Origin of the sequence: Vibrio neptunius, from assembly GCF_000967495.1 — a bacterium.
GTDB classification, from domain to species: domain Bacteria; phylum Pseudomonadota; class Gammaproteobacteria; order Enterobacterales; family Vibrionaceae; genus Vibrio; species Vibrio neptunius.
Genome location: NZ_JXXU01000035.1, coordinates 1 through 57,671, shown reverse-complemented (window position 1 = coordinate 57,671; position 57,671 = coordinate 1). Strand labels below are relative to the sequence as shown.

General features: G+C 45.4%; 49 protein-coding genes and 1 pseudogene. 29 read left to right on the top strand and 21 right to left on the bottom strand.

Annotated elements, in window-relative coordinates; translation table 11 throughout:
• Positions 1 to 312 precede the first annotated feature (312 nt).
• Complete coding sequence (locus tag TW84_RS12090) at positions 313 to 561, top strand: Lpp/OprI family alanine-zipper lipoprotein (protein WP_045975890.1); 249 nt, start codon at positions 313 to 315, stop codon at positions 559 to 561.
• Positions 562 to 769: 208 nt separating this feature from the next.
• Here the strand turns inward: TW84_RS12090 and TW84_RS12085 are convergent, their stop codons facing one another.
• Genes TW84_RS12085 through TW84_RS12070 form a run of 4 tightly spaced genes read right to left on the bottom strand, consistent with a single transcriptional unit; the run spans position 770 to position 4,840 of the window.
• Entirely contained in the window at positions 770 to 1,681 is a 912-nt protein-coding gene (locus tag TW84_RS12085) for a L,D-transpeptidase family protein (protein ID WP_045975889.1), read from the bottom strand.
• Position 1,682: 1 nt separating this feature from the next.
• Positions 1,683 to 3,098, bottom strand: coding sequence for a deoxyribodipyrimidine photo-lyase (phrB, locus tag TW84_RS12080; protein WP_045975888.1), 1,416 nt, complete (start codon positions 3,096 to 3,098; stop codon positions 1,683 to 1,685).
• Between the two features lie 4 nt (positions 3,099 to 3,102).
• Positions 3,103 to 3,900: a MerR family transcriptional regulator gene (locus tag TW84_RS12075; RefSeq protein WP_045975887.1), complete on the bottom strand. Its 798-nt coding sequence runs from the start codon at positions 3,898 to 3,900 to the stop codon at positions 3,103 to 3,105.
• Positions 3,890 to 4,840 carry a YbgA family protein gene (locus tag TW84_RS12070; protein ID WP_045975886.1) on the bottom strand — a complete coding sequence of 317 codons (951 nt, stop codon included), beginning with the start codon at positions 4,838 to 4,840 and terminating at the stop codon, positions 3,890 to 3,892. Before TW84_RS12070 ends, TW84_RS12075 begins: the two co-directional genes overlap by 11 nt.
• A 350-nt stretch (positions 4,841 to 5,190) precedes the next feature.
• Between TW84_RS12070 and deoD the strand changes: the two genes are divergently transcribed.
• From deoD to TW84_RS12050, 4 genes are all read left to right on the top strand, one after another.
• Positions 5,191 to 5,901: a purine-nucleoside phosphorylase gene (gene deoD, locus TW84_RS12065; RefSeq protein WP_045975885.1), complete on the top strand. Its 711-nt coding sequence runs from the start codon at positions 5,191 to 5,193 to the stop codon at positions 5,899 to 5,901.
• A 63-nt stretch (positions 5,902 to 5,964) separates the two neighbouring features.
• Positions 5,965 to 7,434: a lactate dehydrogenase gene (locus TW84_RS12060; protein WP_045975884.1), complete on the top strand. Its 1,470-nt coding sequence runs from the start codon at positions 5,965 to 5,967 to the stop codon at positions 7,432 to 7,434.
• 126 nt (positions 7,435 to 7,560) lie between these two features.
• Positions 7,561 to 9,048 carry a hypothetical protein gene (locus tag TW84_RS12055; RefSeq protein WP_045975883.1) on the top strand — a complete coding sequence of 496 codons (1,488 nt, stop codon included), beginning with the start codon at positions 7,561 to 7,563 and terminating at the stop codon, positions 9,046 to 9,048.
• Positions 9,029 to 10,609 carry a GGDEF domain-containing protein gene (locus tag TW84_RS12050; RefSeq protein WP_045975882.1) on the top strand — a complete coding sequence of 527 codons (1,581 nt, stop codon included), beginning with the start codon at positions 9,029 to 9,031 and terminating at the stop codon, positions 10,607 to 10,609. The genes TW84_RS12055 and TW84_RS12050 overlap by 20 nt, the downstream gene beginning before the upstream one ends.
• A gap of 3 nt (positions 10,610 to 10,612) precedes the next feature.
• On the opposite strand, the gene TW84_RS12045 is transcribed toward TW84_RS12050, so the two are convergent.
• Entirely contained in the window at positions 10,613 to 11,503 is an 891-nt protein-coding gene (locus tag TW84_RS12045; RefSeq protein WP_045975881.1) for a DMT family transporter, read from the bottom strand.
• Positions 11,504 to 11,641: 138 nt separating this feature from the next.
• Here TW84_RS12045 and TW84_RS12040 point away from each other — a divergent pair, with 138 nt between their 5' ends.
• On the top strand, positions 11,642 to 12,031 hold the full coding sequence (locus TW84_RS12040) for a DUF3302 domain-containing protein (protein WP_045975880.1): 390 nt from the start codon (positions 11,642 to 11,644) through the stop codon (positions 12,029 to 12,031).
• Positions 12,031 to 13,161, top strand: coding sequence for an HlyD family secretion protein (locus tag TW84_RS12035; protein ID WP_045975879.1), 1,131 nt, complete (start codon positions 12,031 to 12,033; stop codon positions 13,159 to 13,161). The genes TW84_RS12040 and TW84_RS12035 overlap by 1 nt, the downstream gene beginning before the upstream one ends.
• A 60-nt stretch (positions 13,162 to 13,221) precedes the next feature.
• Here TW84_RS12035 and gltS read toward each other — a convergent pair whose 3' ends face one another.
• Positions 13,222 to 14,448 (bottom strand): sodium/glutamate symporter, encoded by a 1,227-nt coding sequence (gltS, locus tag TW84_RS12030; protein ID WP_045975878.1) that lies wholly within the window; start codon positions 14,446 to 14,448, stop codon positions 13,222 to 13,224.
• A gap of 646 nt (positions 14,449 to 15,094) precedes the next feature.
• Between gltS and TW84_RS12025 the strand changes: the two genes are divergently transcribed.
• The 4 genes from TW84_RS12025 (at position 15,095) to TW84_RS12010 (ending at position 19,369) form a co-directional block, all read left to right on the top strand.
• Positions 15,095 to 16,015 carry a polyprenyl-phosphate transporter gene (locus TW84_RS12025; protein WP_045975877.1) on the top strand — a complete coding sequence of 307 codons (921 nt, stop codon included), beginning with the start codon at positions 15,095 to 15,097 and terminating at the stop codon, positions 16,013 to 16,015.
• A gap of 151 nt (positions 16,016 to 16,166) precedes the next feature.
• The gene (locus TW84_RS12020; protein WP_045975956.1) at positions 16,167 to 17,498 is read left to right on the top strand and encodes an aspartate aminotransferase family protein; all 1,332 of its coding nucleotides are present in this window, start codon (positions 16,167 to 16,169) and stop codon (positions 17,496 to 17,498) included.
• Complete coding sequence (locus tag TW84_RS12015) at positions 17,489 to 18,340, top strand: beta-keto acid cleavage family enzyme (RefSeq protein ID WP_045975876.1); 852 nt, start codon at positions 17,489 to 17,491, stop codon at positions 18,338 to 18,340. The genes TW84_RS12020 and TW84_RS12015 overlap by 10 nt, the downstream gene beginning before the upstream one ends.
• Positions 18,341 to 18,394: 54 nt before the next feature.
• The gene (locus TW84_RS12010; protein ID WP_045975875.1) at positions 18,395 to 19,369 is read left to right on the top strand and encodes a TAXI family TRAP transporter solute-binding subunit; all 975 of its coding nucleotides are present in this window, start codon (positions 18,395 to 18,397) and stop codon (positions 19,367 to 19,369) included.
• Between the two features lie 39 nt (positions 19,370 to 19,408).
• Here TW84_RS12010 and TW84_RS12005 read toward each other — a convergent pair whose 3' ends face one another.
• Positions 19,409 to 20,299, bottom strand: coding sequence for a LysR family transcriptional regulator (locus TW84_RS12005; RefSeq protein WP_045975874.1), 891 nt, complete (start codon positions 20,297 to 20,299; stop codon positions 19,409 to 19,411).
• 117 nt (positions 20,300 to 20,416) lie between these two features.
• A complete protein-coding gene (locus tag TW84_RS12000; RefSeq protein WP_045975873.1) occupies positions 20,417 to 21,394 on the bottom strand; it encodes an arginine deiminase-related protein in 978 nt (325 codons plus the stop codon).
• 304 nt (positions 21,395 to 21,698) lie between these two features.
• On the opposite strand from TW84_RS12000, the gene TW84_RS11995 reads away from it, so the two are divergent.
• Complete coding sequence (locus TW84_RS11995; RefSeq protein ID WP_045975872.1) at positions 21,699 to 23,552, top strand: ABC transporter ATP-binding protein; 1,854 nt, start codon at positions 21,699 to 21,701, stop codon at positions 23,550 to 23,552.
• 124 nt (positions 23,553 to 23,676) lie between these two features.
• Positions 23,677 to 24,378, top strand: a complete 702-nt coding sequence (locus TW84_RS11990) for a DUF445 domain-containing protein (protein WP_045975871.1) — start codon at positions 23,677 to 23,679, stop codon at positions 24,376 to 24,378.
• A 53-nt stretch (positions 24,379 to 24,431) separates the two neighbouring features.
• On the opposite strand, the gene TW84_RS11985 is transcribed toward TW84_RS11990, so the two are convergent.
• From TW84_RS11985 to TW84_RS11960, 6 genes are all read right to left on the bottom strand, one after another.
• Positions 24,432 to 24,908 carry an Lrp/AsnC family transcriptional regulator gene (locus TW84_RS11985; RefSeq protein WP_045975870.1) on the bottom strand — a complete coding sequence of 159 codons (477 nt, stop codon included), beginning with the start codon at positions 24,906 to 24,908 and terminating at the stop codon, positions 24,432 to 24,434.
• 110 nt (positions 24,909 to 25,018) lie between these two features.
• Positions 25,019 to 25,249: a hypothetical protein gene (locus TW84_RS11980; protein WP_045975869.1), complete on the bottom strand. Its 231-nt coding sequence runs from the start codon at positions 25,247 to 25,249 to the stop codon at positions 25,019 to 25,021.
• A gap of 167 nt (positions 25,250 to 25,416) precedes the next feature.
• Positions 25,417 to 26,904 (bottom strand): sodium/proline symporter PutP, encoded by a 1,488-nt coding sequence (putP, locus tag TW84_RS11975; RefSeq protein ID WP_045975868.1) that lies wholly within the window; start codon positions 26,902 to 26,904, stop codon positions 25,417 to 25,419.
• A 76-nt stretch (positions 26,905 to 26,980) separates the two neighbouring features.
• The gene (locus tag TW84_RS11970) at positions 26,981 to 27,679 is read right to left on the bottom strand and encodes a 1-pyrroline-5-carboxylate dehydrogenase (protein WP_045975867.1); all 699 of its coding nucleotides are present in this window, start codon (positions 27,677 to 27,679) and stop codon (positions 26,981 to 26,983) included.
• 22 nt (positions 27,680 to 27,701) lie between these two features.
• Positions 27,702 to 30,821 carry a bifunctional proline dehydrogenase/L-glutamate gamma-semialdehyde dehydrogenase PutA gene (putA, locus tag TW84_RS11965; RefSeq protein ID WP_045975866.1) on the bottom strand — a complete coding sequence of 1,040 codons (3,120 nt, stop codon included), beginning with the start codon at positions 30,819 to 30,821 and terminating at the stop codon, positions 27,702 to 27,704.
• A gap of 188 nt (positions 30,822 to 31,009) precedes the next feature.
• Positions 31,010 to 31,825: an AraC family transcriptional regulator gene (locus TW84_RS11960; protein WP_045975865.1), complete on the bottom strand. Its 816-nt coding sequence runs from the start codon at positions 31,823 to 31,825 to the stop codon at positions 31,010 to 31,012.
• A 460-nt stretch (positions 31,826 to 32,285) separates the two neighbouring features.
• Here TW84_RS11960 and TW84_RS11955 point away from each other — a divergent pair, with 460 nt between their 5' ends.
• The 3 genes from TW84_RS11955 to TW84_RS11945 all read left to right on the top strand — a co-directional run bounded on the left by TW84_RS11955 (position 32,286) and on the right by TW84_RS11945 (position 36,437).
• On the top strand, positions 32,286 to 33,401 hold the full coding sequence (locus tag TW84_RS11955) for a PEGA domain-containing protein (protein ID WP_045975864.1): 1,116 nt from the start codon (positions 32,286 to 32,288) through the stop codon (positions 33,399 to 33,401).
• 148 nt (positions 33,402 to 33,549) lie between these two features.
• Entirely contained in the window at positions 33,550 to 35,379 is a 1,830-nt protein-coding gene (locus TW84_RS11950) for an SUMF1/EgtB/PvdO family nonheme iron enzyme (RefSeq protein WP_045975863.1), read from the top strand.
• Positions 35,380 to 35,723: 344 nt separating this feature from the next.
• Positions 35,724 to 36,437 (top strand): helix-turn-helix transcriptional regulator, encoded by a 714-nt coding sequence (locus TW84_RS11945; RefSeq protein WP_045975862.1) that lies wholly within the window; start codon positions 35,724 to 35,726, stop codon positions 36,435 to 36,437.
• Positions 36,438 to 36,469: 32 nt separating this feature from the next.
• Here TW84_RS11945 and pdxH read toward each other — a convergent pair whose 3' ends face one another.
• On the bottom strand, positions 36,470 to 37,105 hold the full coding sequence (gene pdxH / locus TW84_RS11940) for a pyridoxamine 5'-phosphate oxidase (RefSeq protein WP_045975861.1): 636 nt from the start codon (positions 37,103 to 37,105) through the stop codon (positions 36,470 to 36,472).
• 280 nt (positions 37,106 to 37,385) lie between these two features.
• Here pdxH and TW84_RS11935 point away from each other — a divergent pair, with 280 nt between their 5' ends.
• Genes TW84_RS11935 through TW84_RS11920 form a run of 4 tightly spaced genes read left to right on the top strand, consistent with a single transcriptional unit; the run spans position 37,386 to position 43,526 of the window.
• Complete coding sequence (locus tag TW84_RS11935; protein ID WP_045975860.1) at positions 37,386 to 38,777, top strand: HlyD family type I secretion periplasmic adaptor subunit; 1,392 nt, start codon at positions 37,386 to 37,388, stop codon at positions 38,775 to 38,777.
• Positions 38,778 to 38,822: 45 nt separating this feature from the next.
• Complete coding sequence (locus TW84_RS11930) at positions 38,823 to 39,485, top strand: transglutaminase-like cysteine peptidase (protein WP_045975859.1); 663 nt, start codon at positions 38,823 to 38,825, stop codon at positions 39,483 to 39,485.
• A gap of 5 nt (positions 39,486 to 39,490) precedes the next feature.
• A complete protein-coding gene (locus TW84_RS11925) occupies positions 39,491 to 41,401 on the top strand; it encodes a bifunctional diguanylate cyclase/phosphodiesterase (protein ID WP_045975858.1) in 1,911 nt (636 codons plus the stop codon).
• A 10-nt stretch (positions 41,402 to 41,411) separates the two neighbouring features.
• A complete protein-coding gene (locus TW84_RS11920; protein ID WP_045975857.1) occupies positions 41,412 to 43,526 on the top strand; it encodes a type I secretion system permease/ATPase in 2,115 nt (704 codons plus the stop codon).
• 76 nt (positions 43,527 to 43,602) lie between these two features.
• Here the strand turns inward: TW84_RS11920 and TW84_RS11915 are convergent, their stop codons facing one another.
• Positions 43,603 to 46,131 carry a glycosyl hydrolase family 18 protein gene (locus TW84_RS11915; RefSeq protein ID WP_045975856.1) on the bottom strand — a complete coding sequence of 843 codons (2,529 nt, stop codon included), beginning with the start codon at positions 46,129 to 46,131 and terminating at the stop codon, positions 43,603 to 43,605.
• 410 nt (positions 46,132 to 46,541) lie between these two features.
• A complete protein-coding gene (locus TW84_RS11910; RefSeq protein ID WP_045975855.1) occupies positions 46,542 to 47,939 on the bottom strand; it encodes a tryptophanase in 1,398 nt (465 codons plus the stop codon).
• Between the two features lie 503 nt (positions 47,940 to 48,442).
• On the opposite strand from TW84_RS11910, the gene TW84_RS11905 reads away from it, so the two are divergent.
• A complete protein-coding gene (locus TW84_RS11905) occupies positions 48,443 to 49,096 on the top strand; it encodes a DUF2057 family protein (RefSeq protein ID WP_045975955.1) in 654 nt (217 codons plus the stop codon).
• Between the two features lie 23 nt (positions 49,097 to 49,119).
• Here TW84_RS11905 and TW84_RS11900 read toward each other — a convergent pair whose 3' ends face one another.
• On the bottom strand, positions 49,120 to 50,397 hold the full coding sequence (locus tag TW84_RS11900) for an HD-GYP domain-containing protein (RefSeq protein ID WP_045975854.1): 1,278 nt from the start codon (positions 50,395 to 50,397) through the stop codon (positions 49,120 to 49,122).
• A gap of 229 nt (positions 50,398 to 50,626) precedes the next feature.
• On the opposite strand from TW84_RS11900, the gene TW84_RS11895 reads away from it, so the two are divergent.
• From TW84_RS11895 to TW84_RS11880, 4 genes are all read left to right on the top strand, one after another.
• Positions 50,627 to 51,166 carry a GNAT family N-acetyltransferase gene (locus TW84_RS11895; protein ID WP_045975853.1) on the top strand — a complete coding sequence of 180 codons (540 nt, stop codon included), beginning with the start codon at positions 50,627 to 50,629 and terminating at the stop codon, positions 51,164 to 51,166.
• A 98-nt stretch (positions 51,167 to 51,264) separates the two neighbouring features.
• A complete protein-coding gene (locus TW84_RS11890; RefSeq protein ID WP_045975954.1) occupies positions 51,265 to 51,693 on the top strand; it encodes a hypothetical protein in 429 nt (142 codons plus the stop codon).
• Positions 51,690 to 52,289, top strand: coding sequence for an SCO family protein (locus tag TW84_RS11885; protein ID WP_045975852.1), 600 nt, complete (start codon positions 51,690 to 51,692; stop codon positions 52,287 to 52,289). The genes TW84_RS11890 and TW84_RS11885 overlap by 4 nt, the downstream gene beginning before the upstream one ends.
• Complete coding sequence (locus TW84_RS11880; protein ID WP_045975851.1) at positions 52,289 to 52,741, top strand: copper chaperone PCu(A)C; 453 nt, start codon at positions 52,289 to 52,291, stop codon at positions 52,739 to 52,741. Before TW84_RS11885 ends, TW84_RS11880 begins: the two co-directional genes overlap by 1 nt.
• A 63-nt stretch (positions 52,742 to 52,804) precedes the next feature.
• Here TW84_RS11880 and TW84_RS11875 read toward each other — a convergent pair whose 3' ends face one another.
• Positions 52,805 to 53,536, bottom strand: coding sequence for a siderophore ferric iron reductase (locus tag TW84_RS11875; RefSeq protein WP_045975850.1), 732 nt, complete (start codon positions 53,534 to 53,536; stop codon positions 52,805 to 52,807).
• A 322-nt stretch (positions 53,537 to 53,858) separates the two neighbouring features.
• On the opposite strand from TW84_RS11875, the gene TW84_RS11870 reads away from it, so the two are divergent.
• Positions 53,859 to 54,416 (top strand): type II secretion system protein, encoded by a 558-nt coding sequence (locus TW84_RS11870; RefSeq protein ID WP_045975849.1) that lies wholly within the window; start codon positions 53,859 to 53,861, stop codon positions 54,414 to 54,416.
• Positions 54,404 to 54,502 (top strand): annotated as a pseudogene (locus TW84_RS25060) (MurR/RpiR family transcriptional regulator); the annotation flags it as partial. The gene TW84_RS11870 and the pseudogene TW84_RS25060, both read left to right, overlap by 13 nt.
• 37 nt (positions 54,503 to 54,539) lie before the next feature.
• Here TW84_RS25060 and TW84_RS11865 read toward each other — a convergent pair.
• Positions 54,540 to 55,100 carry an SOS response-associated peptidase gene (locus TW84_RS11865; protein ID WP_045975848.1) on the bottom strand — a complete coding sequence of 187 codons (561 nt, stop codon included), beginning with the start codon at positions 55,098 to 55,100 and terminating at the stop codon, positions 54,540 to 54,542.
• 235 nt (positions 55,101 to 55,335) lie between these two features.
• Between TW84_RS11865 and TW84_RS11860 the strand changes: the two genes are divergently transcribed.
• Positions 55,336 to 55,995, top strand: coding sequence for a nitroreductase family protein (locus TW84_RS11860; RefSeq protein WP_045975847.1), 660 nt, complete (start codon positions 55,336 to 55,338; stop codon positions 55,993 to 55,995).
• A 29-nt stretch (positions 55,996 to 56,024) separates the two neighbouring features.
• Positions 56,025 to 56,315 carry a putative quinol monooxygenase gene (locus tag TW84_RS11855; protein ID WP_045975846.1) on the top strand — a complete coding sequence of 97 codons (291 nt, stop codon included), beginning with the start codon at positions 56,025 to 56,027 and terminating at the stop codon, positions 56,313 to 56,315.
• Between the two features lie 249 nt (positions 56,316 to 56,564).
• Here TW84_RS11855 and TW84_RS11850 read toward each other — a convergent pair whose 3' ends face one another.
• On the bottom strand, positions 56,565 to 57,029 hold the full coding sequence (locus tag TW84_RS11850; RefSeq protein ID WP_045975845.1) for a cupin domain-containing protein: 465 nt from the start codon (positions 57,027 to 57,029) through the stop codon (positions 56,565 to 56,567).
• Between the last annotated feature and the right edge of the window lie 642 nt (positions 57,030 to 57,671).

Here is a 57,671-nt window from a genome sequence, read left to right as displayed (position 1 = left end):
GGCGGCTTAAACGCGAAAATTTTAAAAAACGCGCCATGATACCGTGAAAGGTTAGCACTGGATAGAGATCACAGAAAATTATCTTTTTTCACCTCGTTTACATCCCCCATTGTAGTTAGAACATTAACATTTATACCTCTCGCCAGTGAGACATATATCAACTAATTTGATCATTGCTTAAATCCTTGGGTTTTTTTGACTTTTTTCTGCTTTTTGAAGGGTGGAATTGAGTCTACACTTTACACACCGTCACTATATGAGCAGAAATGTATAGGACGTCTTTTTGATACTTACAATGCAAGGAGTTCATCTATGAACAAAATGTTGATCGCAGCTGCGGCGTCTTCTGTACTTCTTCTCGCTGGTTGTGCTTCTGGTCCAAACGACGCATCTTCAGCAAAACTTGACGAGCTGAGCAATCAAGTTAGCCAACTAAGCCAAGATGTACAAGCTCTTCAATCTGACGTACGTAAATCAGGTGATGCAGCAATGTCTGCTCAAGAAGAAGCAGCGCGCGCTAACGAGCGTATCGACAACATTGCTCAGTCTTATACTAAGTAAGATCAAGTAATGAATTTAGCCTCTTTAAATCAATGATTTAGAAAACGGCTAGGCGATAATTGGCGATGAAGTGGCGACATAAGTTGATGTCGCCGCTTTTGTTTTATCGCGATTACAAATCTAGATCATGTGACTGAACAGGCACATGTTTACGAAGAATAAATTCTCCCCCCGTTTTCAGGCCCCTTCTCTTTTTGTTTAACAAGGATCAATTCACGTATAAATAACTCGGAGAGACCACTTCCACTGGTACCCCATTCTGTGTAAGAATCGCCGCTCTCGCTTTAGCATCGGACAAATCAAACTCTTCCAGCCACCATTGCAGCTCCTTAGGGATATTCAAATCCTTCTTGCTACCATCACTTCGCGTTAACGGTTCGTGGGCTTCCAGAAATACACTCCGATCGGGTTCTAATGCAATTTTAACGGGTTCATTGATCACTCGGACTTTTTCACCCAATTTCACCTTGTGAAACAACCAATCAATATCTTTGGGCTCCATACGTATACAACCGGAGCTGACGCGTAATCCAATGCCAAAGTCTTTGTTAGTACCATGGATGAGGTAATTGCCAATACCATAAGCCAGTCTCAACGCATATTCCCCAAGCGGGTTTTCCGGCCCCGCTGGAACCACAGATGGAAGTTCAATGCCTTTTTCAAGGTATTCTTTGCGAATCGATGCGGGAGGTGTCCAAGTCGGATTGGGCCGTTTTTGACTTATGCTAGTCACCATCTCAGGGGTATCGCGCCCAACTCTACCAATACCAACCGGAAAAATATGCACTAGGTTCTTCTCTGGCTGGAAATAATACAGACGCAGCTCAGCGAGGTTGATGACTATCCCTTCTCGTGGCACTTGAGGAAGAATGATTTGCGTCGGCATCGTCAGGACAAAATCTTCTGCAGGTAGGAAAGGATCTACACCTTTATTGGCCGCCATCAAGGTAAGAAAGCCGACATCGTACTGCTTTGCGATATCGGCAAGGCTTTCACCGCTTTCCACTTTATGGTATTGCGCACGCCCGACCATGCTGCTTCCCTCTGGAGGTAGTGGGTAAGTTGCAGCATATAGGGATGTACTAAAGCAGCAACAGAGGGAAAATATTTTTCGCAGCATTCTAAGCGTCCTTCGCTTCCTTATATATCCGTAAGGTTACTTCTCTTTCTATCTTATGATCAACTATTGGCGGCGGATATGACAAGCTTCTTACACCACTCCACTTCCAGGGTTGGTGAACGAATTTATCCGGCACTTGAGACAATTCAGGGATCCACTGACGCACAAAATCTCCATTGGGATCAAACCTTTCACCTTGGGTAACGGGGTTAAAAATGCGGAAGTATGGCTGACCGTCACATCCGGTTGAGGCACACCACTGCCAGCCGCCATTGTTCGCAGCATAATCCCCATCTACCAACTTGTTCAAAAAATAGCGTTCACCGATTCTCCAATCAACATGGAGATCTTTGGTCAAAAAACTCGCCACGATCATTCTCAACCGATTGTGCATCCACCCCGTTTGGTTGAGTTGCCTCATGGCCGCATCTACGATAGGAAAGCCAGTTTGGCCTTTCTTCCACGCCTCGATATGTAACAGTTCGTTATGCCACAGCAAGCGTTCTCCCCAGTCAGAAAAAGACTTTCCTTTACTCAGCTTAGCTTCAAAATGAATGAGGTGTTGATAGAACTCACGCCATATCAACTCACTTTGCCATACTTCTCTCCCTTCGCTGAGCGGCAGAAGCTGACCAAACATCAACCGAGCCATACATTGACGTACAGATAGTGCTCCGATAGCTAAGTAAGGGGACAGCTGGCTGGTTCCAGCAACGGCGGGAAAGTCTCGGTTTTTGGCATAAGTTTCTACATCTTGGCTATCAAAGTCTCTCAGCTTTTGGATTATCGATTGGGTATCTGCGGCAAATTGAGCACTTGAACCTCGCGGGTAACTAAAGTTGACATCATCAGTCAATACTAGAGACTTTAAGTTCTCAGGTAATCCCCCTGAAGACACGGCTTGTGGCTTCCGAACTTGAAACGAGCACTCACCGAGTTTAGCTAGGTAGGCCTTCTTGAACGGCGTAAACACCTTGAAATAGCTGCCTTGCTTGTTCACTACACTGCCAGGTGCAAAAAGACATTTGTCATCACTAGACTCAAAGTGAATGGCAGTATTGTGGAGGTACGATTTAAGAACAGCATCACGACGCTGCTCATTCACTTCATATTCCGCGTTGACAAACACCCGATTCGCATTGGCCAAACTGGCAACCTCCGCGACACGCTCTGCGCTCTCAGCAAATGTGTCCACTTGAGCGTAAAGTAGTGGTATGCACAAAGACTCTAGGTCGCGCTTCAATGCCTGCAACCGACGGTAAATCAAATCCGCTTGAATAGGCGCTAGACCGTGATCTTGCCAAGTCATAGGGGTTGCAACGTAAATACAGACAACCGGCTCACCAACTTCTATCGCATTAATGAGCGCAGAATTGTCTTCGACTCTTAAATCGCGTCTCAGCCATACAAGATTCATGATGTTACCCCTTGAGACGTTGCAAAAGATCCGGCAGTACCAGTTGTCCAGAGATGCAGGTTTCCAGTTTTTGAATTGCCGCCAATTGCGATTCATTAATCGCACGGGCGCTGTATATCGCTAACGTCGAAAACTCTTTAAGACATGGATGACCGAGCAGGCCAGACAAGTCATCAACCTCATCGATCAAAGTCACTTTGCACCCCTTTTCCACTAATGAGAGGGCCATCAGGCGAGACGCGATATCCGTACTACCTTGAACGCAAATGAAGAGAGCTTTACCAGAGCGAGCGGCTTTATTTTCTGCTTCTATAATGGCGTTTAGCTTGGTTAGCATCAGCGTTTGGAACAAGCCCAGCTGAAGTGAACGTAGATTCTGTCTGACAAGCCCTAAGGCTTTCTCTACCGGTTGAATAAACTGAGTTTCGACCACATGCAGCGGGTATTCTTTTAGTACTGAATGAATTAGAGTTTCAGCTTTCCCTTTATTTAGGCTTGCCAATGCGTCTAAAACAGGTTCAACATCATCTAACTGAACCATGTGACTAGGGACTTCGGAGTCGGCTTGCTCTCCAGATTCTAACAGCGCTTTCACCTTACCAATCGACACTCCTTTACCTAACCAACCTTGAATATCGTTGATTAAGTCGATGTGCTTTTGTGTGTACAAGCGATGTCCTTTGTCTGTCCTTTCTGGTTCAATCAAGCTATAGCGTCGTTGCCAAGCACGGAGTGTGACGGGTTTTACCCCCGTCATCTCTGATATTTCTCTGATTGCGTATTTTTTCATTCTATAATCCATATCTCAAGCGCATTTCTTGAGGGTGGGGCTGCAGAAATTTCTGCTCGGATAGATAAGCATCCGGGTAAGCCGCCAAATAATGTTTGATCAAGGTTAAAGGTGCGAGGAGTGGCAAAGTACCTTGTCGGTACTCTTCGATCACACCGGACAACTCAGCTTTTTGCTCCTTGGCTAGGTCTCGCTTAAAATACCCTTGGAGGTGCATCAGTACATTGGTGTTGTTCTTGCGGCTTGCTCTGTGTGACACCGCATTCATCAAACCTACGCGGTACTTTTGATAAAAAGTCTCAATGTCATACTCTTTAATAGTTGCAACCAATCGGCCTAATTCTTTGTAGGACTGCGGGTGATGGGCCATCAAGGTCAGTTTATAGCGAGAGTGGAACGCAACAATTTTGCCTGCCGTTGGCTCGCCATCCATCGAGTCGTAAAAATCTCTCAGCGTGTAAATACGCGTAATAAAGTTCTCTTTCAACACTGGGTCATTCAAACGACCATCTTCCTCAACTGGTAGCCATGGCATCTGCTTCATCAGCTCTTGGGTGTATAACCCCACGCCTATGTTTTCTGCTCCGCCTTTCTTATACACTTTGACCCGTTCCATACCACACGTAGGTGACTTGGCACACACAATATAACCGCATAACTCTGTAATACTCAGCTCAGCCACCTTGCTTTTGGAGTAATCCATCATTTTGTCTGTGTGGTCAATAGACGCATCTTTTGTCTCGACTAAAGCAATACGCTCTTGATCCGATATCAACCTAATCGTTGGCCTCGGTACAGGCATACCCATTCCAACTTCAGGACAGACAGGAACAAACTCGAAAAAGGGGGCGAGTTCTTTGGTCACAAACTTGCTGATCTTATGTCCTGAGTCAAAACGAACGTTTTCGCCCAAAACGCAGGAACTGATGCCGACTTTAATTACGTTGCTCATATTATGCTCCAGTATTCTTGCCAGGGTGTACAAAAATATCTTTTGTATAACTTTTAGCACATAATTCTAAAGTTATACAAGAAATAAAAATGTACAATTTAGAGCACTGTTACGTAATTGATTCAATTTTGGTTCACATTTGACGTAATCGTTTTTCCAAATCGATTGCTTTAACCCTTTCAACAAAAAACGTTATAAACACTTGTATCTATAGTGAAATGGATTACTTTTGTGACGAGCCTCTCACGAAGCCTTGTGATATATAGCTAGTATGACTTCAACAAATTTTTGAGAATCAACATAATTAGTAATCAGAATACAAAATTACTAATGAACTCGGAGTAACAACTATGGCAACCCCACACATTAATGCTCAACCAGGTGATTTCGCTGAAACGGTTTTAATGCCTGGCGACCCTCTTCGCGCTAAATACATCGCAGAAACATTCTTGGAAGATGTACAACAAGTTTGTGATGTTCGTAGCATGTTCGGTTTTACAGGTACATATAAAGGTCAACGTGTTTCTGTCATGGGGCACGGTATGGGGATACCTTCTGCTTGTATCTATGTTCATGAGTTAATCGCCGAATATGGCGTAAAAAACGTTATTCGTGTGGGTAGCTGTGGCGCGGTTCGTGATGACGTAAATCTGATGGACGTTGTTATTGGTATGGGTGCATCGACAGACTCCAAAGTGAACCGTATCCGTTTTAGTGATCATGACTTCGCTGCAATTGCAGATTATGGACTGCTGGAAGAAGCGGTAAAACAAGCCCGCACTCAAGAAGTACCGGTAAAAGTGGGTAACGTATTCTCTGCTGACCTTTTCTACACCCCAGAAGCAGATATTTTCGAGAAAATGGAAAAGCTAGGCATACTAGGTGTTGATATGGAAGCGGCTGGGATCTACGGAGTAGCTGCGGATTTGGGTGCGAAAGCACTGACCATCCTAACCGTATCTGACCACATCATACGTGGTGAGAAACTAAGCTCAGAAGAGCGCCAAAAATCGTTCAACGACATGATGAAAGTTGCGCTTGAGACAGCCATCAACATCTAATAAGCAATCCTTCGCTGCCAGCCACTATAGTCTGGCAGCCCTGATAATCCCGAGGGGGAGATAGTGACTACTGGCAAACTGCCTAAGGAAGCAAACGGGTTACAACTCAACTTTTGTAAAACATTGGCGTGTGGCAACTTTGGATTGAGTGATGCACATCGATACGTTGTGCAACATGCGAACCCTAAACGACCTGCGATGGTTTGTCGGGAGTGCGGTGCTTTCCCCCCCTTACTTAACAATCTGGAAGTGTTGAACGAGCTTCATCGTTTAAGACAGCTCCATAGTGATGGCTTGCCAACTTGTCGCAATACCCAATGCGAAAATTTTGGCTTGTCAGTTCACACTCACAAACATCTGTACCATGCCTTTGGCTACAGCGGTGATCGTCAACGTTATCGCTGCAAACTGTGTCAATCCACGTTCGTCGATAAATGGTCAGGTGCCAATAAAAAACTCGCTTTTCAGGAAAACCTCCTCGGTCTGCTCTTTATGGGCTATTCAGTACGTGAGATCTGTCGTAAGTTAGAGATCAATCCAAAGACGTTTTACGATCACCTCGACCACATCGCTAGCCGATGTCGACGCAAGCTCGCCATGTTCGATGCACGTTGGGTAAATCATGCGAAGAAGTATGAACTCGCCTCTTACTACGTCCGTTTGCAACCTAAAAGTAATAACGGCGTTTTGTGGATCGCTACAGGAGAAGCCAGTTCAGGCTATATTCTTTGTCAACATGTCAATTACTCTGGAAATGAAGACCCTCAAGGAGATATTGACCATGACCCGTACCAAGACATTGCTCGATTCGTATCTCGTGATCATTCATCTGAGGCTAGCATTCCTGTTCCAGAACCTTCTCCTGTTTTAAGGGAACGTATTGATCAGCAATACCAAACGATTTTGGCACGAGGCAATGTTGAAGACCCTATGGGTAACCTGACGACATTCAATTACCCTTCTAAAGGTGCACTAATCAGGCCGCCTTATACCTCCTATGCCCATTTTCTACATGTGTTGGATCTGTGTAACAGTGATCGTCAAGTCTCCATTTATTTGCCTCAAGATCCTGTTCTACGCTCTGCAGCTCTCAGTGTCTGCCTACCACGTATACAGCGTCAAAATGTCGACCTTATGTATGTTGAAGAAGATCAAAACTGGAACGAACACAGTCTAGTCGGAAAAATCGACATTGTTCATATGGGTTGGTGGCGAGATCGCTGGGCAATTGCTACTTTTGCTAACTCATCCAAAGGCATTTGTTATCTTGCTGGCCAAAATAACGAGCCTACAGAATGGCTTAGCAAAGCAAGTATTCGCCAAACTGAATTCTATCAACAACGATTTCAAACTCTGTTTGAAAGCTTTATTAACGAACCTCGTCGCAAGCTTCGCCCTGGTGGATTACTTCCGATGTTGGATATATTCCGAGCATGGCACAATTTATGCTATCAAGATAAGGATGGTATGACAGCCGCACAAAGTCTTGGTTTAACGCAATCACCTTTGACTCTGCGGGAACTGCTTTCATAATTAAAATTATTGTGAGGTACGCCATTAAAGCTCAGGCGTATTAATGCTTTTACTAGAGTTACATCAGCCACTATTTTTATAATAATACCGAACAATATTATACATGGCTGTTAAGGGATTAATTCATTGGATAAAAGCCAGCATCTGCTAGACACAGAGATTGAACAGCTCAAAGCACGAATTGAAAGTGAGCCTGAGAAGGTTTTAGCTATCGCTGAACAGTGCGCGACGCGCGCTAATCAGATTTTGTACCCAGAAGGGGCTGTACAGTGTCTGATTATCATGTCTCGCTGTGCTTGGAGTTTGATGGATTATCGACGTGGTCTGAAGTACATCAAAGATGCCCATGGCAAACTTAACACATTGGATACCGACGACTTTCTCCCGGAAATCCTCCACCTTCATGCTCTTCATTTTTGGGGGCAAGCCAAATACTATTCTGCCCAGCAATATTGGATTAACGCACTAGAACAATCTGCGTTGGTTGATGAAATCGAAATTCAGATTGAGTCCTTAATCGGTCTAGGGAATATCTGGCGTATCACTCATGAGTATCAACTGGCTAGGACCACTCATGAATTGGCCGTCACTGTTGCCAACAATACTCGTATCGGATGGCTGGAAGGAAAAGCAAGGATTCTCCTTGCATGGGATCTCTACTTACTAAACAATTATGTAGAAATGCTCACAGTATTGGATGGAGCGTTAGAAGCGCTCAATGGCCATGATGACAAAACCTGGCAAGCTGAAGTATGGGATTTCAGAGGCTTAGCACTGCTAGGGCTTGAGAGAATTGAAGATGCCGAAGTTGCGACAGGTAAGGCACAAGCTCTGGCAGAGAAACACGATTTAGTCTGGATGAAAGCCCATTCTTACATCAGCCAAGCAAGATTGGAGCTATTACGTAAACGCCCCGAAAAAGCGACACAATTGCTCGTCCAAGCAGAACGCTCTGCAGCCTCTTTTGATAATGGTGAACTGTTGTCTCAAATCTGCTTCCAACAATCACGTGTTGCTGAAGAACAAGGGGATTTTAAAGCCGCCTTGCACGCATTTCAGAAATATCGCAAACACTCAACGGACATGCTCAGGGAGCAAACCGCTCGCGTCAGTAACGACAGAGCGCGTACATCAAAACGCCAGCTTGAGCAACGAGCACGTAAACTGATTAATCGCATTCGCGGACAACATGAATATGATCCAGAGAAACATCTCCACCAAATGGTGTCTGAGATTTATTGGTGGGAACAACTGGTTTTATTTAAAACAGAGTTAAAGCGTTCTAACCACGCCGTAATAACGATACAGCACAGCGACTCTGAATATATTGAAGTATGTACCGAACTTGCCCACTCACTATGCAACCATCAGGATTTACTATCACGTCTTAGTGGCGATCGCTTAGGTATTCTACTTGCCGAAAGAGACGATGCCGCACTTCAGGTATTCCATGTGCTGGCGCAAATGATTGAAATCTATCCTTGGCACCGAAAAGGGCTCAATAAATCACTACCCAAAGTGGTTTTTCAAGACATCCTAACGTTCCCCTTCACCTTAGAACAATTAGAAGAAAGCCAACCACTGGAAGTACAGAATGGAAACATTGCTCAATAAAATCTCCGAATCTGGTTTAGATGCTTCTTCAGTATCTGGTGAAGAAGCTATCATTTTCTGGAACCACATTCGTCAACATATCGCCACTACGCCACAGGAGAAGGCACAAAGCCTCATTATCAGCGCCGAATACCGCAATGAACTTAAGCAACCTGCAACCAGCATTGAAGAACTAAGAAGCGCACTTGAACATCTTTCTCTACCTAACGATGCTGAGTTAATCCTTGAAGTCAAAAGTAGCCTTGCCGACAAGCTGGTCGAAGGTGGTGACTATTCGGGAGCGTTACAGGAATACATCACTTCTTCGACCATAGCAGTAGATACCAGCCATATTGATGCTTACGTTTTAGCCGTTCTAGGGATGGGTAACCTATGCGACGCTTATGGCGACCACAATCGTGCACTGCGTTATTATCAAAAGATCGACGGCATCGACCATGCGATTTCTAGCCGTTCGCTGCGTCTTCGCTACAAACTTTATATGTTGGCATGTTACATTGAACTCAATCGGACAACCGCCGCCAAAGATTTACTCAAAGAGTGTTCAGAACTCGCAATACTGGTGAGTGATAAGGTGCTTGCTGGACAAATATTACTTTATCAAGCGAAGTTATATCGCCATCAAGGTAAACAAGACAAAGCGATTGAGTGTCTAAGCAATGTTCAGTATACCGCAGGAAACATCCACTCCACTTGGTTATCCAACATGATTCGCCTTGAATTGGCACACAGCCTAAACGAATCCAACAAACCACACCTTGCTAACTGGGTACTAGAAAACGCTCAGAAAAAGGTCAAACACTACGCTTCACCAGTGCTGAATCTAAAACTGAATACCGCTCTCGGTGATATTTATGAGCAACAAGGCAATTTCAAGCAAGCTTTATACTGCCAGAAAAAGGCGTTTCGCATAGAAAGCGACTTGATGAAGCAAATCCCTATTGGTGAGCTGGGCGCTGCCCAGTTGCGCCGCTTGTCACGATTTGAACTGCAACTCAAGCTGATTCTGTCAGAGCTGGAAAACCGCGAGCTTAAAGAGACAACGGAAAGTCAGAAACATACCGTGGCTCAGCTCCAACAAGATGTATTTACTGATCCTCTGACCAACTTGCACAACAGGCGTTGGCTCGATGTAAAACTCAAAGATCTGCTCCTCCATGATGTACCCTTCGCGTTAATGGTGATTGATATAGACCACTTTAAGTCCATTAATGATGAACTCAGTCACCTAGTCGGTGACAAAGCCATCGTAAATGTCTCTCACGAATTATCCGCTTACTTTAAATTCAGGGGGGCATCGAGTGTTCGTTTTGGCGGAGAAGAATTCTTAGTCATCCTTGAGAGAACGACATTGGAGCAAGCGACTATGCACGCGGAAAACTACCGCGAGCGTATTTTTAAGTTTGGCTGGCAAGACATTCTTGGAGAACGCGGTCTCACAGTAAGTGTTGGAATTACGCTTCATAGAGAAGGGGAAAATACTCAGCGTACTTTTTATCGAGCAGACAAAGCGCTCTACCGTGCGAAAGCCAATGGACGCAACCAAGTCTGTACTGAGTAATTTCTAGGGTAAAAAGAACAAAGAGACTCCTACTATTGCAGCCAAGGTACCAATAATGCTTTTGGCTGCCACTTTCTCCCCTTTCACCACATAAATACCCAACATAAACACAGGGCTGGTTGCAATCAGCGTTTGAGCAATAGCAGGATTAGCGTGCTTCAAGGCGATTTGTTGCAGCCACAATGCCAAAAATGTTCCCACAAAGATCGCACCGAGTAGCCAAAGAAAGGCCGACTTTGTAAGTTGTCCTAAATGCTTTTTGATGGACGAGAAAGGTTTTTTTTCAAAAAACGCTATCACCATAGCCACCACCAGCACACCGATAGACAGTCGAATTAACGCTCCCAACAGAGGCGATAAGTCTCCGGCCACTAGAGCGTAATGTGAGATAACTACTCCCGACGCCTGACACACACTCGCAAGCAAACCAAACCCCACACCTGACCAATTCGTTTGTTCTCCACGGGCATCTGGCTGAAAAATCACGAAAGTGACGGCTAACGTCGTCAATAACACACCGAGCCAACTTTGCAGAGGTAAAACCGAACCTAAGGCGACCAACGCCAACACACCTGAAAGCGGCGGTGCTAAGGATTCCAGTAACAAGGTTTTGTTGGCGCCAATTCGCTTGAGTGAAGCAAAGTAAGCGCTATCTCCGGCAGCAATTCCTATAATTCCTGAGACAGCCAATATCGCCAGATGAGTAGACGATATCACCATCGTGGGCATCTCAATCCATGGTAACGCCACCAGCATCATGCCTGAGGCGGCAACGCCTTTGACGATATTAAGCTGCATGGCTGAAAAATGATGACTGAATTGGCTATAAATCCAAGTCGCCATCGCCCAGACCACTGCAGCCGACAATGCGGCAATCTCTCCCTGAAATTCCATCTACTCACCTCGATATTGATTTAAGAGAAACAAACAGAAATAGGTAATCTCTCTCTAAATTCTTGTTTTTATTTCTATACTTAAACTGGTATCACCGTATGTTTTATTGAATAAAAACACAATAACAGGAAAGCTTTTATGTTTTTGGACTACTTTGCGCTAGGTTTACTTATCTTTGTCGCACTGGTGATTTTCTATGGCATCATTGTAATTCACGATATTCCGTATGAAATAGCCAAGCAGAGAGCACACCCACATCAGGATGCGATTCACTATGCAGGTTGGGTCAGCTTATTCACACTACATGCTATTTGGCCATTTCTTTGGATATGGGCCACGCTCTGGCGTCAGGAGAGAGGCTGGGGATTCCAAAAGCTGGAAGAAGAACAGCACGATATTCATCACCGTGTCGATTCACTCATCGATCAGGTTAGTCAGCTACAAAAAGAGGTACGTCACCTCAAAGAGAGACACCAAACTAATCCTTCCCCTGCGATCCGAATGGATGATCATGAGGAGGAACAGTAATGGATTTGCTACTTATTCTCACGTACGCGGCGTTGTGCATTGCGATTTTTAAGATCTTCAACATCCCACTCAATAAATGGACAGTGCCAACTGCCGTATTAGGTGGTGTGGTATTGGTCGGTACATTGATTCTTTTAATGAACTACAACCATCCGTTCACTCAGCTTGGCAATCAAGTTTTTTCCAGTACACCTATCGTTTCAGGAGTAAGAGGTCGGGTTATCGAAGTGCCTGTTGAGCCCAATAAACCGCTCAAACAAGGGGACATTCTCTTTATGATTGACCCTATCCCATACGAAGCAGAAGTTGACAAGCTTGAAGCACAAATTAAAGAGGCCAGCCAAGGCGCTCTTGGGCTGGAGTCTGACGTACAAGAAGCGCAAGCTGCGCAAGCTCAAGCCATCGCCGATAGAGACAAAGCCCAGCGCGAATATTCGCGGTATCAGCGCGGTTACGAAAAAGGCGCGTTCACCGAGCAGGAACTGGACACTCGACGTCAAGCCTACAAGGCTGCTGAAGCCGCGGTCAAAGTTGCTGAGGCCAGAGTAGACCAAGCCAAGATTGCCCTCAACTCAGAAATAGGCGGTGAGAACACCACGGTCGCACGTTTGCTAGCTGAGCTGCGCCAAGCAGAATTTGACTTGGAGCAGACTATTGTCAAAGCCCCCACTGATGGCTTTGCGACTCAATTGGCCTTGCGCCCTGGCGTGATGGCAGTTCCACTGCCACTAGCTCCAGTAATGACATTCGTTCATACCGAAGAAACGCTGTATGCCGCTGCGTTCAGGCAAAACTCTCTACAACGCTTACAACCAGGCTATGAAGCAGAATTTCTCTTCAGAGCCCTTCCTGGAAAGGTCTTTAAGGGAGAGGTTGTAGACGTACTGCCCGCCATTGGCGAAAGCCAGTTTCAGGCGCGAGGTGCCCTGCTTGGCACGGAAGCATTGCGCACCAGTGGACGAGTCTTTGTCACTTTAAAGATCACGGATGACTTGTCCGACTACCACTTGCCCATGGGGACAGCAGTCGAGGTGGCGGTTTACTCCGATCAATTCACTCATGTTTCCATTATGCGTAAAGTACTCATTCGAATGAAAAGCTGGCAGAACTATCTCTACCTAGACCATTAAAATCCTTCAGAAAGCAAAAAGGCCTCTTACAAGAGGCCTTTTCATTTGTAGATGAGCACATTAACCGATAAAGGAGATGTACCCTTGAAGGATAATTAAGTTCACAATGTCGATAAAGAAAGCACCCACTATCGGCACCACCATAAATGCCTGAGGTGATGGGCCATATTGGTTGACTACTGACCCCATGTTCATCACAGCCGTGGGCGTTGCACCTAAACCAAATCCACAATGACCACCCGCGATAACAGCCGCATCGTAGTTTGAGCCCATAACCTTAAAAGTCACAAAGTAAGTAAAAATACCTAAGATCACCGATTGAACCGAAAGGATGATCAGAAATGGAATCGCGAGATCAAAAACGTTCCACAGCTTCAAGCTCATTAGAGCCATGGCTAAGAACAGTGACAATGAAACCGTGCCCAGAATATCGACTGTTTCTGCATCTACCTTATGAGTTTTAGTCACTTCCATGATATTAGTGATAAACACGCCAATAAATAGCGCATAAACGAAATCAGGGATCATCAGCCAGCTAATCTCCAGACTACTGACCCATTGTTCCAAATATTTGGCTCCTGTCACACAGATAAGCAAAACAAACAGGATTTCAATCACTTTTTTCGCTGTAACCTTGTCCTCTTCATACTCATTGTAAGTGATGACTTCAGGAAACTTTTCATGAGTATCTGTCCCGCGTCCGTATTCTGACTCAAGGTTGTTTTTGTTGATCAGCTTTTGAGCAACAGGGCTACCGATGATACCACCGATAATCAGACCAAACGTGGCAGAAGCCATCGCGATTTCTAGCGTGTTCTTCAGGCCATAAGTTTCTGAAAAGGTTTGAGACCAAGCTGCGCCTGTTCCGTGTCCACCGGATAGAGTGATAGAACCAGCAATCAAGCCCATTAAAGGGTCTAAGCCTAGCGCAGAAGCCAATGACACCCCAACACCGTTTTGAATGATGATGTAAAAAGATGCAACCGCAAGAAAGATAAAGACTTTAACGCCACCTTTCATCAACTGCGTATAGTTTGCTGCCAAGCCAACAGTACTGAAAAACATCAGCATAAAAGTATTTTGTAACGGCAGTGAGAATTCCAGATCAAACTCGTTAAAATGCATGCCTGTAATGATCATCGCCACAATCAAACCACCCACAATGGGCTCTGGAATATTGAACTTCTTCAGAATAGGAAGCTTAGAATTTACAAAGTGGCCTAGAAACAAAACGCTGATTGCGATTAAGAAAGATTCTAGTGGTCCAACCGAAATTATCTGATTCATATAACCTCTTCATTGTCTGTCACTCATCTTCCCTAATGAGCTAAGAGCATATTGCTCTGGGCCATTTCGTTACCAAGGCCTCGGTAACAATTGCAGGCACTGATTGAGATGTTCTCTGTTAAAAAACGTCCTTTCCACAGCGGGTAAACCCGCTCAATTTCAACATCGAAACCCTACGGTGTACGTTAGGGACCGAAAAAGAAAGCGGACATTATTAATAAACTCACGGGCATTTGTCGAGCATGGAGAGAAAATTCGTGTCATGAAACGATGTAAATTGACGAGGAATTGACCAAAAGACAAAAAAAAAGCCAATCGCAATAAGGGCGATTGGCACATATATTGTGTGAACAAAAATCATTCACTAACAACGTCAGTTGGCTAGGTGACCCTCGGCTTAATAAGGGTCGCTATAAGTAATGCAGATAGCGTGCCAACTTAAAAAGGCCATAAAACCCCAATATTGGTCCAATTTTTAGCCAATTTATTATAATCAATATGCAAAATGAAAATTGCATTTTGCAAATAAGTGCAATTCGATATTAAACAAGTCTCTTATCGATTAATTTATCAATTCACTGTTTTCATACTTTTTTTACGTTATTGACGATATACTCTCACCACCTGAACTGACCCGTTGTAACGAATGAATTACTTATCTACTTTTTTCAAAGGCCTAGCCATGGGTGCGGCCGACGTAGTACCCGGTGTCTCTGGAGGCACCATTGCCTTTATTACAGGCATCTATGACACCTTATTGGAAAGTATCCGACGCATTAATCCTAGCTTACTTGGCATTTTGAAGCATGATGGAATCAAAGCAGCGTTCAACCATATCAACGGCTTATTCCTTGTCGCGCTGTTCGGTGGTGTGCTAACCAGCATTGCGACACTTGCCAAGCTGATTTCGTGGTTACTAGTCACACACCCTATCCCTTTATGGTCTTTTTTCTTTGGTCTGATTCTGGTTTCTGTTTTCCATATGCTGAAACAAATTGAGAAAAGAAGCATCAGTCGCCTTATCTTCCTATTACTCGGGGTCGGTTTTGCTTATAGCATTACCATCCTCAAACCCCTTCAAATGGATCCAACCAGCATCAATATCATGTTTGCGGGAGCGATCGCTATATGCGCGATGATCTTACCTGGCATCTCTGGCAGCTTTATATTGCTACTCATTGGTATGTACAGCCCAGTTCTTGGCGCAGTCAAATCATTGGATGTAACTGTCTTGCTGCTTTTCTTGACTGGCTGCGTTATCGGTTTACTGAGTTTTTCTCACGTACTGTCATGGCTACTGAGTCGTTTCAGAGACTTAACTCTGATTTTTCTAACCGGCCTAATGATTGGCACACTACCAAAGATCTGGCCTTGGAAAGAAACGTTGACGTGGCGCACTAACTCAAGCGGCGAACAAGTCCCATTGCTCGAACGCAATCTCTCACCACTAGATTTTGAAGCCATCACTTCACAACCTGCCCAGATAGTCATGGCCATCATTCTAATGCTGTGTGCTATTGCACTGGTTCTCAGCTTGGAAAAATTTGCCGATAAGCGTGATATCTAGTTAAGTGTCAAGCAGCCAACTGGCTGCTTTTCTTTTGCCCCCTATGCGCTTCTACTCATTCCAAACGCTCATAGCGGTCAACTTTTTGTCGATTGCGCCATTGAAGCAAGTTGGACACGATAGGGTCACTACAATCATCGAGTGCCTCATTATGTCTCATGTTTTTCATCGACACTGCCATACTCGTTTACCCACCGTCAGTCACGGTGATGGTGTCTATCTTTTTGATACACAAGGTAGAGCCTATCTAGATGCATGCGGGGGGGCTGCGGTTTCTAATCTTGGCCATAACCACCCAGCGATTAAACGAGCCATCACAGAACAGCTTGAGCGTATCCCTTTCGCTCACACTGGTTTTTTTACTAACGAACCTAGCGAACAATTGGCTGATGCACTTTGCAATCTAATGCCTGCACAATTTAATCATGTGTATTTTGTGAGTGGCGGATCCGAAGCGGTGGAGTCGGCGTTAAAAATGGCACGTCAGTATTATGTCGAGATTGGAAAAACGACTAAGACTCAGTTTATCGCCCGAAAACAAAGCTATCATGGCAATACTTTAGGTGCACTAGCCGTCGGTGGAAACGAATGGCGACGAGCTCCATTCCGGCCACTGCTGACAACCAGTCATCATATCGACCCCTGTTACTCATATCGTTTGAAACATAAGGGTGAATCAGAGTTAGACTATTCACTTCGTAGCGCCAATCAGCTTGAGGAGAAAATCCTCGAACTAGGTGCAGAAAATGTCATGGCGTTTGTGGCAGAACCTGTTGTCGGTGCTACTGCTGGCGCAGTACCGGCTACAAAGGGCTACTTCAAACGAATTAGGGAGATCTGCGATCAGTATGAGGTTTTGCTTATATTAGATGAAGTGATGTGTGGTGTAGGTCGCAGCGGCAGTTTCTTTGCATTTGAACAAGAACAGATAGAGCCTGATCTGGTCTGTATTGCAAAAGGGCTGGGAGCAGGTTATCAACCTATTGGCGCCACCATCGCCAACGACCGGATTTACCAAGCGATTGAAAATGGTAGCGGTTTCTTCCAGCATGGCCACACCTTTATGGCACACCCTATGGCATGTGCATCTGCCCTGGCCACAGTCGAAGCTATTCAAAAGGAAAGACTGTTGTCATCCGTGCAATCTCACGGCGCGGAGCTAAAACAAACACTGTTGAATGAACTGGGCGACTTACCTTACGTGGGCGATATCCGAGGTAAAGGTCTTTTCCTTGGCATTGAGCTCGTCAAAGATCAAGACAGTAAGACTCCACTCGATATCGCCACAAAAGCACATGCTGCGGTAAAGTATCAAGCCATGGAAAACGGCCTAATGTGCTATCCAATGTCTGGAACCATTGACGGAAAACAAGGACATCACATTCTATTAGCCCCACCTTTCATCATCGAACCAAACCACATCGACGAGCTTGTGACTAAACTGAAAACAACATTGACGGAGGTAGCTGGAACATGGGTTTAACACCAGGTGATGCTGGTCACCTGCAAACCAGTGCGATTATAGTGGCACCGAATGGGGCGCGAAAAACCAAACGAGATCACCCTAACCTTCCAATGACTAACGAAGAAATCATCTCTGAGGTCATCGCCTGTCGCGATGCCGGGGCTGCCATGGTTCACCTTCACTGCCGGGACGAAAATGGCCAACACAGTTTGGAAATCAAATCCAATCGCCAGCTGTACGACAGAGTGAAACAGGCCGTCGGTGACAGCATTATTGTCCAGTTGACCACCGAAGCGATAGGGATTTACAGCATAGAGCAACAAATAGCACTGACTAAAGCGATCAAACCCGAAGCCGCCTCATTTGCACTCCGTGAGCTGATTCCCGATGACAACCACATTGAGTCTGGAAAAGCCTTTTTCCATTGGGTTGCGGAACACGGAATCATCAGTCAAATCATCCTCTACAATCAAGATGATATTCAACGCTTCTTCCAGCTGCGTGCTCAGGGAATCTTGCCGACCGTAGCTCAACACGCACTCGTCGTTCTTGGCCGATACCACAACGAACAGCAATCCAATCCGTGGGATTTAATGCAACTCGACTTGCATCAGTTCGTTCAACAAAACGTTCACCTCGCCGTATGTGCCTTTGGTAATCGTGAGCAGGACTGCCTCATCAGTGCAATGCTACTTGGGCTAGATATTCGTGTCGGTTTTGAGAACAATCACCTTGATCCACGAGGAAAACCAGCAATTAACAATGCGGAACAAGTGAGAAACCTCAAAAAAATTAACAAATTATTAAACATTCCGATTCATGATGCATATAGTTTCCGGAGGGTACTAACAAAGCGTTGATTGGTGCCTGTGCAAAGTAAGATAGGATCGTTACACGTAATAAAAGGAATGACTATGACATTGCTAAAAAACGTAATGACTGCCGCCTCGGTAGCTGCACTTTTAGGCACCACTTTTTACGCTTCGGCTTCTGATAGATTTATTACCATTGGTACTGGTGGTGTAACAGGCGTCTACTACCCAACTGGTGGTGCTATTTGCCGTCTAGTAAACAAAACCAAAAAAGAACATGGGATTCGTTGTTCTGTTGAATCTACAGGTGGTTCAATCTATAACATCAACACCATTCGCGCCGGTGAGTTGGACTTAGGTATCGCACAGTCTGATTGGCAGTACCATGGCTACAATGGGACGAGTAAGTTTTCCGATGCAGGTCCATTCAAAGAACTACGTGCGGTGTTCTCTGTTCACCCTGAGCCGTTCACCGTTGTAGCTCGTGCAGATTCAGGCATCAAGAGTTTTGAAGATCTTAAAGGTAAACGTGTCAACATCGGCAACCCAGGCTCCGGCCAACGCGGTACAATGGAAGTTCTAATGGACCAATATGGTTGGACGACTAAAGACTTCAAGTTAGCTTCTGAACTAAAAGCAGCTGAACAGTCTAAAGCATTGTGTGATAACAAAATTGATGCAATGGTTTACGTCGTAGGCCACCCAAGTGGCGCGATTCAGGAGGCGACCACTTCCTGTGACAGTCACATTGTTCAAGTCTCAAGCCCTCAGGTCAACAAACTCTTATCTGACGCAAGCTACTACCGCACTGCAACAGTTCCTGGAGGTATGTACAAGGGCAACCCTGACGATGTTCAAACATTTGGTGTTGGTGCTACATTTGTCTCTTCCACTGCAGTACCGGAAGATGTGGTATACAACACGGTAAAATCGGTGTTTGAAAACTTCGACGACTTCCGCAAACTGCACCCTGCGTTCGCCAACCTGAAAAAAGAAGAGATGGTCAAAGACGGTCTGTCTGCACCTCTTCACCCAGGCGCGCTTAAGTACTATAAAGAAGTGGGATTGATTAAGTAACCACGTAATAAATAACAAACCCGGCAAACGCCGGGTTTATTATTTATTCTCTTCAAGTTCGTCTCTGAGCCACTGATGAAAAAGCTGAACTTTCCTTGAAGCCAAACGGTAATTCGGCACACTCAAATAGTAGCCATAGCCACTGAGCATCGATAGACCAAGCAAATTGTTCACCTGAGCATTGTCCAACATTTCACGCGCCATAAAATCAGGCACCAAAGCCAACCCTTTCCCCCGCTTCACCGCCTCTAATGACAAGTAAAAATGTTCGTAACCGACACCATAATAGTTGAGTGGCTCCGAGCACTGATGCTCTAACTTAAACAGCTCCCACAACTGTGGTCTAGTGGTTTGAGGGATCAAAGTATGCTGTGTTAACACAGAAGTGACATCGCAACAGGACGCGGATTGTTCACCGATCAAAAGTAGCTTTTCATGACACAAGAGTTGACTGTGCTCGTAATGCTTAGACAGCGGCAAACAACGCAAGGCGATATCCGACTCGCCTGCAAGTTTAAGCTGGGCATTCTCACGAGTACGTATTTTCACCTGCAACTGTGGATACAAACGCCGAAACTCTTCGATCTTAGGCAGCAACCATAAGCTGGCAAACGAAGGCGTCACATCAATGGTCAGTAACTCTTGCTGTGTATCACTTTGAATCAGGCTAGCGGTAGCGTGTTGAATGATCTCTAGCGCTTCAATAACTTTGGGTAAGTATTGCTTTCCAGCTGTCGTCAATTCAATGCCATTCAACTGACGCTCTAACAATGGCCTACCAACCATCTGCTCCAGTATCGCTATCTGCTTACTCACTGCACCCTGAGTGACATACAGCTCTTCTGCTGCTTTTGAAAAACTCTGATGATGAGCAACCGCGACAAACGATCGCAGGGCTTTAATCGAAGGGAGTTCGCTTCCTTTAAGCATAGGTATGAACCTATTCTTTTAATTCATACATGCAGAATAAGAGGCGTAATGGGCAGTTGTAAAGACAAGTATGGAGCCAAGCTAAAACAGCCTGTCTGATGACAGGCTGTTTTATGATTATAAGCTGTTCTTGCGACTTGGCAGAAAAACCTCACCCAACATGCAACGAACACTACCACCACCGATTGATTCTATGGTCTGCACGTTGAATGGAAGAAGCTTACCATGGCTCGACAACTGAGCACGTTGTGCTGGTGAAAACGCGTCGAACGCCGATTGTGACATTGCGATCACTTTATCACCATTGACAGTTTCAAGCTCCAAGATATTGCCACAGAACTGGTTCATCTGCTCAAGGCTGATAGAGATAACCTGCTTATCTTTCGCAAGAGATTTGAGTACAAACCGACGCTCAAATTCTGGAATCACTTCATCGCAAATCACACAAAAATGTTCACCGATCGCCATCATTACATTGGTGTGATAAATAGGTTTTCCGGAGGGTAGTGCCGTCTGAAAAGACACCACACGCTCGTAACCGATTCTCTCAGCATAATCTTCCAACACTTCGCGGTCACAACGTTGTGAAAGCGCAGCATAAATGGTGCGATTAACATGATCAATCACCATTACACCTGTACTTTCTAAGTGTGCATTCTGTGTTAAGTAATCCGTCAACGAATCTTCGCTAGACACAGCTCGACCTGCTGCTTCTAGTGCTTGACGCAGAGCATCAGGGCGAACTTCCTGTTGACGATTCTCACATGCCATGGGGAAGGTGTAGAGAGCACCGTCAGCAGTGGTGCTGAACCAATTATTTGGGAATACGGCGTCTGGTGTTTCTACCGCACCAAGTGGGTAGTCAAATTCAACGACCTGAACACCAGCATGACGCAATTGTTCAACCATAGTGTTGTACTCTTGCATTGCTTGATTGCGAACCTGTTCCGTTGTTTCGCTGACTTGATGTTGAAACTCATTGTCTCGAGCGGTTTCAGCATTAAACGCAAACTCTTTTGGTGGCACCATCACCACACAGTTAGCGTTTTGCACTGTAGAAACTGACTTTTCTAGTTGTGTTTGCTGTTTGAACATTGCGATAGACTCGTTATATCTCACTCACTTACGTTGAATTGTAGACATATTGTTAAAACAAAAATAACTGAATTCACCCATTCTAACCGATAGTTACCATGCATTTTTACTGTGAATATCATTTTTCTCAGTAAATTTTATTGCCAGCAAGACTTTTAAAACCGGTTGTATGAATAATATGCAGTAACTCGTATAACAATTGATTGAATTATGGTTACATTTCAAACATTAACGAGCTACCATATGACACAAACGCTATAGCCATCTCTGGCTCTCTCCTGCGTTGTGATATTTAAGGCGAGATATGTTTAAGAAATTTGAAGGATTCACAAAACCTTTTCCCGATGAAGAACCCTCTCAACCACCGAGTGGGATCTTTGCTTTCTGTCGCTATTACACTCGTGGATTTGAGATCCCTCTGATCCTGATGTCATTAATGGCCACTGTGGTTGCGATAGTCGAAGTATCACTATTTGGTGCAATGGGCAACCTAGTTGACTGGCTATCGACCAGCAACCCGAACACCTTCTGGCAAGAAAACCAGTCACAGCTAATGTTGTATGGTGGCTTACTACTTATAGTGATGCCCATCTTGGTCGTCGCGTATTCTCTTTTGGTCCACCAGACATTGCTCGGCAACTACCCAATGTCGATTCGCTGGCTCGCGCATCGCTATCTGCTCAAACAAAGCCTGAACTTCTATCAGGACGATTTTGCAGGCCGTGTTGCAACCAAAGTGATGCAAACTTCTCTGGCCGTGCGTGAAACTGTGATGAAAACCATGGACGTTTTCGTTTATGTCTCGGTGTATTTTACCGCGATTGTCGTTCTTTTAGCGCAGGCTGACTGGCGTTTAATGATCCCAATGGTGATCTGGCTAATGTGTTATGTCTGCATTCAAATATACTTCGTTCCTAAGTTGAAGCAGGTCGCATCAGAGCAAGCCGATGCACGTTCGACCATGACAGGCCGTATCGTCGATAGCTACACCAACATTGCGACCGTTAAATTATTCTCCCACAGCAAACGGGAAACTGTGTACGCAGAAAACGGCATGCGCGGCTTTCTTGATACCGTTTATCGCCAGATGCGTTTAGTGACTGGTTTTGACGTCGCTGTCGAGATAACCAACTACCTCCTAGTCTTCACCATAGGTGCATTGTCTATTTATCTATGGATGGACAACTCGATCAGCATTGGTGCCATCGCTATTGCGATTGCTCTGGCTCTACGTATTAACGGCATGTCGATGTGGATCATGTGGGAAGTAGGGGCTCTGTTTGAAAACATGGGAACCGTTGTCGATGGTATGAAAACACTCTCCAAACCCATTGATATTCAGGATAAAGATAATGCTAAGCCTCTTAAAGTTGAGCATGGTGGGATCGAGTTTGACAATGTTAGCTTCCATTATGGCGACGAAAACAAAGGAGTGATCAGCCATCTCAACCTGAATATTAAGCCAGGGGAAAAAGTCGGTTTGGTGGGTCGCTCCGGTGCAGGTAAATCCACTTTGGTCAATCTGCTTTTGCGTTTCCATGATGTTGAAAGCGGTAACATCAAGATCGATGGTCAGGTGATTTCTGATGTCACTCAAGATTCTCTGCGCAGCAATATCGGTATGGTGACGCAAGACACATCCCTGTTACATCGTTCGATTCGCGACAACATCCTTTATGGTAACCCTGATGCCAGCGAAGAGGATCTGTTACGTGCGACCAAACAAGCCCATGCACACGAGTTCATCGAGACGCTCAATGACCCGTTTGGCAACAAAGGCTACGATGCTCAAGTAGGTGAGCGAGGCGTGAAGTTGTCTGGCGGTCAAAGACAGCGAATTGCAATCTCGCGAGTATTACTCAAAGATGCGCCATTATTGATTCTGGATGAAGCAACTTCTGCACTGGATTCAGAAGTAGAAGCCGCCATTCAAGAAAGCCTCAATGAGCTAATGAAAGGAAAAACCGTTATCGCTATTGCACACCGCTTATCCACCATCGCTGCAATGGATCGTCTAATTGTCTTGGATAAAGGCCAAATTGTTGAGCAAGGTACTCATCAGGAACTGATTCAAAACAAAGGGATTTATGCCCAGCTGTGGGCCCACCAAACGGGTGGTTTTATCGGCGACGAAGACCAACAAAAGCAAACCGCATAATCTAGGCTATTGTAAAGCATGAAAGCAGAGGCTGGTCTCTGCTTTTTTGTTTTCTATGTTCATTCTGCCGTGGCAATTGAGATATAATCGCGCCATTCACAATCAATAGTTTCCCATACAATCAATGAATAAAAGTTTACTGACCAATTTACTGGCACTGGCATTGCTGGCTGGCGGTTATCAAACCGACAACCAAATCGCGTACTACGCTGGCCTGTTCGCTTTTTCTGGCGCTATTACCAATTGGCTGGCAATTCATATGCTGTTTGAGAAAGTTCCTGGACTTTACGGCTCAGGGGTCATTCCAGCCCGATTTGAAGAGTTTAAGATTGCCATCAAAACCCTAATGATGGAGCAGTTCTTCACTGAGAAAAACATCGATCGATTCCTAAACAAAGAAATGTCAGGAAAGTCACTAAACCTTGAACCCGTACTTGAAAAAGTCGATTTCAATCCAACGTTTGATTCGCTTGTGAATGTGATTGCTAATTCTTCGTTTGGCAGCATGCTGGCCATGTTTGGTGGTGCAGAAGCCCTTCAACCATTAAAAGAGCCTTTTGTTGAGAAGATGCAGAAAGCCGTTGTTGAAATCAGTCAGAGTAACGTGGTTAAAGAAGCACTAAAAAGCCAACTTGAATCACCAGCTATGATGGAAGAAATTCAAGCGAACATTGAAAACATCATTGATCAGCGCCTCAGTGAATTAACACCAAAACTGGTCAAAGAGATCGTTCAGAAAATGATTAAAGAGCACCTAGGCTGGTTGGTCGTTTGGGGCGGTGTTTTTGGTGGCCTGATTGGGGTCGCATCATCATTCATCGCTTAGATAGCCCGATAAAAGATAATAAAACGGGAAGCTGGCGCTTCCCGTTTTATTATCTAGAGTGTCGCGATCAAATCCGCATTCACACCAAAACTGGTTTTATGCTCTTCGATGACCACTTCGCTTCGCGTCTGGATAACCCCGGGTAAAGTGCCCAGTTTGGTTGACATAAAATACTGGTACGCCTTCATATCTTTGACTCGTACTTTTATCATGGTATCAAAGTCACCAGATAACGAATAACACTCTTCGATCTCCGGCATATCTTCGACGGCTTTGGCAAACTTTTCAAAAATCGAAAAGCTGGTCTGATCAAGACGGATATGAATGAAAACTTGCACATCCAAGCCAAGTTTTTCTGGATTCAGTTCAGCGTGATAACCTTTGATATAACCCTCTTTTTCCAGTCGTTTAACGCGATCAGAACACGGAGAAGTGGTCAGGTTCACCTGTTTAGCCAGTTCGACAACAGGAAGGCGCCCTTTAAGATTTAGGGTGCGAAGGATTTCACGGTCAATTCTATCTAAGTCCATTTAACGCCCTGATTCGATGTGTTTCTTTATGCTTATCATAATCGAAACAAGGCAATGAAACCTAACAAAGCAGCCGACTTAGACGCATTTTTATCGACAATAATGGAAACTTAAGCGGCTTCAACGTTCGAGAGCTCACCCTCTTCGACTAAGTCTGCCTGAGTGTTGCACACTCGACAAAACGTCTGTTTTTCCATTTTTACATAGTGTGCGCCCTGAAAGAGGGTGGCAAAGAAGCACGCCAAACTCTTTTTCACCGAGTTATGCTCTGCTTGGCATCGCTTCATAACCACTTTGTGGTCAGTCACTTTCTCGCAGCAATGGCAATATACCTGAGGCATTTTCTATCTCCGTGATTGAAGGCATTATTGATAGTCGACATATTAGTAAGGCCTTAGTTCCAATTGCTCAAATTTTCATTTTCAATTTGTGAACCAAGTTCAATTATTAATCAATCTCATTAAAAAAGCCCCGAATATCGGGGCTTTATGTTTCGTCAATTTACCGTTTATTCTAGCTCAGTAAGCTGTTTTTCAAACTTCGCATGCTGTGCTTTCACAGATTCTTCTGGTTCACCTGTCATTAGGCTCACGCCCACAATGGCGATAGAAGAGAAGATGATTCCCGGAACGATTTCGTAAACATCGAACCAACCGCCGGTTAGCTGCTTCCATACAACGATAGTTACACCGCCAATCACGATACCAGCAAGCGCGCCGTTACGGTTCATACGAGACCAATACAAGCTAAGAATCAGTGCCGGACCGAATGCCGCACCAAAGCCTGCCCAAGCGTAAGAAACCAGACCAAGTACGGAACTGTCTGGCGTCATGGCAAGGATTAGCGCAACAATAGAAATCACCACGACTGCAATACGGCCAACCATGACAATCTCTTCAGATGTCGCGTCTTTTTTCACAAGCTGCTTGTAGAAGTCTTCTGCCAATGCTGAAGAAGAAACCAACAGTTGAGAGTCCGCTGTACTCATGATTGCAGCTAAGATCGCCGCTAGAAGCACACCAGCAACCACTGGATGGAAGATCGAGTTCACCAATAGCATGAAGATCTTCTCTCCATCATCAATGGATACACCAGAGTTGGTCACGTAAATCAGACCAACCAAACCAACCAGCATTGCACCAACCATCGACAATGCAGTCCAAACCACGGCAATGCGGCGAGCGGTAGTCAAATCTTTGTTACTACGCGCTGCTTTGAAACGCGCCAGAATGTGTGGCTGACCAAAGTAACCTAGGCCCCACGCAACCAAAGAGATGATCGCAATCGCTGACAACGGCTCACCTTTAGTATCATTCCACAATGTCAGAAGCTGAGGATTGATGTTGGTTAGGTCAGCACTGAGTTGTCCAACACCACCTTCCATAGCAGCAATAGGTACAATCATCAGAGCTGCGGCCATCAAAAGGCCTTGGACAAGGTCAGTCCAAGATACTGCTAAGAAGCCACCAAACAATGTGTAAGAAACCACACAAACGGTACCGATAATAACTGCTGTGGTGTAATCCAGTCCGAATACTGTTTCAAACAGTTTTCCGCCCGCTACCAGACCGGAGCTGGTGTAGAAAAGGAAGAATAAAAGGATAAAGAAAGCAGAGATAACCTGAATCAGTTTCGAATTATCGTTAAAACGGCGTGAAAAGAATTCGGGTAAGGTCAAAGCGTCTGTCGTAATACTATACGTACGTAGACGTTTGGCACTGATTAGCCAGTTTAGCCAAGTACCCACTAGCAAACCACCAGCTAGCCAGAAAGCCTCAATACCCGATGCATACGCATAGCCAGGCAAGCCAAGTAGCAACCAACCACTCATATCAGATGCACCTGCTGATAGCGCCGCAGGCCAAGGGCCCAATGAACGCCCACCCAAGAAGTAATCGGTGGAGTTTTTCGTTCGTTGGTATGCAATAACGCCTATTGCCAGCATCAGAATTAGATACGCAATAAACGTGGTCGTAATAGCAAAGCTATTTTCCATGTGTTTGTCCTCTTATAAAAGATCGCCTTCCATGAACGCCCTCACTTACACTGAGTGAGGGCTCTCTGAGAAAGGATTAGTGGGCTTCACTCCCAAGCTCGAGCAAGGTCGCGTTACCACCCACTGCTGTTATATTTATTGTTCTCGTCCGCTCTGTGATAAAGCGAAGCGATAGGTATGGATCGTGTGCGACCGGAATCGCTGTCACATCCGTTTCAGAAACTAGGCCAACAATTGCACCTGAACGTTTCGCTAATTGACGGTTGATTGTTTGCTCAACCTCTTGATTCCCTATATAGCCGACACTACGTACATCTGACTCCAACAATTGATGATAAGCATCAAGAGAAGCAAATTGTAATAGGTTCATAGGTAAAGAAGACTGCGTATAGGCAGCTTCCAAATTTTGAGTAAGTTGCGTGTCATCACTACATAAGATGACACTGTTACCCGCAATCAATGCAGCAGTCACCTGTGCAATCGTTGCTTGTTGTGCTGACTGTAACGACTCATCTTGAATGATCAGTGCTACACCTCGACCTGCAGTATACAGTTCGTTTGTTTCCCCAGTAGGGCCTACCAGTTGATGCGTTTCAGCAAACAATGCTGAGGCGTGTTCAATATGGTATCCCATTACAGACGCTAAGTTCGGCTGTCTAGAATGCAGAGCCTGCTTGAAAGCAAGTAAACACCCACTTTTCGAATCAAAGTTAGTTAGATTCCAGTTTTCCCACGCTGAAAAAGCATCAGAAAAACGAGTTACTTGATGAACCATAATCTTTCTCCTTGCCTACAGATTAAGAAAACGACGTTTGCGTAAAGCGGAATAGGTAGTGCGGGCCGCCAGCTTTAGGCCCCGTACCTGAAAGGCCCTGACCACCGAATGGTTGCACGCCAACAACAGCCCCCACCTGGTCACGATTGATGTAGCAGTTACCCACACGTGCATGTTTTTCAATCCAGCGATAAGTGGTTTCATTGCGGCTATGAATACCCATAGTCAAACCAAAACCAGTGCTGTTAATACGCTCAACAATTTGATGAAGTTCGTTCGCTTTAAAGCGGACAATATGCAAAATTGGACCAAACTGCTCTTCTTCAAGACAGGCAATATCGCGAATTTCAAAAGCACTTGGTGCCACGAAATCACCATGTTGATGTTCTTCACCCAAAGTCAACTCAGCCACTTTCTTTTCCGTCGCCGTCATACGCTCAATATGCTTAACTAATTTAGTTTTTGCTGTCGTATCGATAACCGGTCCCACATCCGTGGAATGCAGATAAGGAAAGCCTACGCTCAGTTCTTGCATGGCACCCTGAATTAGTGCAACGATGCGGTCGGCAATGTCTTCTTGCACATACAGTACGCGTAGAGCACTACAACGCTGGCCTGCGGAGGCAAACGCTGAACGAATAACATCACGTACAACCTGCTCAGGAAGTGCAGTACTATCAACAATCATTGCATTTTGGCCGCCCGTTTCAGCGATGAAAGGGACAGGCGCCGCATCACGAGACGCTAAGGTTTGATTAATTCGTTGCGCTGTTGCCGTTGAACCGGTAAAGGCGACACCAGCAATAGCAGGATGAGAGGTCAAGGCTGAACCAATTTCAGCACCACGACCTGGTAGCAATTGAATCGTGCCAGCAGGGAAGCCCGCTTCATTCATCAACTCGACGGCACGTGCAGCGATCAAACTGGTTTGCTCTGCCGGCTTCGCGACCACAGTGTTGCCTGCGACGAGAGCGGCTGTAATTTGACCGAGGAAAATCGCCAGTGGGAAGTTCCAAGGGCTGATACACACAAACACGCCGCGTCCTTGACGAGATATTGTACGTGCCTGTCCATCAAAACCGTCTAGGCGGATTTCACCCAAAGCGTCGACCTGCTTAGCGTAGTAGCGACAAAAGTCGACAGCTTCACGAACTTCATCAATGCTATCATGGATTGTTTTACCCGCTTCCTGATGGCACAGAGCCACAAGTTCAGCAAGGCTGGCTTCCAGTAGCTCTGCCAGTTTGTCCAGCATAGCCGCCCTTTGCGCTTTATCACTGGTCTGCCATTCGGAAAACGCCTGCTGCGCACCATCAATAGCAGCGGAAACATGATCAAGAGTTGCGAAGGCAACCTGACCCACCTCAATGCGGCGGTCATAAGGCGCTGTTACCTCTTCAATATTGATGTTTTCCTTGATCATGCTTTCGGCATAATCCTGACCATTGATCATCGGACCTGCCCGCCACTGATTCTTCAAGAAGCTTTCGACAGACTGCTCAAATGGTTTGGCTTCTGATTCAATATCCAAGTTCACACCATAAGAGTTTTGGCGCTCAGGGAAGACCTGCGGAGGCAGTGGTATCTTAGTGTTGTTCAAGGTATCGAACGCTTTTAGCATATCGACAGGGTGCTGAGTCAGCGTTTCTACCGGGCAACGAGCGTCGACTAAGCGGTGGACAAACGAACTGTTTGCACCGTTTTCAAGAAGGCGACGAACCAAATATGGCAACAGATCTTTGTGGCTGCCGACTGGCGCGTAGATACGCACAGATTGCTGATACGCTTCCATCGCGTGGTTGTACAGGGAATCACCCATACCATGCAAGCGCTGGAATTCGTAATCTTTGTGCTGAGCCATGACTGCAATAGACGTCACCGTCTGAGCGTTGTGGCTCGCAAATTGAGGGAAGATGTTGCCACGCACATTCTCAGAAAGTAGGAATCGCGCACACGCTAAGTAAGCAACATCCGTCGCCTCTTTGCGAGTGTAAACGGGATAATTATCGTAACCAGCCTGTTGAGACCATTTGATCTCACTATCCCAGTACGCGCCTTTCACTAGACGCAGAGGGATCAAATCCCCCTGCTCTTTTGCCAAGCCGTTAATCCAAACCAATACAGGCAGTGCACGCTTTGAATAGGCCTGAATCACCAAACCAAACTTGCCCCAACCTTTCACTAGGTCGCTGCGATATACTTTCTCGAATAACTTCAGCGATAGTTCAAGACGGTCGGCTTCTTCCGCGTCGATTGTGATAGCAACATCGAGCTCAACAGCTCGGCGAAGAAGTTGCATCAAAGTATCCGCTAATTCCGTCAGAACACGTTCTTCGTTGGCCACTTCGTAGCGTGGGTGCAGGGCTGACAACTTGATAGATACTGAAGGCGCAGGGCTAGTGTCTAAGCCATATTTGTCGCGGCCAACGGCTTCAATCGCCATCAGGTAATCTTTGAAGTATTTATTAGCATCTGCTGTCGTCAGTGCAGCTTCACCCAACATATCATAGGAATAGGTAAAGCCTTTATCACGCATGGTGCGACCGTTTTTCTGCGCTTCGGCAATACTGCGTCCTAGAACGAACTGGTGACCCATCACTTTCATCGCCTGATGCATCGCTTTACGGATAACAGGCTCTGACATTTTGTTAACCAGACGGTTAACCGCAGAAACAGGGCTTTGTGACTCAGCTTCTGACAAACCAACCACTTTACCCGTCAGCATCAAACCCCATGTCGACGCATTAACAAATACAGAATCTGAATTCTTTAGGTGAGATTTCCAGTCGGCAACACTCAGCTTATCTCGGATCAGCGCATCAGCCGTCGCAGAGTCAGGGATACGCATCAAAGCTTCGGCAAGACACATCAACAAAATGCCTTCTTGAGTATCTAGGCTGTATTCGAGTAGCAAGGCGTCAATCATCTGGATTGATTTCTTATCAGCACGAATCGATTCGATAAGCTGGGTGGTCTTGTCGCTAATTTGTGCTTTTTCAGCATCAGTAGGGATTGCCAGAGGCAACAGTTGTTCAAGCCATTGGGATTCGTCCACCATGTAAAGTGGCGAGATCAATGACCATAACTTATCAAGCGGCTGCTCGACAAACTCGGCATTCAACACATCAGTTGCTGTAAACATGCGTTTTCCTCAATCTCAAACCTGATAAATTCATCAGGGTTCTTACAATGGCTTGCAGTGTATTTTGAGCGCGACCGGATTACTTGTCAAAAACTCCGAGTTTTTTGCTAAAAACTCTGATTATTAACAAAACAAAAACAGAGTCACATGCATATGAGCAAAATAATATATGGTTATTCTTTTCTTATTTAACCAAATTGTTTCTTGTAGCTGGAGGGAGACATACCTTGCAGACGAGAGAATGTATGGGTGAAAGTGCTTTGCCCAGAAAAGCCTGTTAGTTCAGCGACCTGGCCCAATGAGAGGTGGCCTTTTTCAATCAAGGATTTCGCCATGTCAATGCGCTTACCCAACACATATTGGTGAGGTGTGATGCCCATTTGTTCTTTAAATAAATTATGAAACTGACTCTCTCCAAGAAACACACTACCAGCCAATTGAGCAACAGATATCTTCTGACTCAAATGCTGTTCTATATAGCGGTCAATCGCCTCCAGATCGAAACGAGACGCTTTGTAAGGGGTGACAAATGTCGACATATGTCGCTGCAGAAGAGCAATCACCGTGTCATTGCACGCACGACTAAGAAGCAAGTCTTCTGGGCTAGAGTACATTTCCGCGACTAGCATCTGTATCAGTTTCTGGATTTGAACATCAAGCTGAAAGTAGGTATCGCGCTGATTGATTTCATTTAGCTTTTGTAGCATCAAAGGATCCCCCTCTGATGGAGCCGGCATATTCAATACCAGAATGTCAGACTGGCCCACAACGCCACCAAAAGCATGACCTGAGCCAGACGTCACAACGCAACCCTGACCAGGCCCGACCAAGTTACCAAAACCGCTAACCTCAAATTCTGCTTGCCCTTTCAGGCCAATGACGATCTGGGTATAACTATGGTCATGACAGTCCATATAAGATGGTAATGTCACCAGCTCAGCAGGCTTGGGTGACAAAAGTTTGGCATCATCGCCCATAATAGGGGGGAGCTTAAATGAACTCATAGTACGATTCTGTGATCTCAAGTGGTACTGGCTTCGCATGTTATACCAAAATCTTCCCAATCCGAAATTTATCCTGATATATGCAATTGGGCACAGCATCACATTATTGAATGTTCATAAAACCAAACCATAGTGGTTAAAAAATGTGCTTAATTTAGTTTCGGAAGAATGATCAAGTGCACATAAATTACGGTTTATGTCACTTCTAGCAACATTTCTTTTTGCAGATGTTCAATCTTCACTTGCATATTTCCCCAATCAACTCAAAATGATAGGTAGCATCCAAGTTTTATATACATTCAATTTAGATTCGTCTGCCCAAAAGTTGACTAATCTGTTAAAAAGAAAGATGCAGGGATAAAAGAAAACTTGGGAAAGGCAGGGATACATGGACTGTCAAAAGTTTGTCTTTTTTTGGTTTTACGTTGGTAATATGAAACGTTAATTGTTGCAGGGAAATATGATAACACGTCGCATCCCAGCGCTTTTAATTGCGCTAAGCCCTTTATGGGTATCGACTTCGGTTTTTGCGGAAACGGCTGACTCTGCCGATCCTGTCGCAGCTATCGATGCTAAGTTAGAAAACAAACAAAGTGAACTACAAGCGTTAAGCACTGAGTTCGAAGGTGAATCCGATCGTTTACAACAGCTTAGGGCTGAACTGACTAAATACCAGCGTGAAGAGCAAGAGCTCAACGCGAAACGCAACCGCGCTAAGTCTGCACTGGACAAACAATATAATCGCCTGTTAGACGACCCAGATGTTGATCTACTTTCTTTCCAGCAAGAATACCAACAAGCTTGGTCTTCGGTGAAAGAAAATCAAACACAAATTCTTGAGCAAGAGCAAACCATTACAGAACAGGAAATGCGTTTGTCACAAATCAAACAGAAACGCTCTCGTATTAACTCCGAGTTGTCTTATCTCAAAGAACAGAAAGTAGAAGCGCGCGTTAAACGACTCGACGCGGAACTGCGCGAAAGTGATGTTCTCAACACTGCGTTTAAAACTACGTGTTCTGCAACCATGACGCTAGGTGAGTGTACCAATCAGGGTAAATACCTAACAAAGCAACGTGCGGTGAATACCTTCAAAGCTAAACTGCTTGACGGTCTGACGGAAGCAACTCTTGCTAAGCAAAATCTAAAGGGCGTTCAGCTCAATGTGTTTGTTCAGGAAAGCCAAATTATTCGTTCGGGTTTCGAAGGCAACAACAGTTACTTTACTGAAATGCAAGCACAATTGCAGGCTCGTCCAGAAGCTTCAGCCGCTTGTAAATTACTGAATGTCTCGTCGCGTTACTGTCTAAATGGTGCACAAGTGACCAAAAAAGACCAAAGCAGCAGTAACAAAGAGAAAAGCTGGGCAAACATTACCGTTCGCTCCGACCAGTATGAAGATCGCGTCACTATTAATGGCGTAAACTACGGAAGCACGCCTGTCGAAGTTGTCCTTCCTAGAGGCAAACATCAGTTCACAGTCTCTAAAGATGGTTATCAAACATACAACCGCACTATAGCCGTTAATGGCAATGACACAGTATGGGTCAAGTTACGTCCTGATTCAGATATTTAACACACTTCTCTTTTCAGAAAGAGGGGGATTGCACAAAATTGACCAAAAACGCCATTTTGTCGTAAGTTATCGCTTTATAACTTAAGAAAAAATGGCGCTTTCGTTTAGAATAAGCCCATTATATAGAAAAGAATTGTAGAAATAGATAATGCGAACTGGTTTACCAACGCTCCTTCTTGCTTTGTCACCTTGCTTCATCTCAGCCAGTGTTTTGGCTCAGGAGGCTCGCGATCCTATTGTTGTTCTCGATCAACAGTTGTTTGACAAACATGAAGAGCTGAAAGCGGCAACACGAGCTCGGGATGAGCAAAATGCGAAATTTGAAGAGCAACAGCAGGTTGTCGCTCAGTTAACCAAGCTCGCCAAATCTCTGGACGAAACGCTAAATGAGGCCAAGACGAGCCTAGAAAACGATTACTCCAGAATGATTGAAGATCCGAATATTGATCTGGCTGCAACACAGAAAAAGTACCAAGACGCTTGGTCAAAAGTGAAACAGAATCAAAGCCAACGTCTATCTGGAGAACAAGAACTTCAAGAACTACAGCATCAATTGGATCTCGCCAATAGCGAAGTTGAAGCCATTGAGCAAAGCATTGACGCTCTGGACCAGAACAAACTTCGTGCCCGCGCTGAACGCCTTCAGGAAGAACTCCAACAAGCGCACTCATTGTCCGTCAGCTTTACTAACCGCTGCCAAGCAGACATGACTATCGCTCAGTGTGACCGTCAGACACGTGACCTTGCTCTGCAAAAAGCCGTTAAACAATTTCAGTCAGAGCTGGTTGCAACGACCAGTGAACCACAAGTGGTTAAGTTAAATGCCAACAAGGTTCCTTTCAATATCCATGTACTCCGCTCTAGAGCCAAAGAATCTGGCTTTTATGATGGTGTTCGCTATCGAAGCCTGATGGATGTTGAAATGCAAGCTCGTCCGACACAAAGTGCTGCCTGTACGTTGCTCGGCATCGACAAGCAATATTGCTTTGAGCCAGAGACGTTAAATGACAAAGACACATTGGTAAGCAATAAAGAAGTCGCTTGGGTCACCTTAACGATTCGTTCAAACCTTTTTGATGATAAAGTCGCGATCAATGGCGTGAACTACGGCAGCACGCCTGTAGAAGTGATGCTTCCTGTAGGCCCACATATGATCACGGTCGAAAAAGAGGGTTATCGCTCCTTCCACCGTGAATTGACCGTACGACGTGATCAAAACCTTCGTGCCGAATTGGTTCAAAAAGCCAACCCTCTACGCGAAGGGGATAAGTTTGCAGACTCGCTAGGCTCAGGTCTTCAAGGCCCTGAGCTCTCTACCATTCTTTCAGGTCAGTACATTCTAGGTGAACACGGTTCCAAACAGCTACAGCTGAAACACCCTTTTGGCTTCGGTACAACACCCGTGACGGTTGGGCAATTCAAGACTTTTATTGATGCAACTAACTACCAAACGGATGCTGAGTTAAAGAACACCTGTACCGCCATTGTTAAAGGCGAAGTGACACCCATTGCCAAAGGTTACTGGCGAAATCCTGGATTTAAACAGGCGTCAAACTCACCCGTTGTTTGTGTCAGTCGAAATGATGCCCAAGCCTATGCTAACTGGTTGAGCAGCAAAACGAAGCACAGGTACAGACTACCCAGTGAAGATGAGTGGGAAATTGCCGCCCGAGCGGGTGCTGAAACTCACTATTGGTGGGGAGACCAGTTTATTCCAAACCAAGCCAACACGGGCTGGGGAGGCACGTCTTGGTCAAACAAAAGCACTTCACCAGTCAACGCTTTCAAACCTAATCGCTTAGGTATTTATGATACTGTAGGCAATATATGGCAATGGACAAGTGATAGCCGTGGGCTACTCAAAGGTGGTGCATGGAACTTCTCTCCAGACATGGCAGCGGCGCATCAACAGCTTTCCTTATCAAGCTCGTCAGCGGCCAACTATGTTGGTTTCCGTGTGGTACGTGATATCAACTAAGATAACATACCTGTTGCTTTAAGGGGGGGGATTTCCCCCCTTTTTCATGTGTTAAATTTAGATAGAATTTACTCCGAGCTCATCTGACACTGAGCTCAGTATCTATTGATACATCTATACTCAGCGCCTTGTACTGAGTTCATAGAACCTCTTATACACGTCGACAAGAATCATTCTTGTGTTTGCCAGCTCTCTTATCGATTGCTGGCATCTTTTTATCTTCGACAATACTTTAATTTATCTAAAAACTCTTTTATCTAAACACTTTACCTTCAGTTCTTGATGGATTGAGACAGTATTCACCTGGTATCATAACAAGATGACGATACACGGCAGAAACCTCCTTGGAACCGCACTTAATCTCTCTTTTTAATCAACTGCCTGGCTACTGGGGTTGCAAAGACATTAACTCAGTTTTTGCTTATGCCAATCACTCTTATGCCAAGCTGATTGGTTTTGAGTCACCAGAAGACTGTATTGGCCTTACAGACCATCAAATGCCAAGCCCAACCACGAAGTGTGCAAATGACTTTCAGCAACAAGACCGCTTTGTTGTTGATACCAAACAACCCATCAAAGTGCTCGACATACATCCTTATCCAGATGGCTGTTGGCGGACACATATCTTTAGTAAATTGCCATGGTTAGATGCACGAGGCAATGTGCAAGGGACGATATTCTTTGGACAAGAACTGACAGATACGGCGATTCTAGAAGTGGGCCACTGGATCTGCCGAGCAACCGGGTTACACCACAAAGAGTCGATATCTCTCAATCAGTTATCACCACAGAACTCTCATGTAAAACTGACGACACGTGAATCTGAAGTGTTGTTCTTGTTGCTGTATGGTAAGAAGCCCAACTACATCGCAGACGTCATGAGCATCTCAACCAAGACTCTGGAAAACTACGTTTTACACCTGAGAGAAAAATTTGGCGCCCATAGTAAAGCTCAGTTGATTGATATAGCGCTGGATAGAGGTTTTGGCTCCCACATACCACAAACCCTACTACGCACTCAACTTTCAGTGGTACTGAATAATGAATACGCCGCGTAAAGCGGCGTATTGTTGATATTGGTAAAGGAATCTTAAGGAGCGAGTCGGTCGATATGCCATTCATTCTCGGCCTTTGAGAACAAGAATCTGTCATGGAGACGGTGATCACCACCTTGCCAAAATTCAATACTTTCAGGCTTAATGCGAAACCCTCCCCAAAAAGAAGGAACAGGGATCTCACCTTGTGCAAACTTCTGTTTTAGCTCCAAAAACTTACCTTCGAGTACTCCTCGAGTCGAAATTCGACTACTTTGTTTACTCGCAATTGCAGCGAGTTGACTCTCTTTTGGTCGTGAAGAGAAGTACTTAATGTTCTCTGTAATACTCAGTTTTTCAGCGACGCCCGTAATGTGAACCTGACGCTCGAGTGGATGCCATGGAAAATGTAAGCTGACTCGCGAATTACCTTCAATTTGCTGCGCTTTGCGACTACCTAGGTTGGTATAGAATACAAAACCCTGCGCATCGACATGCTTGAGCAACACAATTCGCTGGAAAGGCTGACCATGCTCGTCGACCGTCGCCACTGTCATTGCCGTCGGATCAGTGAGCTTAGCGTCAATCGCTTGTTTTAACCACAAATCAAACTGCTCTACTGGGTTGGCTTTAAGGTCTTTTCTGCGTAACCCACCCTTGCTGTACTCACGGCGGATATCTTCGAGTTCCATCTTCTCTCCTGCGAAATTTTTTTGCTGATTGTGCGCTCATATATACATGAACACAACCCTATGTGCCATCTTGTCGTAGGCATTTTAGGCATATGGAATACTATCTATTGGTAAATGACCAGTTATTGAGAAAAATCATCATGTATACTTAGCACAACTGATTGATTGTTTTCTATTATTTAAGTACTTGATACAGAGTATCGTTCTAAAACTGCACCTTAACATTTAATAGATTGGATAATAGAATCCAATATATACCCAGTAATAACAAGGAATCTCAATGAGTCAGAGCAATTACAACAAGCTCTCAGATAACGAACTTGATTATGTAGATGACAAAACGGCAGCGCTTTTACTCAATACACCGAATAGCGCTCGCATCATGCTCTGGGTGATGGTTTTATTCTTTGTCCTTGCTGGCATATGGGCTTCTTGGGCTCAAATCGATAAAGTAACCGTTGGGCAAGGAAAGGTTGTGCCCTCTTCTCAAATACAGGTTGTCCAAAACCTTGAAGGTGGGCTGGTCAAAGAGATTCTTGTCCGTGAAGGTCAAGTCGTTCAAAAAGGCCAGCAGTTACTGTTAATCGATGACACTCGCTTCCGTTCAGACTTTCGTGAGCGAGAACAACAAGTCGCCAACCTAACTGCGAGTGTATTGCAACTGTCAGCGTCAATTACGAGTGTCACTATCAATGAAGATTTCAGCGAGAAATCTTGGCAGCAAAGTGTCCAACTTGATTTCAGCAAACTTGCTTTTCCTCCACAACTTGAAGAAACGCAACCAACATTAGTTCAGCGTCAACGTGCCGAGTACAGTCAGGATTTAAACAATCTCCGAAATCAGATTTCATTGATCGATCAACAGGTAAAACAAAAACAGCAAGATTTGGTTGAGATTCAAGCTCGCGTAAAAAATTTACGTGAAAGCTACAACTTTGCTCGCAAAGAGCTGGAGATCACTCAACCACTGGCGGATGAAGGGGTGGTGCCACGGATAGAGCTACTCAAGCTCCAGCGCCAAGTGAACGATACCCGCCGCGAAATGACCTCCAGTGAACTCAAAGTCCCTGTCCTCCAATCTGCGATTAAAGAATCCATGCTAAGCCGCATTGACGCTGCGCAAAAGTTCCGTTCAGAGCAACAAGAGAAACTCAATGAGGCTCAAGATAAGCTGTCATCGTTGACCGAATCGACCGTAGGCCTAGAAGACAGAGTCAATCGAACCATTGTCATGTCACCCGTGACAGGCACCGTCAAAACGCTCAATGTCAATACAGTTGGCGGAGTGATACAGCCAGGCATGGACATTGTCGAAATCGTACCAAGCGAAGATACACTTCTGGTTGAAGCTAAGATAGCCCCTCAAGACATCGCCTTTCTTCGTCCAGAACTACATGCCATCGTCAAGTTTAGTGCCTACGACTTTACTAAATATGGCGGCTTAGAAGGTACTCTGGAACATATCAGCGCAGATACTACCACCGACGAAGAAGGAAACAGCTTCTATTTGGTAAGGGTTCGAACCAAAGAAACGAGCCTGAATAACGATACTTCTTTGCCTATCATTCCAGGTATGACAGCTTCGGTAGACATCATCACAGGCAAAAGAACCGTTATGGAATACTTACTCAAGCCGATTCTGGGCGCAAAAGACAACGCACTGAAGGAATAACAATGCAAACAGTGGTAACTGCATGTAAGGTCAGAGTTAGCTAAGATGAAGTACTGGCTAGCGGCTCTGTTTATCATTTTGGCTTCTACAGCCTCACAGGCGCTTAATACTCAAGAGCAGCGTTGGATTGAGGCTGTACGCAATACTTACGGAGATAGAGCAGGGAAACGAGTCGAAACCTGGCGCCGAGAAATGGAACAATTTAAAGGCCTTTCAGAAAGACAAAAACTGACGGAAGTGAACCATTTTTTTAACCAACTGAATTTCGTTAATGATGACCGTTTATGGGGTAAGAAAGACTACTGGGCAACACCACTAGAGTTCCTTGGTAGCAATGCGGGTGATTGTGAGGATTTTACTATCGCCAAGTATTTTTCTCTTCTCGAATTAGGTGTCTCAGATCAAAAACTCCGCTTGGTGTACGTTAAAGCAATCACACTTAACCAGTTTCACATGGTGCTTGCGTACTATTCCAAACCTAGTGCGGAGCCAATTCTGCTGGACAACATCGACCCGGAGATCAAAAAAGCGTCTAAACGTAGAGATTTATTACCGATTTACAGCTTCAATGGTAAAAACCTGTGGCTGATGAAATCAAAACAAGGACAACTGGCAGGAAAGTCATCCCGACTAAGCTTATGGAATGACCTTCGTGCCCGAGAAAAATCACTCAAACTGAATAAACCAATAGTCAATTACGATGAGTAGGCAATATGACTTTATATAAACAGCTTGTCGCGGGAATGATTGCTGTATTTTTGATGCTGATGGCCTCAGTCTTCATCATTGAATTTAACACCACGCGCAATAACTTAGTGCAACAGCAGCGCTCAGAAGTAAATAACACCATCAATACCGTTGGCTTGGCGCTGGCTCCTTATTTAGAGAACAAAGATCAAGTGGCAGTAGAGTCTGTTATTAATGCTCTTTTTGACGGCAGCAGCTACTCAATCGTTCGACTGATATTCCTAGACAACGGCGAAGAAGTCCTGCGCTCTTACCCCGTCAAACCTCTCGATGTTCCTGAGTGGTTCACCAGGCTACATTTGTTTGAGAAGATTCATGAACGTCGCGTGGTGACGAGCGGATGGATGCAACTGGCGGAAGTGGAAATCGTTAGTCATACTGGGGATGCCTACACCCAGTTATGGAACGCATTCGAGCGCCTAGTCATCGCTTTCAGCCTAATCTTCACTATCGGCCTTCTCGCCATCGCCTTCATTCTCAAACGAGCACTGCACCCACTTCAACTCATCGTGGAGAAAATGGAGCAAGTCGCACAAAATAATTTTGGAGAACCGCTTCCAAGGCCAGCAACAAAAGATTTAATCTACGTTGTCGACGGTATTAATAACATGTCAGCTCAAGTCGAGCTGTCGTTTAAAGCTCAAGCAAAAGAGGCTCAACAACTGCGTGAACGTGCCTACATTGATCCCGTCTCTGCTCTGGGCAACCGTGCATACTACATGAGCCAACTTAACTCATGGCTTGGCGAAGGCGGCTTTGGTGGCGTCGCTATTTTAGAAGCCAGCTTTATTCATGAGCTATACGAAGAGAAAGGCTATGAGGCTGGTGATGGCATGGTTCGCGAACTCGCAGACCATCTAAAAGTTTCTTTGACGTCACCAGATGTGACTCTAGCTCGAATCTCTTCTGCGGAATTTGGCATTATTTTGCCCAATGTGGACGAAACCGACCTTAAACTCATGTCCGAAAGCATTGTCACCTATGTTCAGGATATCAACGCCGATCCAACAGGCATGGCCACCTCCAACCTATCACTCGGTGTTGTCTACAGTGAAACGACTAAAAACCCATCTGAAATTTTGACCATGTTGGACAACGCACTGGCAATCTCCAAATCGGACCCAGAAATAACTTATGGCTATGTCACAGGTGACAACTCTGAAAACTTGATGGGTAAACAGCAATGGAAAACCTTGGTTGAAGAAGCGATCAGTAACGATTGGTTCCAGTTCCGATTCCAGGCTGCTAATGACGGAGAAGGCAAGACTTATCATCGAGAGGTCTTTTCTGCAATTGAAAAGAATGGTGAACGCTTCAGTGCTAACCAATACCTGTTCGCCTTAGAACAACTCAATGCTAGCCACCTGTTTGATGAGTACGTTACCAAATCTATTATCAATCGCCTTGAGAAAGACGAATTTTCTGAGCCTGTAGCCATCAACATCTCGCAAAGCAGTATCGCTCAACCCAGCTTTATTCGCTGGATCACACAAATGCTCAACCGCCACAAATCCGTGGCCAGTCTGCTGCATTTTGAAATACCAGAAAGTTGCTTCGTCAACACACCACACCATACCGCTTTATTCTGTAATGCAGTCCGTGGGGCAGGGGCTGACTTCGGGGTAGATAACTATGGACGTAACTTCCAGTCACTCGACTACATCAACGAGTTCCGTCCAGCGTACGTTAAACTGGATTATCTGTACACACACCATCTGGATGATGAAAAACAGAAGTTTACTCTAACATCCATCTCACGTACGGCGCATAACCTAGGTATTAAAACGATTGCGTCCCGAGTTGAGACACAAACCCAATTGGATTTCTTGTCTGAACACTTTATTGATGTCTTCCAAGGCTTCATTGTAGATAAGTAAAAGGTTATCGATGCAGGATCCTTTGTTAAATTCGCTGATTTACGTCAGCCGCTATTACGGTCTGGCTAACTCGCCAGAAGCCTTGATCAATGGCTTGCCTTTAACCGAAGGCAAGCTAACACCATTTTTGTTCCCTCGTTCGGCTGAGCGCGCAGGTCTGGTCGCTAAAGAAAATCGTTCCAAACTCGAAGATATTTCAGATCTGGTTTTGCCTGTGGTGCTGCTACTGAAAAGTGGTGACGCTTGTGTTCTCAATACTGTCAACAGCGAAAAAAGAGAAGCTGAAATCGTTACGGGCGAATCTGGTCTAGTACCCATTGCCATCCCACTCGAGGAACTGGAAGAGCTCTATATTGGTCGCTACTTTCTGGTTAAGAAACAATTCCGTTACGATGAACGCTCTCCTGAAGTACTTAAGACGCGTGAAGGACATTGGTTCTGGAGTACAATCTGGCAGTCAAAAAACATCTATCGTGATGTTTTGATCGCTTCGATTCTGATTAACCTTTTTGCCATAGCCGCCCCTATGTTCACTCGCTTGGTTTACGATAAGGTGGTTCCAAACCTTGCCTTTGAGACCTTGTGGGTGTTGGCCAGTGGTATTTTTGTTATCTTCCTGTTTGATCTCACGCTTAAAATAATGCGCAGCTACTTTATTGATGTTGCGGGTAAAAAATCGGACATTCTGATTTCATCGAAACTGTTTAGCAAAGTGCTTGGTATTCGCATGGAGGCAAAACCACCTTCCGTAGGCGCTTTCGCTCGTCACTTGCAAGAGTTCGAGTCCATTCGGGAGTTTTTCACCTCTGCCACTATTGGCTCTTTGATTGACCTGCCCTTTGCCTTACTGTTCCTTGTTTTGATTTGGCTAATGGCGGGTAGTCTAGTCCTAGTGCCTATTGCGGGTGTGCTGATTCTTATTATCTACTCAGCACTGATCCAGGGGCCACTACGTCGAACCATTGAGGAGGGCTCTCGCCTTGCCTCACAGAAATATGCGAACTTAATTGAGAGTTTATCTGGGCTAGAAACCGTTAAACTTTTTGGTGCACAAAGCCAATTCCAATTTCGTTGGGAAGAGGCAGTTGCACACATGGCAAATTGGAACATCAAGAGCCGACGGATCACTGATGGTATCCAAAACACCGCAGGTTTTGTCCAACAGGCTTCCAATATAGGCATGATTATCCTTGGTGTATATCTGATTGCCGAAGGTGATCTCACCATGGGAGGTTTGATTGCGGCAACCATGCTCAGCGGACGGGCGATCGGCCCAATGGTTCAGCTTTCTTTGCTGTCTACTCGCTACAATCAAGCCAAGTCTTCAATGACCATTATTGAACAAGTGATGGAAATGCCAGATGAACAGGAAGAAGGCAAGCGCTATATTCACCGTCCGATTGTTCACGGTAAGATTGAATTGGATAAAGTCACCTTTCACTATCCTGATTCGCCAATCGCCTCTATTCGAGATCTGAGCATTACGATTAACCCAGGTGAAAAAGTCGCCATCATTGGGCGCATTGGTTCAGGTAAAACGACGCTTGAACGTCTCATTCTTGGATTGTTTAAACCGACCGAAGGCCATGTACGTATTGATGATACTGACATCGAGCAGCTCCATCATATCGACATCCGGCGCAATATCGGCTGCGTGCCACAAGATAGCCAGCTATTTTATGGTTCTATTCGTGACAATATTACTTTGGGTCGCCCATTGACCGACGATCGCGATGTGATGGATGCAGCAAACCGCGCTGGCGTGACTGTATTTACTCAGCAAGATCCAGCAGGTCTAGAACGTCAGGTCGGTGAAGGTGGTCTCTTGCTCTCAGGTGGTCAACGTCAAGCCATTACCATTGCACGCGCTTTCCTTGGTCGCCCACCAGTGTTGTTGATGGATGAACCCACCAGCGCCATGGATAACCGCTCTGAGATGCACATTAAGCAACAGTTAGCGCAACTTAAACCATCGGAAACGCTGATCCTAATTACACACAAAACATCCATGTTAGATGTGGTCGATCGTGTCATTGTGATGGAAAAAGGCTGTGTCATCGCTGATGGCCCTAAAGCAGAAGTGCTAAACAACCTCAAACAAGGTAAAGTCAGAGCCGTTAATTAATCTGACAGAAACGATAAAGCCGCTCAGTGTATATTGAGCGGCTTTTCTTTATTTACGATAAGAAGAGTCATCTAGACTAGCAGTTTGCTGGCCCTACATCTTTCCAGACCCCCCACTCACCAGATTGAGAGGGATCATCACCTTGTGTCCACCACTTCGCTTCCCAAACTCTACCACCATGAGTCACTCGGTCACCACCATTGTATACAGCGCCAGCATCCCAAGCGTTGGTACAGGTACCGCCACCGGTATCTTTTTTGGCAACAACGACCGTGGCCGAAGCCGATGATGTCGCTTTAGTATCGCTGACAGTAACCGTAAATAGCAATGACGTATCTTGGGTATACTCAGCCGCCGTGAACGTCACTGTGGCGCCATTAATCGTCGCATCCAGTCCTGCAGGCACGTCCCAGCTGTAGGTCAAGGTATCATTGTCAGCATCGCTAGAACCTGAGGCGTCCACCACTACCCTATCTCCAGCATTCGCTGTCGCTGGTGCTGATACGGCAGCCACTGGCGGCGTGTTGACAGGGCCAGTGTCTTTCGCTTGTACGGTCACCGCCACAGTGTCGGCACCCGTTGCACCTTCATTATCGGTTACCGTCAGTTTGAAAGTAAGCGTTTCTGTTTGCGCAACTTCTGGCACATCAAAGCTGACCTGTGCGGTGTTTGCACCCGTGAGTGGAACGCTAGTTCCTGAGACTTGTTCCCAAGCATAGCTTGCAACACTGCCATCAGAATCGCTTGAGCCGCTGCCATCGAGTACAACCGATGCAGGTCCAGTTACCGAAACATCCGCTCCCGCCACTGCAACTGGGGCTCGATTCGCTGGTGTGCCACCAGCCAGCCCTTCATGCATGGCGTTAAGAATGTCACCATTGTCGGCATCAATTTCCCAAGAGAACAAACCTGCCAGACCCAAACCACGCACATAAGCGCCTTTTGCTTTCACTGAGCGATCATCATCAAATGTGATCAGCTGTCCCGTTGAGCGATTCCAAACCCAAGGCGCTTCAGCTTGTACATCATAACCGTACTCGAAGCCATTAATACCCGTATTATCTGGACCAAGCATAAAGGATTTAACGCCTTTGTAATCAATCACACCATCTTCCCAAACACCTTGTGCTGGGCTACCTTTCAGCTTACCAGTACCTGTTCCTGTCATTGGGTCGTTAGGATCTGTGAGCGTATCTGGTGTCACGCCTTCCCAACCACGACCATACATGGCAGTACCCACAACCAGTTTATTCGCTGGCACACCTTGCGCTAGTAGAAGCTGAATACCGTTATCCGTAGTGTAGGCAGGGCCCTTATACGGTTGGCCATTGTCGTCTACGCCAGAACCATCACACTGACCCGGGCGCATAAAGGTGCCACAATACAGTGCCGTTTGATGTCCAGGAACATTGTTCCAACCACCGTAGAAGTCATACGTCATAGCAAAGATGTAATCCATGTACTGAACCGCTTCCGCATAATTCACATCTTCAATTTTGTCGTAACCCACACCAATTGCAGACGTCAGTTCATACGTTCTGCCTGTATCTGTTTCTAGCTGATCAAGCATAGCGCGAAGCTCTTGCATCAACGCAATGTAAGCAGGACCATCGTTCACCGGATCACCTAAATCAGGAGCCGCACCGCCACCGCCGGGGAACTCCCAGTCTATGTCCACACCATCATAGAACTTCCACGTCGTCAGGAAGCGCTTAACAGACGCGACAAACGTGTCTCGGTTTGCTTTGATAGTGAAGTCAAAGAATGGGTCTGATAACGTCCAGCCACCAATGGAAGGGACAATTTTTAGATCTGGATTGCGTTGCTTTAGCGCCATGAGCATGGCGTAATTACCTTTGATAGGAGAGCTGTGTTCATGACCCGCTTGAGGGAAGCTCTTTTGATAAGCCGCCCATGGGTCATGAATCACCACTTCATAATCCGGCACCCCGTTACATGCGGTCATCAGTGCATTGTAGCTGTTACCACCGACTGATTTCAGTGATTCATTCGGGCCACAAATTGGAATAAATCCATATAAAATATGGGTCAGGTTATCGACAGGGATATTGTCTACCGTAAATTCACGACCATAGATTCCCCACTCAACAAAGTAAGTGCCCACAACTGTGTTAGGGTCCGTATTGTAACTCTTGTTGTTTGGATCAACATTCATCTTCAAAGGAGCAAGGTGAGCACCGTCGGTGTCAGCAACCACGATTTCTGCAGGCGCACTGGCGCTACAACCTGTTGCATCACAGGCTTCAATTGTCATCTGATAACGACCGCCAGTTGCATACTTAAAGCTTGCTGTCGTCTGACTGCCCGTAATGGCCCCGGTTGCCACCTGAACTCCATCAAAGTAAACCTTGTAGGTGTCCCCTGTTGTGCCACTCCATTGATTAAACTTAATGGCAATATCCGCTTCATCGAAATATTTGACCATGTCGTTGTAACCAGAAGTGGTTTCCATCGCGAGTTCAATCTTCGAGAACTGAAGATTGTTTGAGCCATAAACATCAATACTTGGGGCTGTTGGTGCAGCCATCGCGGTGCCGGATAACGCCACAGCGATACTAGCGGCGCACAAAGTTATACGATTCATACCTATTTCTCTCATTCCTTGTACATTTACCCGAAAAGTTGGGAAGTGATACCTATCATCGTAAGCCGCGTTTAACTGCCTGATGGCCAAATATTGAGGCGAAAGACTTATCGAAGGTCGGTATTTGCTGTTCTGCAGATACGTCGCGAGAACATCACTTTCAGTATTCGAGAGACTTTTTTTTTGATGAAAAAAATAAAGGTTGTTTTCGAGGCAAGATCAAAAAATAGCTGTATATACGAAGCCTGTTGCATTACAAATAGGATTTCACCCTAAATTTATAAAATCTAACCATTTGCTAAAACGTTCTTATTTGTCAGTAATTTAAGAAATAATTAGCCAAAACATTGAGGATCACTTTAGAGCATGACGCCCCCTAAAGTAGATAGGGGGCAAGTTTTGTTCGAAGATTATTTGGACTTAAATCGCGCCGTGAAATGACGTAGCACAGGTGGCTCATACTCAAACTCTAAGCCCTTAAGTTCATGAGCACGCTCTTTCAGAGCAATAATCGTATCGGCAATGTAGTCCATATGATCATTGGTATACACACGGCGAGGAATGGTCAAGCGCATCAGTTCCAATTCCGAGGCTTTTTGCTGGCCTGTTTCCGGATCACGCCCCAATAGCAGCGAACCAATTTCTACCGCCCGGACACCGGATTCTAGGTATAGCGCATTGCACAAGACATGGGCCGGAAATTCCTCTGGAGGAATGTGGGGGAGAATCTTAGCCGCATCAACAAACACTGCGTGCCCGCCTGTCGGATACTGAATGGGAATACCGCCTTCTCGCAGACGCTCTCCAAGATATTGCACCTGACTGATCCGGTAGTGAAGGTAATCTTCGTCTGCGCCTTCATAAAGGCCACGAGCCAAAGCTTCCATGTCTCGCCCTGCCATACCGCCGTAAGTCACAAACCCTTCCATTGGAACACAACGCGTTTGCACAGCTTGGAACAGCTCTTGGTGATCACGAATACAACACAAACCTCCAATATTGACCATAGGATCTTTCTTAGCGGACATCGTCAACATATCACCGTATTGATACATCTCTCGTATGATCTCGAGGATCGACTTGTCGTGGTACCCTTCTTCGCGCTGTTTAATAAAATAGGCATTCTCACAATAACGCGCTGAATCAATGACAACCGGGATATCATTCTTGCTTGCCAACTCATAAACAGCGCGCATGTTTGCCATAGAGACTGGCTGACCTCCAGAGCTGTTACAAGTAACGGTGGTGATAATGGCACAGATGTTATGTGCACCGTACTGATCTATGGTCGCTTTCAGTTTGTCGAGATCGAAGTCGCCTTTCCAGTCATACGGTGTCGTTGTATCAAAAGCATGCCTGTCAACGACGTTAATCGCTTTGCCTCCATTCAACTCAATATGCCCCGCTGTGGTATCAAAGTGATAATTGGATATGAAAACCGGCTCTGTTCCGCCACGAACACTACGCATACGCTCAATCAAAGCTGGAAATAGAATTTGCTCCGCACCGCGGCCTTGATGGGCTGGTACCGTTAGCTTATAACCAAAAAAATGTTCAACGGCTTGGCAAAGATTGTAATAGTTACGACTCCCAGCATAAGACTCGTCTCCCATCATCAATCCCGCCCACTGATTGTCACTCATCGCACCTGTGCCAGAATCGGTCAGAAGGTCGATATACACATCATCACTTTTTAACAAGAAGGGGTTAAGGCCAGCCTCATCAAGAGCAGCGACTCGGTCTTGATAAGTGGTCATTTTGATCGGTTCAACCATCTTAATGCGAAAGGGTTCTGGAATACGTTTCATTGTTAATTTCCTATAGATAGATTTGTCCCTGCAGATAAACTGCATCGGGTTTAAAGTTTTAAATTACAAATAGATGGCGCGAGTGCACCTTAGGAAATTATTACGAGGTTGATACTTTGCTTAACAGCGATAGGCAGAAGTCTAGATTGTACCATGACGACAACACAAAACGGCTGTCTTGCATCCAAATGCAATTCATAGCGTGTTCCCTCTCATAGGCTATAGACATAATAATCAATATAGCCATGACTGCCCCAATTTACCAAGAGGCATCACTCAAAATTTGTTAATGGCTCACTCTATTGCTTGCAATGATTCCATCTTTGCTCGACCGTTTTTTGCTCGCCATAAATAAGGCTCGCACTTCGCTCACTGTTAATGATGGATAAATCACTACTGAAAGTTAAGTTTCCGTGAAATCTTATCACTTTGACATTCATCGAATTGAAATATTTGGACTTGCTAGGCAAAGTGTTGGCTGGGCAAATAAAATGGATCAAGTCATGAAGATCAAAACAACATTATTGGCCGCTGCGGCACTAAGCATAAGCGGAATGGCGGCGGCTGAGGTTACGATTACCGTCCCTGACACCGTAGATGTATTAGTTGCAAACGACGCAAAACCAGAGCTGTCTGGTGGCTTCTTTTCGTCAAAGAAAACGCTGACCTTGCCTGACGGCGAAAACCAAATTTTATTCCGCTACCAACCTTACTTCACACAAGGTAAAGACCGTATTATTCTTGAAAGCGATCCGATTATTGCTACGTTTGACACCAAGGATACGGAACTGACGTTCGACATGCCCAAATACCGCGATCAACGTGAAGCGGAGAAAGAGATCAAGCAAGTAGACTGGCAACTCATTACAGCAAGTGGCAGCGCTCTGGCGGTAACGCAGGATAAGCTAGTCAAAGACGGTATGCAGATTGGCCGTAACTTCAAAATTGAATTGGCAGATTACAACCGTCGAGGAGGAGTCGCTGCTGTTTCCGCCGCCACAATTGGCGCCGCAGTGCAACCCGTCACTTTACCTGCTCAAGTCACCCAAGAAGGCATCAAAAGCGATTCGACTGCCGAGGAGATGCTGCACTTCTGGTATAACAAAGCCGACGCAGCAACGCAGGCGCGCTTTAAACAATTCTTACTAGAAAAATAGTCGACGGCAGTGAGCCAGCGCAATTAAGCGCTGGCTTTTTCTATAGCGGGGTGACCCGTGGAAATCTGATAGCATTGCATGTCGTTTTCTATTAAACACTCGAATACGACAGAATCCAGCTTGGCTTCATCCACTAATTGCTGCAATATTTGCATCGTTTCTGCAAGTGAAACGCCCGGCCGATAAGGACGTGATTGGGTCAACGCCTGAAACACATCAGCGATGGCCACAATTCGACTCGGTTGATCAAGGTCTTTGGCTGTTTTCCCCAAAGGGTAACCGGACCCATCCAGTCTTTCATGGTGATTAGACGCCCAATCAATGACTTGGCTAGATCGAAACATATTAGTCAGCGCATGTCGGGTATCCGTCGCATGACGTTTTATACAGGCGTATTCTTCCTCTGTTAACTCCGCTGGTTTATGGAGCACAGCAACTGGCGTTTTCAGCTTTCCAATATCGTGCACTAACCCAGCCAAATACAACATACGTTGGGCTTTGGCCGAATACCCCAGTTGCTTGCCCAGAAACGAGGTCAACTCTGCAACATGACGAGAATGTTGGAACGTGAAAGTACTTTTTGCATCCACGATCTGCGCGAAAAACTCCGCCACCGCAATCGTATCTTCCAACCCCAATCGAGATGAAAAGAAAGGCACTGGCGGAAAGCGGCTGGCCATTGTCTCGATATAGCGAGATTCCATCGAAAACCAGAAGTCATCATTGTCTATCAACTCGCACATATGCTGAACCATATTCGGCTCAAACAAAATCCCAGCATTGGCGGTCAACTCCCCGATGATCAACGTTTTGTTGGCCTCGGTGATATTACCGTATTGGTCTGGGAAAAAGCGGGAATAAAGGTGATCCACTCGATCAGAAATAAATATCAGACTGGCGAGTAGTTTATCGTTTTTTGACGCTTTGGTTTCGCCATTCAACTGCTCCCACCAAGTATGATGATACAAAACTGGCGGCGCTAGTCCGGCCAAAGGTGGGCAAGCCTTTAACAGCTCATATCCTCTAACACAATGCTTTTTGGCGTTTTCCGGTGCCATCGACTTGAATAGATAGGAACGCTCATTAGACTGCGATACGCCGCAATCATGGATCAATCCTAGAGAAAAAGCGATTTGAGCCTGCTCTTCCTCCCACCCCATCCGTTTAGCACATTGATACGCAATGTATGCCACCCGGTGACCATGATTTAAATCATCGATCCCGACAGCATCGAGGGCTGAAGCGATTTCAAAAAGCACCTGACGTAAATCTACGCTTACGTTATCAAGCAGCTCATCCATTCGTATTAACCTAACTGACTCATTTTTCTTATTTTAGGCCAACAAGGCTAAACGATTTTATTTCATAAAGACCACAAGTTATTTAGGACTATTTATATAATTGTGATTGGTATAACGTCTTGGGTGAATTTCGTGCTACATAGAAAATATTTTTGCAACAAGAGGTTATGGTGATCTAAGTCTTACTCTGTTACGTTATCTATTCATATTCAACTTGTTTAGGTCCCTTATGTTCACAATCTCTATCGACTCTGAACTCGAACTCGCTCTTGTTCAAGAGTCATTCGCTGCTCAATACAGCGAATTGGTGTCCAGTCAAACTGAGTACTTATCGCAATGGTTGGCTTGGCCCCCCTTCTGTCAATCCGAACAAGACTTTCGTCTGTTCGTGCAACGTGTTTTACATGAATATGCAGACGGAAAGTCCATGACCTGCGCAATCATCTACAAAGGTAATATCGTCGGAAACTGCAGCTTTAACACCATAGATTACGATACAAAAACCGTCGAGGTTGGCTACTGGCTATCGCAACATCAGCAAGGCAAAGGCATAGTGACACGGGTTGTGAACAAACTGATTGATATCGCATTCAATGAATACCAAATGGAGAAGGTCCAGTTATCCGCCGCCCAAGATAACCTCCCTAGCCGGCGAGTGGCTGAACGAGTAGGCATGACACTGGAAGGGATTATCACCAATGAGGAAAAAATTGGAGATCGAATTCTGGATCACGCCATCTACGGTATTCACCGCCAAAACACCCATTGATGAGTAAATTGATTCCAACCACAGATTTATTGGTTGGCTAAGGTATTTCGCGTTACTTGATGCTAGGATTGCAGCTTTATAAGGAAAGAGAGAACACCGTGTCTTCACTGTTAAAGCTGTTCTTAGTTGTCGTAACACTCAGTGCAGGCTTCTTTGCCGGTGACATTTATCAGTGGTTTAAAAACCGTTCCCAAGTCAAACCTTTGTCAGAATATTGCTTACTCACTACTCAAGCTTGTGAAAACAACGATGTTCGTATAAAAGTAGACCGCGACATCAGTCACCCTTTGGTACCCACTGAAATCGTCGTTGATTGGCCCACCACTCAACAAGACAGCCTGTTACTGACTTTGCAAGGCTACGAGATGGAAATGGGTACCGCTGTATTTAAACTCAATAAGAACTCAACTGGTCAGTTTACCGGCCAAGTCATTCTGCCAGTATGTACAACGGACGCTATGACCTGGATTGGTGAAATCACTGATGGCCAACACAGTGTGAGTACCTCGATTAGGATGGAACAATGAGTAAAAATTGGTCTTTAATATTAGTCGCTGCCTTTGCGCTCGGTTTTGGTGTTAAAGCGTATTTGGATTCAAAGCCAACGGCCGACACCCCCGTGACAGCCAGCAAAGAAGTCGTCCTTTTTGGCAAAGATGACAAGGCCGTCAAAATCTTCGATCAGCAAGACCCTCGTGTGCGTATCGTATACTTCGGGTTTACACGATGCCCTGATGTCTGTCCAACCTCATTGGCTATGCTAGCCGGCGCACTTAATCAGGTGGATGACGAGGTGAAATCCCACTTCAGACCTATATTTGTTTCACTTGATCCAGAGCGTGATGCCGCAGCAGATTCGTACAAATATGCTCAATACTTCCATTCAATGATTGAAGGTTTATCGGCGCCACTCGATATCACCACGCCTCTGGCACATAAATACGGCGTTATTTTTCGTAAAACCAAATTAGAAAACTCGGAGCTAAAGTATACCCTTGACCACAGCTCCTATTTTTATTTCCTAAAACCAGATGGCACATTAATTACTAAAGTGCCGCATACGCTGACACCTGCTCCTCTGGTCGAAGCGATGAAAACACTTACGTCACAAGGAAAATCTTAATGAAGTTAAAAGCCCTCATGTTAGCCTCTATTGCGCTGAGCCCACTTGCTCACGCGGCTTCCGACATCATGCTATCTCACACCTACGCGCGTGCGACGCCACCGAGCGCCGCCACCAGCGCCGTGTTCACTGAAATCATGAACCACAGCGCAACAGACCGTGTTATCGTCTCTGCGAGTACAGAGGCGGCAGGTAAAGTTGAGTTGCATGACGTTATCAAAGATGGTGATGTGATGAAAATGCGTCAGGTAGAACAAATTACCGTGCCAGCCAATAGCATGGTAGAGCTAAAACCAGGCAGCCTACACATTATGCTGTTTGATCTGAAAAAGCCGCTAGTCGAAGGTGAAAACATAGATGTAAAACTGACCTTCGCCAATGGGGAGGAGCAAACCGTCTCAGCGCCTATCAAGAAAGTCATGAGTGGGATGAATCATAAACATCATCACTAAATCATAAAAAGGCCGCTCAATGAGCGGCCTTAATTCACTTCAACCTCGCATAGACACGCGCCACTAGGCTTTATTATCCGGATGCCGCGGACAATCCTCGCAGAGATTGCGCCCATGGCATTTATACACTAAGCAGCAGCTAGTACGCACCAGTTTCAGCGCTCCACTTTGCTCATCCACCGCCAGAGTTTTCGCCAATTTAGCTGGCAAGCCGCACACATCCAACCAAAGCGAAGCTTGTTCAAGTAGATAATCATTCGGAATGTGAGGGGCAAATTGGCTCAGCTTCACAAGACAGCCAAGCACACCATCAGCGAATAGATGGTTAGTAAAACCCGGACGAATCCGCGTCCACTGGCTCATTTCGTCGCGAAAGTAAGCAAATAAAGCCTGCAGTTGAACCCCTGCTTTTGCCACCAACTCCGCCTCGGTTCCATGCACATGCTCTGCCGACTCGAATTGAAAACCTGTCACAAATTCCGACTGCACTTTCTGACCAATACGAGTGAGATCAGGCAAACCGTGCAAGGCATAAATCGAAATGAAAGAGACATAGACGGGTTGCCAGCAAAGCAGATCCCAAGTTCGAGTCAGCCAATAGGCAGAACCGGCTTCCGGATGAGCGGCTTTAAGGCGCTCATACAGTGCTTGGATATTGTCACTGCAAGGATGATCGACATGGATAATATCCTGCTGGGACGCATCTTCAGGTATCGGTGAAATCTCACCAGCAAGATAAGGCGTTACCTGTTGAGAGTATTCAAAGAGATGGTCGAAGAAGGCGTCTGAGCTCATAGCAGTGATATTTATAGAAACAAAATCAGCTTGTTAGGATAATGATAACATCCGGTTAATGCAATTGATTATTATTAACTAAATATAGAATAACCACATTGACGATTAACCACCGAGTCATTTTATCGACGAACGACCAAAAACAGCCAAGCAACCGACCAAAATTCAAGTTGTTTGTTACCTAAACACATTACCAACATCTATGTATTAGAAATATCAACCTAGTTGTAGTTATCTGTTTTATATGCATAATTGCCCCTATTGAATCTCTCTATCACTCCATTAAAGCCAACACGTGCATAGATAATAGGCGTATTGAAGTTTGAAGAAAAAAGCAGGTTTTACACTAATCGAATTGATTAGTGTTGTAGTAATCCTTGGTATTGTGGCCGTCGTAGCGGCACCGAGATTTATCAATATTCAAACATCGGCTCGTACCGCCACCATAGAAGGTATTGCCAACGCGATGGAAGGTGTTGTTAATCAGGTCAGTGCCAAAGCTTATGTTAAAGGGCTAACGCCAAGCACCTCTAACCCAGGGAATCAGCAGGACTATATCTTGGATTTCGGTATCGGAACTGTTGAAGTCGATTGGGGGGCGCTATGCCCAGAAAGTGAGGGGGAATCGGGAGATGCATTGACCATGCTCGATTTTATGACACTCAGTACAACCGATGATCTCACAACGGCGATCGGCAATCGACACACAGTGATTGGCTTTGAACACTCTTTTTCGGCCACGGAGCTAAACAGTAGCAACATAACCACTCTGCCGCAGGGATGCTACGTGATCTATGATTCCTTCGGAGGACGGTCATCAGGCACCTGCCCAGCTGAAGGCTGTGTCTGTACCGTACGGGTTGAAAACACCAACTGTTAAATCAAAGATCGCTCTCCCTGCTAAGTAAGTCGGGAGAAACGCAGTCTGTGGTGGATATGGCCCACAATGCAAAACGCAAAGGCTTGAATTGGTCGATACCATTGGCCGCGAGTTATTGACGCACTAAGCGGCAGTAATTAAAAGTTCATCGCTCCAAGCTAACTCAAGGTAACTTTGTGCCTGTTGCGGCGTTGCCGTTATCCACTGCTCAACACCAATATCAGGGACAAGAAATGGCATACGATGATGGTATGGTGAGCATTGTGTGTTCGGGCTTGTAGTCAGGATGACCAAATTGCCATCATCCGCAAGAATTCCGGCCATATACAAAGGCATGCCATCTGGGTTAGTAAACAAGAACTTGTTCTTTTTACCTCCACTTTCACACCATTCATACCAACCGTTACAAGGCACAATGACACGACTGCGGATAAATCCGTTACGAAATGTAGGCTTACTGGCCACTGTTTCTGCCTGAGCGTTAATAATCAATCGCTTAGTCCATTCAGGCCGAGTTCCCCACTTGATATCTTTCTGGCAATACGCCTGTGCCTCAAACGCCACCACAGAGACATTTTCAGTCGGTTTCAAGTCAAGGTTTATCTGAGGAAAGAAGTCGATCCCCACCAGTTGGGAAACCACTCTTACCAGTGGATCATCCGTTACATTCAAGCGTCCGCACATCTTGCTCCACCTCTTTCGAGCACTTCGTTTAATTATGGACAGTTATTTCCATAATGATTGGAAGTTTTCGCTATTTTTCCCCTTCTTTAATGTCGTTAATCTACGCCCATCGACATTGTTCATATCGAAGTCTTCGAGTTTTTGAGCTTGTTCGTTTACTTGAAATAAGGGTTCAACATCGTCCGAACGGTTCGTGAGACCTAATGCAATTATCTAAATTCAACTAGGAGCCAACATGACTCACCCAATCATCAAAGATCTCAACACTCGTTACACAGCAAAAAAATACGACGCAAGTAAGCGCATCTCTGCTGAAGATATGGAAGTCATTAAAGAAGCGATTCGTTTATCTGCTTCTTCTATCAACTCACAACCATGGAAGTTTATCGTTCTTGAGAGTGACGAAGCAAAACAACGTTTCCACAACACGTTTGCCAACATGCACCAGTTCAACCAGCCGCATGCCAAAGAAGCGTCTCATACGATTTTGTTTGCTCACAACCCTCGCTTTACCAAAGACAACTACAAAAAAGTGGTCGATGCAGAAGTAACTTCAGGCCACCTGCCTGCAGAGCGATACAACGACATGCTAAATGGCGCGTTCGGCTTTGCGGAACTCAACACAGATGAAACCGGTTTCAACGGCAATTGGACAAAAGCTCAAACCTATATCGCACTGGGAAACACGCTACACACATTAGCGCGCATGGGCATTGCTTCAACCCCAATGGAAGGGGTCGATCCAGAGCTGATCGGTGAAGAGTTCAAACAAGAGCTAGACGGCTTTGTATGTGACTTTGCGCTAGCACTGGGGTATCACAAAGACGGTGAGGATTATAACCACGGCTTACCAAAAGCGCGTCTACCTCTAGAAGACGTCATCACCACACTGTAAAGCACCAAAAGCAACCAAGAGGTAAGCACATGAGCAAGTTAACCATTATTGCCAATATCATTGCCAAAGAAGGCCAAATTGAATGGGTGAAAGCTGAACTGATCAAGCTGATTGACAAAACCCGCGCTGAAGATGGCTGCATCAACTACGATCTGCATCAAGACAACGACAACCCAACGCATTTCGTTTTCCATGAAAATTGGTCTTCTGAAGCCACCTTGAACAAGCATCTCGCCAGCGCTCATATCGCCGACTACATCGCCGCCGTTGACGGCGCGGTAGAGACGTTCACCATCAACCGCATGACGCATATAGCCTAAACGTATCGTTATCGGGAGCAAAAAGCCGCATTACGCGGCTTTTTTGTAAGTGAAGAAATGCGCAATTCAAATTCACAAATTCAGAGCACAAATTCAGGACACACACCAAAAGATTTCCTATTCAAATATCACCCAGCCCGCCACGGACTCTAATTAGGAATCTAATTAAAATCTAATTAGGACAGGCACCATTAGGACAGGCACCAAAACACGAAAAAGTACCTTGTAGCTTTGTATGCCGTTATGTAACTAGTAAGGTGTCCCATCCTTTTTGGAAGCCACCCACTCGCCTGAATTTTTAACTACCCACTTGAAATCATCATCCGGGTAGTGCGCTTTATCATCTGCAACTCGACTGCCAATAACAATGAACTTCGCTTGGCTATCACTACGATTTATTAAATGATGTCCATTTTCAACGCCTGCCGGAAAACCAACGCACATTCCCTGTTTCATGACTTGCTCACCTTCGTCCGTTATTAAGCAAAGCTCACCATCAAGCACATAGAGAAACTCGTCGGATTTCGTATGCCAATGCCTTAGAGCTGATTGAGCATTAGGTTCAAGTATTTCGAGATTAACTCCAAACTGAGATAAGCCGAATAAATCACCTAGCCCCTTGCACTCAGAATGACCAAGAAGGGACTTGAATGGCTCTGGAAACGGATTAAAGGTATCACCCTTTAAACTCGTAGTGTCTTTCACTTTCGTCATATTCTGTCCTGTTACATAACGTTTATTAGTCGAAATACTTGCCGTCTTTTGCTTTTACGTAATGCACTCTTAGTTATATTGGTTCTATTGACTGCAATGTAACCCCGTATTCAAGGCCACTGACACAAAACTTGTCTCAGCAGGAAAAACCAATACAGTCGCTATCATTGCATGCGTTCAAATCTTATCAGAGATTTGATACGGATATGATCAAATTCAGGACATATATGGTCACCTCGCGGATCGCAAGGTCCGATTGAAATTAATGTCAATCTTTTCTTTGAGCTAATTCATAGGTCCCCTTTGCGGTGATTTACATTGATGGTCGACGGTCTTGCGACATATATCCGGCGTCGTTATAGCAACGTTGAGTTTGCTGCGCCCTAATGAGTTCCAAATTGACGTCTTACCCTCCTCTACACACACATGGCTTTTAATAGCCGCTGTCCCTAACAGGTTTTGAATAAGACAAACCTTTTTACATCAGTGTATTACCGCTCTTTTACAGATGGTTCTCTTTATCAGCCACACGCCAGAGATTTGATATGGGACACACACCAGTAAATCGTCAGTAAAACTCACCAAATCATCTCAGGGTTATGTCGGCAGCGGATACGGGACACACACCAGTAATCGCCAGTA

Excerpts from the sequence above, each read along its gene's own strand:
- TW84_RS12090 (WP_045975890.1), top strand. The coding sequence starts at position 313 with ATGAACAAAATGTTGATCGCAGCTGCGGCGTCTTCTGTACTTCTTCTC.
- TW84_RS12085 (WP_045975889.1), bottom strand. The coding sequence starts at position 1,681 with ATGCTGCGAAAAATATTTTCCCTCTGTTGCTGCTTTAGTACATCCCTA.
- phrB (WP_045975888.1), bottom strand. The coding sequence starts at position 3,098 with ATGAATCTTGTATGGCTGAGACGCGATTTAAGAGTCGAAGACAATTCT.
- TW84_RS12075 (WP_045975887.1), bottom strand. The coding sequence starts at position 3,900 with ATGGATTATAGAATGAAAAAATACGCAATCAGAGAAATATCAGAGATG.
- TW84_RS12070 (WP_045975886.1), bottom strand. The coding sequence starts at position 4,840 with ATGAGCAACGTAATTAAAGTCGGCATCAGTTCCTGCGTTTTGGGCGAA.
- deoD (WP_045975885.1), top strand. The coding sequence starts at position 5,191 with ATGGCAACCCCACACATTAATGCTCAACCAGGTGATTTCGCTGAAACG.
- TW84_RS12050 (WP_045975882.1), top strand. The coding sequence starts at position 9,029 with ATGGAAACATTGCTCAATAAAATCTCCGAATCTGGTTTAGATGCTTCT.
- TW84_RS12045 (WP_045975881.1), bottom strand. The coding sequence starts at position 11,503 with ATGGAATTTCAGGGAGAGATTGCCGCATTGTCGGCTGCAGTGGTCTGG.
- TW84_RS12040 (WP_045975880.1), top strand. The coding sequence starts at position 11,642 with ATGTTTTTGGACTACTTTGCGCTAGGTTTACTTATCTTTGTCGCACTG.
- TW84_RS12035 (WP_045975879.1), top strand. The coding sequence starts at position 12,031 with ATGGATTTGCTACTTATTCTCACGTACGCGGCGTTGTGCATTGCGATT.
- gltS (WP_045975878.1), bottom strand. The coding sequence starts at position 14,448 with ATGAATCAGATAATTTCGGTTGGACCACTAGAATCTTTCTTAATCGCA.
- TW84_RS12025 (WP_045975877.1), top strand. The coding sequence starts at position 15,095 with ATGAATTACTTATCTACTTTTTTCAAAGGCCTAGCCATGGGTGCGGCC.
- TW84_RS12020 (WP_045975956.1), top strand. The coding sequence starts at position 16,167 with ATGTCTCATGTTTTTCATCGACACTGCCATACTCGTTTACCCACCGTC.
- TW84_RS12015 (WP_045975876.1), top strand. The coding sequence starts at position 17,489 with ATGGGTTTAACACCAGGTGATGCTGGTCACCTGCAAACCAGTGCGATT.
- TW84_RS12010 (WP_045975875.1), top strand. The coding sequence starts at position 18,395 with ATGACATTGCTAAAAAACGTAATGACTGCCGCCTCGGTAGCTGCACTT.
- TW84_RS12005 (WP_045975874.1), bottom strand. The coding sequence starts at position 20,299 with ATGCTTAAAGGAAGCGAACTCCCTTCGATTAAAGCCCTGCGATCGTTT.
- TW84_RS12000 (WP_045975873.1), bottom strand. The coding sequence starts at position 21,394 with ATGTTCAAACAGCAAACACAACTAGAAAAGTCAGTTTCTACAGTGCAA.
- TW84_RS11995 (WP_045975872.1), top strand. The coding sequence starts at position 21,699 with ATGTTTAAGAAATTTGAAGGATTCACAAAACCTTTTCCCGATGAAGAA.
- TW84_RS11990 (WP_045975871.1), top strand. The coding sequence starts at position 23,677 with ATGAATAAAAGTTTACTGACCAATTTACTGGCACTGGCATTGCTGGCT.
- TW84_RS11985 (WP_045975870.1), bottom strand. The coding sequence starts at position 24,908 with ATGGACTTAGATAGAATTGACCGTGAAATCCTTCGCACCCTAAATCTT.
- TW84_RS11980 (WP_045975869.1), bottom strand. The coding sequence starts at position 25,249 with ATGCCTCAGGTATATTGCCATTGCTGCGAGAAAGTGACTGACCACAAA.
- putP (WP_045975868.1), bottom strand. The coding sequence starts at position 26,904 with ATGGAAAATAGCTTTGCTATTACGACCACGTTTATTGCGTATCTAATT.
- TW84_RS11970 (WP_045975867.1), bottom strand. The coding sequence starts at position 27,679 with ATGGTTCATCAAGTAACTCGTTTTTCTGATGCTTTTTCAGCGTGGGAA.
- putA (WP_045975866.1), bottom strand. The coding sequence starts at position 30,821 with ATGTTTACAGCAACTGATGTGTTGAATGCCGAGTTTGTCGAGCAGCCG.
- TW84_RS11960 (WP_045975865.1), bottom strand. The coding sequence starts at position 31,825 with ATGAGTTCATTTAAGCTCCCCCCTATTATGGGCGATGATGCCAAACTT.
- TW84_RS11955 (WP_045975864.1), top strand. The coding sequence starts at position 32,286 with ATGATAACACGTCGCATCCCAGCGCTTTTAATTGCGCTAAGCCCTTTA.
- TW84_RS11950 (WP_045975863.1), top strand. The coding sequence starts at position 33,550 with ATGCGAACTGGTTTACCAACGCTCCTTCTTGCTTTGTCACCTTGCTTC.
- pdxH (WP_045975861.1), bottom strand. The coding sequence starts at position 37,105 with ATGGAACTCGAAGATATCCGCCGTGAGTACAGCAAGGGTGGGTTACGC.
- TW84_RS11935 (WP_045975860.1), top strand. The coding sequence starts at position 37,386 with ATGAGTCAGAGCAATTACAACAAGCTCTCAGATAACGAACTTGATTAT.
- TW84_RS11930 (WP_045975859.1), top strand. The coding sequence starts at position 38,823 with ATGAAGTACTGGCTAGCGGCTCTGTTTATCATTTTGGCTTCTACAGCC.
- TW84_RS11925 (WP_045975858.1), top strand. The coding sequence starts at position 39,491 with ATGACTTTATATAAACAGCTTGTCGCGGGAATGATTGCTGTATTTTTG.
- TW84_RS11920 (WP_045975857.1), top strand. The coding sequence starts at position 41,412 with ATGCAGGATCCTTTGTTAAATTCGCTGATTTACGTCAGCCGCTATTAC.
- TW84_RS11915 (WP_045975856.1), bottom strand. The coding sequence starts at position 46,131 with ATGAATCGTATAACTTTGTGCGCCGCTAGTATCGCTGTGGCGTTATCC.
- TW84_RS11910 (WP_045975855.1), bottom strand. The coding sequence starts at position 47,939 with ATGAAACGTATTCCAGAACCCTTTCGCATTAAGATGGTTGAACCGATC.
- TW84_RS11905 (WP_045975955.1), top strand. The coding sequence starts at position 48,443 with ATGAAGATCAAAACAACATTATTGGCCGCTGCGGCACTAAGCATAAGC.
- TW84_RS11900 (WP_045975854.1), bottom strand. The coding sequence starts at position 50,397 with ATGGATGAGCTGCTTGATAACGTAAGCGTAGATTTACGTCAGGTGCTT.
- TW84_RS11895 (WP_045975853.1), top strand. The coding sequence starts at position 50,627 with ATGTTCACAATCTCTATCGACTCTGAACTCGAACTCGCTCTTGTTCAA.
- TW84_RS11885 (WP_045975852.1), top strand. The coding sequence starts at position 51,690 with ATGAGTAAAAATTGGTCTTTAATATTAGTCGCTGCCTTTGCGCTCGGT.
- TW84_RS11880 (WP_045975851.1), top strand. The coding sequence starts at position 52,289 with ATGAAGTTAAAAGCCCTCATGTTAGCCTCTATTGCGCTGAGCCCACTT.
- TW84_RS11875 (WP_045975850.1), bottom strand. The coding sequence starts at position 53,536 with ATGAGCTCAGACGCCTTCTTCGACCATCTCTTTGAATACTCTCAACAG.
- TW84_RS11865 (WP_045975848.1), bottom strand. The coding sequence starts at position 55,100 with ATGTGCGGACGCTTGAATGTAACGGATGATCCACTGGTAAGAGTGGTT.
- TW84_RS11860 (WP_045975847.1), top strand. The coding sequence starts at position 55,336 with ATGACTCACCCAATCATCAAAGATCTCAACACTCGTTACACAGCAAAA.
- TW84_RS11855 (WP_045975846.1), top strand. The coding sequence starts at position 56,025 with ATGAGCAAGTTAACCATTATTGCCAATATCATTGCCAAAGAAGGCCAA.
- TW84_RS11850 (WP_045975845.1), bottom strand. The coding sequence starts at position 57,029 with ATGACGAAAGTGAAAGACACTACGAGTTTAAAGGGTGATACCTTTAAT.